This window comes from Inquilinus limosus (genome assembly GCF_002195995.1).
In the GTDB taxonomy this organism is placed as follows: Bacteria; Pseudomonadota; Alphaproteobacteria; order DSM-16000; family Inquilinaceae; genus Inquilinus; species Inquilinus limosus_C.
The window spans coordinates 1-41908 of the sequence record NZ_NHON01000053.1; the positions used below are offsets into that span (position 1 = coordinate 1).

The following is a 41908-nucleotide window of genomic DNA, read 5'->3' on the forward strand; positions in this document are numbered from 1 at the left end:
CTGGCGCTGGTGCTCGCGGCGCTCTCGCTGCTCGGCCTCGGGCTGTTCGGCCCCGGCATCGCCACCGGCCTCGTTTCCGGCGCCGAGTTGCGGCGCGGCGGCGGGCACCGCGCTTGCCGCCGGCGACAGCCAGGCCGCCAGCGGCAAGCGCGGTGCCCGCCGCCGCGCCGGCGCCGAGTTGCGGCGCGCCGGAAACGAGGCCGGTGGCGATGCCGGGGCCGAACAGCCCGAGGCCGAGCAGCGAGAGCGCCGCGAGCACCAGCGCCAGCGCATCCTCCAGCGTCGGCTGCGCCTCACCGAAGCCGCGGGTGAATTCACCGAAGAGGCCGGTGCCGATGCCGACGATAACAGCGAGCACCAGCACCTTCACCCCTGAGGCAACGACGTTGCCGAGCACCTTCTCGGCCAGAAACGCGGTCTTGCTGAACAGGCCGAAGGGGATGAGGACGAAGCCGGCCAACGTCGTGATCTTGAACTCGATCAGGGTGACGAAGAGCTGCACAGCCAGCAGGAAGAAGGCGACCAGCACCACCAGCCAGGCGATCAGCAGCACGAAGATCTGGATAAAGTTGTCGAAGAAGGAAACGAAGCCCATGAGCTCGCCTGCGGCCTGGAGGATCGGCCGGCCGGCGTCGAGCCCGACCCGGGCGAGCCGGCCGGGCTGCAGGAACTCGGCCTGGCCGATCGACGAGCCGGCCGCCTTGAGTCCGAGGCCGGCGAAGCTCTCGAAGACGATGCGGGCGAGGCTGTTGAAGTTGCCGATCAGGAAGGCGAAGAGGCCGATATAGAGCGTCTTGCGGATCAGCCGGGCGAGCACGTCCTCGTCGGCGGCCATCGCCCAAAACAGGCCGGCGAGCGTGATGTCGATCGCGATCAGGGTCGAGGAGAGAAAGGTGACTTCGCCGCGCAGCAGGCCGAAGCCGGAATCGATGTAGCGGGTGAAGACCTCGAGGAAGCGGTCGATGACCCCGATGCCGCCCATCAGCGTTCCCCCTCGCCGGTGCCGAGGAAGCGTTCGCGGGCCCTGGTCCATGCCGCCTGGCAGCCGGGATCGTCGGCGGCGGCAAGGCCGAGTGCGCGGCATCGGGCGAACTCGGCCGGCAATGCATCCTGCCGCTCGGAGGCAACGTGGGAGAATGGCACCGGCATCTCGGGCTCGCGATGGACGGCGACCGCTGTGGCCAGCAGCACGACGCCGAGCATGGCGAGGGCCGCCGCCCTGAAGATGGTCCGCGGCTCCATGGCGTCACTCGTGGAACATGCTGACCGTGGAGGGCTGGTAGCCTGCGCCCTCGGCGAGGAAGCGTCGGCGCTGCTCCTCGGCCTGCTGCTCGGCTGCGGCCTGCCGGGCAGCCTCCAGCGCCTGGGCTCGGCCTTGAGCTGCCATCAGCGCGGTCAGGTCGGCAAGCTGCTTTGTCTGCACGGCGAGGAGCTGGTTGCCCGCCTGGGTCGCCTGCAGCACGCCGACCGCGCCCTGGCTGGCGTCGACCAGCGTGCCGGTCTCGGCCTGAGTGGCCGGGAGCTCGTTCACCACCCCGGCGCCGACGGTGAGCGCATGCTGGAAGGCGGAGACCGAATTCTGCCAGCGCTCGCGGGCGCCGGTGATCAACTGCTGGTCACTGAGGCCGGATCCGAGGTCCCGGTACTGCCGGAAGGCGTCCTCGATCGACTGGACGTCATAGGCAATGTGATCCGCCTGGCGCAGCAAGCCCTGCATCTCGGAAAACGAGCCCTGGATCTCGCCGAGCACCGAGGTCGGCAGCGAGGTGAGCTGCCGGGCCTGATTCATCAGCATCTGCGCCTCGTTCTGCAGGCTGGTGACCTGGTTCCGGATCTGCTCCAGCGCCCGCGCGGCCGACAGCAGGTTCTCGCTGTAGTTCCTGGGATCGAACACGATCCAGGCCGCATCGGCCCGGACGACCGGCACCGACAGGAGAGCGCCGGCGATCAGCGCGGCGGAAAGGCGACGACAGGTCATCGGGCAGCCTCCGGGGCAAAGCTGGGGAGGAGATCGGCCGCCCAGGGCACGCCGCGGCGGCGGAGCCAGGCGTCGGCGAAGCCGTCGCGGCCGCGCTCGGCCAGGATCTCGGCGATGGCGGCCTGGTCGGCCTTGGACGAGGCGGCGCAAAACGCGAGCGCGGCCTCGCCGAGGCCGAGCTCGAACAGCCGGTTGCCGCGCCGCGACTGGCAGTAGTAGTCGCGCTTGGGCATGGCATGGGCCACGATCCCGATCTGCCGGTCATTGAGGCCGAAGCGACGGTAGATCGCAGCGATCTGCGGCTCGAGCGCCCGTTCGTTCGGCAGGAAGAGGCGAGTCGGGCAGCTCTCGACGATGGCGGGTGCGATCGCGCTGCCCTCGATGTCCGCCAGCGACTGGGTCGCGAACACCACCGAGGCGTTCTTCTTGCGCAGGGTCTTGAGCCATTCGCGCAGCTGCGCCCCGAAGCTGGCATCGTCGAGCACGAGCCAGCCTTCGTCGATCAGGATCAAGGTCGGCTTCCCGTCCAAACGGCGATCGATGCGGTGGAAGAGATAGGCCAGCACGGCCCGCGCAGCGCCGGTGCCGATCAGCCCCTCGGTCTCGAAGGCCTGGACGTCGGCGTCGCCGAGGCGCTCGCTCTCGGCGTCGAGCAGCCGGCCGTAGGGCCCGCCGAGGCAGTAGGGCTGGAGCGCCCGCTTTAGCGCTGCGGACTGCAGCAGCACGGCGAGGCCGGTCAGCGTCCGCTCGGCCACCGGTGCCGAGGCGAGCGAGGTCAGCGCCGACCAGACATGCTCTTTGTCCTCGGGTCCGACGGCGACGCCCTCGCCGGCCAGGATCCCGGCCACCCACTCCGCGGCCCAGCTCCGCTCCGCCGGCTCGTCGATGCCGGCCAGCGGCTGCAGCGCCACAGCGTCGGCTGCCTCGTCGGAGAGGCCGCCGCCGAGATCGTGCCAGTCGCCGGCCATGGCGAGGCAGGCGGCGCGGATCGAGCCGCCGAAGTCGAAGGCGAAGACCCGGGCGCAGGGATAGCGCCGGAACTGCAAGGCCATCAGCGCGAGCAACACGCTCTTGCCGGCGCCGGTCGGACCGATGACGAGCGTGTGGCCGACGTCGCCGACATGGAGCGCGAAGCGGAACGGGGTCGAGCCCTCGGTCCGGCCGTAGAACAGTGGCGGCCCGTCGAGATGGGCGTCCCGGTCGGGCCCGGCCCAGACCGCCGAGAGCGGAATCATATGGGCGAGATTGAGCGTCGAGACCGGTGGCTGGCGGACATTGGCATAGACATGCCCCGGCAGGCCGCCGAGCCAGGCCTCGACCGCGTTGACCGTCTCGGCGATGCAGGTGAAGTCGCGGCCCTGGATCACCTTCTCGACCTGCCGCAGCTTCTCCGCTGCGATGCCCGCGTCCTCGTCCCAGACGGTGACGGTCGCGGTGACATAGGCTTGGCCGATGGCGTCGGTGCCGAGTTCCTGGAGCGCGGCATCGGCGTCCAACGCCTTGTTGTGGGCGTCGGTGTCGACCAGGGCCGAGGCCTCGTTGGTCATCACCTCCTTCAGGATCGCCGCCACCGATTTGCGCTTGGCGAACCATTGCCGGCGGATCCGGGTCAGCAGCCGGACAGCGTCGGTCTTGTCGAGGCAGATCGCCCGGGTCGACCAGCGGTAGGGAAAGGCAAGGCCGTTGAGGTCGTCGAGAATCCCCGGGGAGGTCGCGCCCGGAAAGCCGATGACGGTCAGCACTCGCAGGTGCGCCGCGCCGAGCCGCGGCTGGAGCCCGCCGACGAGCGGCTCATCGGCCAGGAGCGCGTCGAGATGCATCGGCACCTCGGGCACGGCGACCCGCTGTAGCCGGGTCGAGATGCAGGCGTGGAGATAGGAGAGCGTCCCAGTGTCGTCGAGCCAGGCGGCCTCGGGCATGAAGCCCTCAATCAGTTGCAGGACGCGGTCGGTACGGTCGACAAATCCGCGCAGCAGCTCCCACGGATCGACGCCGCCACGATCCCGGCCCTCGTAGAGCCAGGACTCGACTCGCGACACCTCCTCGGCCGGCGGCAGCCAGACGAAGGTTAGGACATACGCGCTCTCGTAGTGGCTCCCGGCCTCCTCGAACTGGGCCTTGCGCTCGGCATCGACCAAGGCCGAGACCGGGTCGGGGAAGCGGCTCTCGGGATAGCTCTCCGCCGGTTGCCGGCGGGCCTCGGCGAAGATGGCCCAGCCCGAGCCGAGGCGGCGCAGCGCGTTGTTGAGGCGCGCGGCGGCGCCGACCAGCTCGGCCGGGGTGGCGGAGTCGAGATCGGGGGCCCGGAACCGGGCGCTGCGCTGGAAGCTGCCGTCCTTGTTCAGCACCACGCCCGGTGCGGCCAGCGCCGCCCAGGGCAGGACGTCGGCGAGAAGGGCGATGCGCTTGCGGTACTCGGTGAGATTGAGCATGGCAGCCTCACACCGAGAGATGGGGCGGGTAGCGCAGGTGCCGGCGCACGACCTCGACGAACCAAGGGTCCCGTTTGGCCGCCCAGACCGCTACCGCGTGGCCGACGAGCCAGAAGAGGATGCCGGCGATCCAAAGACGCAGGCCGAGGCCGATCGCGGCCGCCAGCGTGCCGTTGGCGATGGCGACGGCGCGCGGGGCGCCGCCGAGGAGGATCGGCTCGGTCAGCGCCCGGTGCACAGGCACTTGGAAGCCGGGGACGGAGTCGGTCTCGATCATCAGACGAGCGCCCCGCCGCCAAAGGAGAAGAAGCTGAGGAAGAAGCTCGAGGCGGCGAAGGCGATCGACAGGCCGAAGACGATCTGGATCAGCCGGCGGAAGCCGCCCGAGGTGTCGCCGAAGGCCAGCGTCAGGCCGGTGACGATGATGATGATCACCGAGATGATCTTGGCGACCGGCCCCTCGACCGATTCCAGGATCTGCTGCAAAGGCTGCTCCCAAGGCATGCCTGAGCCCGCGGCGTGCGCCGGCAGGGCTGCGAGCATGAACCCGGCAAAGCCGAAGGCGCCAACGCCTGGGTGGAGGCGAGCGAACGAGATGGTCACGGTCGGACTCCTGGCGGGATGAGGTCGTCGGGATCGGGGGCGACGGAGGTGAGACGGTAGTCGCGGGCTCCGGACAGGCCGCCAAGCTCGGCGAGGTCGACGAGGCGGCGCTGGGCGCCACGGCCGGCGAGGACAGCGATCAGGTCGATGGTCTCGGCGATCAGCGCCCGCGGCACCGTCACCACCGCCTCTTGGATCAGCTGCTCGAGGCGGCGGAGCGCTCCGAGCGCCGAACCGGCGTGGATGGTGCCGATGCCGCCCGGATGGCCGGTGCCCCAGGCCTTGATCAGGTCGAGCGCCTCGCCGCCGCGGACCTCGCCGATCGGAATGCGGTCTGGACGCAGGCGAAGCGCGGAGCGGACAAGGTCGGAGAGCGAGGCGACGCCGTCTTTGGTGCGCAGCGCCACCAGGTTCGGGGCGGTGCACTGCAGCTCGCGGGTGTCCTCGATCAGCACCACACGGTCGCCGGTCTTCGCCACCTCGGCGAGGAGCGCGTTGACCAGTGTCGTCTTGCCGGTCGAGGTGCCGCCCGCGACCAGGATGTTGCTGCGCTCGGCCACCGCCCGGCGCAGCGCCTCGGCTTGGCCGGCGCGCATGATCCCCGCGGCGACGTAGTCGTCGAGGGTGAAGACGGCGACAGCCGGCTTGCGGATGGCGAAGGCCGGCGCCGCCACGACCGGTGGGAGCAGCCCCTCGAAGCGCTCGCCGGTCTCCGGCAGCTCGGCCGAGACCCGCGGCGCCCGAGAGTGCACCTCGGCGCCGACATGGTGCGCCACGAGCCTGACGATGCGCTCACCGTCGGCCGGCGGCAGTCGCTCACCGGTGTCGGCCAGGCCGTCGGTCAGCCGGTCGACCCAGAGCCGGCCGTCCGGGTTGAACAGCACCTCGATGACCGCGGGATCGTCGAGCCAGGCCGCGATCGCCGGTCCGAGCGCGGTGCGCAGCATGCGCGCGCCGCGGGAGACCGCTTCCGTCCTGTCCGGATAGGCTGCCACCGCGATCCCCTCTCCTGGCGGCCGCATCCCGCGGCCAGCGAACGGGGATGATTAGAAGAGGCAGGATCAGGGCTGGTGCAACAAGCCACAGGGGGTCGTAGTGCGGGAGCGTAGAAAGGCAGGCGGTCGACGGCCCGCGCCAGGAGATCAGACAGCGCCCACCCAAAATCAGACGACCCGACTGCAGATCCGCTGTTCCATTGGGGGGATTTGACGCGCTTCAGCTGCGCGGGACTGCAGGGCGAACGGCAGGCCAAGTTCGGCGCTATTTTCCGAACTCAGTGATCAGACCCCAGCTCGAAATTTCCCAATAACCATCTTGCATTTCGGCGATCGTGCAATGGAACGCTTTCAGTCTGCCGCTCTCTGCACATCGCGCCAGATCAGAGAATTGCGGACGACTCACGAGAAGATTTATGAGTATGGCGGGCCCCTTGTCCGAAGCCGACCCAGCGGAGTTTCTTTTCGCCGTCGAGGTCGGCGCAAATATTGTCAAAACTCCGGGATATTTTCTCTTGGCCGATCGTGGCGACAGAACTACCCCTGCAACGAAGTATGTTAGCTCTACGGTGGTCGCAGAGCCTTCACTCTTCGGGGTTCTTCCGTAGTGAATTGTCCCGGCACTGGCTATTTCGCCATCCCAGTCGCCCGCTGCCAACATCATGCCAATCCCTCCTGGTTGACCACCGCTGTCGCGACAGGGAGTGATCGCCTCGGGTTGCTCCAAGCCCGCCAGCCAGGGAAGCCCAGATCTCGCCTTTCACGTGCCGTCGAATGATCGTCACCGTACACGGATGCGCATCGTCGCAAATCGGGCGCGATGGCCGGTTGTGGTGGGGTCTCGAATATGACTCGGGAGCTCTCAATCAGCATAGCGCGCTGCCGCACTATCTCTGATCAAATGCCTCCGAAGGTGGGTCGCGACCGTCCGCCGTCGGCTCGCTGCTACCAGCCGCCCCGGAATTGGAGCCAGTCTGAGACATATCGCTCGGAATCTCCTGTAGCAGGCCCCTCCCCTTTGCAAGCCGCCGGCCGAGCGTGTCGAGGAAGTCTCGATACCGTTCCCGGCCCTTGGCCTGTGCTGCCGCTTGGGCATTGCCCGGCAGAGGCGGCGTGACCGTGAGCCAGAAGCGGACGAACAGCGCTAACGCCTCGACCGAGATCCCGACATCGCGTTCCAACCGCTCGAACTGCCGCGACAGCCGGTCGAGGCGGCGAGTGACGGCGGCTTCGCGCTGGTCCGCCCCGTCCGGCGACAGGAAAGACGCGACTGCAGCCTCGACGATCGACGACCGCGACAGCCTCTTGCGTTGGGCAAGGTCCTCGATCCTGCGCAGGAGGTCAGGCGAGAAGTAGACGTTCAGCCTGGTCTTCATCGGCCGCTCACAGTTTGATGCCGTCGTCGGGATCCAAGGCCGCCTGCCGGGCAACAGTGCGCACGATCTGCTGCACCATCCTCGCCTTGACGGCCTCGTCGTCCGGTTCATCCTCGAGATCTGCGAACTCCCTGGTCGATGTCGGCGTCTCCGGCGCGATCTCTTCGTGCTCGGGCAGCATCGGCTCACGTCGGATGCCACCATTCGCCCGCTCCTCTGTGCCGGTCCCGGCGCGTTCGGTCGCCGCCGAACCATCTTGCGTCTGCACCGCACTCCAGTCGTCAGGGGCGGACGTGGTCTCTGTCCCCTCCTTGGCCATGGACAGCTTTGCAGGTGGCGGAAGGACCCGCTGCGCAAAACGGGGATCCTCAAAATACCGGGCCTTCCGGGCCCGGACGGGCTGCATGCCGGAGACGAGGACAAGTTCCTCGGAGGGCGGGAGTTGCATCACCTCCCCCGGCGTGAGCAGCGGCCGTGCCGTCTCCTGCCGCGACACCATGAGGTGCCCGAGCCAGGGTGAGAGGCGGTGGCCGGCATAGTTCTTCATCGCCCTGAGTTCGGTCGCCGTGCCCAGGGCGTCGGATACACGCCGGGCCGTCCGCTCGTCATTGGTCGCGAAGGCGACGCGCACATGGCAGTTATCGAGGATCGAATTGTTCGGCCCGTAGGCCTTCTCGATCTGGTTGAGCGACTGGGCGATCAGGAAGCTCTTCAGCCCGTAGCCGGCCATGAACGCCAGAGCCGACTCAAAGAAGTCCAATCGCCCGAGCGCCGGGAACTCGTCCAGCATCAAGAGGAGGCGGTGGCGCCGACCAGCGGTCTCCAACTGTTCGGTCAGCCTCCGGCCGATCTGATTCAGCACCAGGCGGATCAGCGGCTTGGTCCGGCTGATGTCCGATGGCGGCACCACGAGGTAAAGCGTCGCCGGCCGGTCGCATTCCACCAGGTCGCCGATCCGCCAGTTGCAGCGCGCCGTCACCTGCGCCACCACCGGATCGCGGTAGAGGCCGAGGAAACTCATCGCCGTCGACAGCACGCCGGAACGTTCGTTGTCGCTCTTGTTGAGGAGCTCGCGCGCCGATGAGGCCACGACCGGATGCGGCCGGTCGCCGAGATGCCGCGTGGTCATCATCGCGCGCAGCGTGCTCTCGATCGGCCGCCTCGGATCGGACAGGAAGCCGGCGACGCCGGCGAGGGTCTTGTCCGGTTCGGCGTAAAGGACGTGGAGGATGGTGCCGACCAAGAGGCTGTGACTGGTCTTCTCCCAGTGGTTACGACGCTCGAGCGCGCCTTCGGGATCGACGAGGATGTCGGCGATGTTCTGCACGTCGCGGACCTCAGCGTCGCCGCGGCGGACCTCGAGCAGCGGGTTGTAGGCGGTCGAGCCCGGGTTGGTCGGATCAAACAGCAGCACGCGGCCGAAGCGGGCGCGCCAGCCGGCGGTGACCTGCCAATTCTCCCCCTTGATGTCGTGCACGATGGCGGCGCCGGGCCAGGTGAGGAGCGTCGGCACGACGAGTCCGACACCCTTGCCGCTGCGGGTCGGAGCGAAACAGAGGACGTGCTCCGGCCCGTCGTGACGGAGATACTGCCCCTCGAACTGGCCGAGGACGACGCCGTCGGGTCCGAGCAGACCGCCCGCCGCGATCTCCTCCGCCGTCGCCCAGCGGGCCGAACCATAGGTCGAAGCCTCCTTTGCCTCGCGCGCCCGCCAGACCGACATGCCGATCGCGATTCCGATCGCGGCGAAGCCGCCGGCGGCCGCGATCAGGCCAGCCTCAATGAACAAGCCGGGCGCATAAGCGTCGTACCAGTACCACCACCAGAACAGCGCGGGCGGCGGATAGAGGGGCATGCCGCCGAGCTCTGCCCAGGGGCCGCCGAGTTCCGGCTGATAGCCGAGCCGCCAGGCCACCCACTGGGTCGCGCCCCAGACGGAGGCAAGCACCACCGTGAACACGGTGACGATCTGACCCCAGAGGATCCTGGTTCCCGACATGCCCCACCTTGCGCAAGCGATCGCAAAGGCGATGTCGGAACGTTGGCCCTCAGGACAACCGCCGAAAACCCGCCGTCGCGCACCCGGCGACCTCTTCGTGGAAAGGCAGGCGGCGTGCGGCCGCCTCGACGTCGCCCCCAGTTCCTCAGATCCCCAGCCCCCGCTTGCGCCCGAAGCTCCAGTCGACGGCACCGCCGGGACGAAGGACGCCGGAGACCTCCTGTCCGAGGCGTCGCTCCAGCATCGGCGACCAGGGCACGAGGCTGAAGCCAAGCTCGTCATCGATCATGGCGAAACGGCCGGAGGCGAGGTCGAGCCGGCGGCGATAGGTGCCGACAACCGGATCGCCGGCAGCCGCCTCGGTCCGCGGCAGGCCGGTCTCCGTGGCCAGCGCCGCCGCGGCCCCATCGAGCTCGCGCCCGCGGAGCGTGTCGAGGAGGTTGCGGGCGAAGACGACCCGCTGCCCCTGCCGGCGCGCCAGCCCGTCATCGACGAGCCGCTCGATCCGTGCCGCAAGGGCTGCTCGGACTTCGGCGCCGAACCCTCCCTCCGCCGGCGGTGCCGGCTCGCGCGCGACCAGCTGACGGTCGAGCCAGGTCGCGCCCCTGGCGCCGATCTGCGCCTGGATGTCCAGGTCCGAGCGCAGGACCAGCCCCGCCCTGCCCTCGCCCGCCTGCGCCCGGATCTCGACGATGCCGCCCAGGGGCGGCGCGTGCTCAAACGCGCCCAGATCCGGGAAGCGGAGATGGTGGATGCGGCCGTCGATCCCGTCGATGACGGCATATGCCTCGCCGGCGAGCTCATCGTGCAGGCCCCTGTCGACGAGACGGCCGACGATCGGCACCGCGGCTCCTCTGCCGTGGATGATGTAGTCGCCAAGCGCCCGCTCCGTTCCCTGGAGGCTGTGGTGCATGGTCCGGATGATGTCGCCACGATCGCCGAGCTCGCGCAGCGTCCGTTCGGCCTCGGCGGCGACCACCCACTGGGCTGGGCCGGCCGGCGCCGCGAGCCTCATCCGTTCGAGCCGCTGCAGCCGGCCGATCATCAGCCGGCGAAGATCGGATTCGCCTCCGTCGGGTCCGGCAGGTCGCAGGTCGATGAAACCCTCCTCATCCGCCATGCGGCGGATCTCGGTGTCGAGCCGTGTCCAGCGCTCGGCTTCGACCTCGCGCTCCAGCCCGACCCGCACCGCATGCTCCGGCTTCGGACCCAGCTCGAGCGTGACCAGCGCCTCTGCCCGGGCCCTGAGGCCGCGGCTGATGTAGTCGCGGGCGATGACGAGGTCGCTGCCGTCCTCGGCAATACCGCGGACGAGGAGATGGACATGCGGGTTGTCGGTGTTCCAGTGGTTGACGGCGATCCAGTCGAGCCGGGTGCCGAGGTCGCGCTCCATCTGAGTCGCCAGGTCCCGGGTGAAGGCCCGGAGGTCGGTCATCTCCGCCGCGTCCTCCGGCGAGACGATGAACCGGAAGTGGTGCCGGTCCTCGCGGCACCTGGCAGCGAAGGCGGCGTCGTCCGCGACGTCGGTCCGGGCGTCGAACATGCGGGCCTTCTCGCCGTCGCGGGTGACGCCCTCGCGCTTCAGATAGGCGAGATGCGCGGTGATCGGCGCCGAGCGGAAGCTCCGGCCCTTGTGTCGGACGACGCGGGCCTTGACGACGACACGGCGCCCGGGCGCGAAGAGGCGATCGCGGCCGAAGGCGAGCCGCCCGCGCCCGAAGCTCGACCGGCCGGGACGCGGCGGACGGGGCGAGCGTGGACCGACGTGCCCGGCTTTCTGTGCCGCCTTCAGCACCTGAGCGATGAAGGTCGGCTGCCGGCCGCTGCCGTGGCTGCGAATTCGGCCCAGCCGGATGCGGAGATCGCCGTCAGAAGCCTTGGCCACAACTCACCTCCTGCGCTGCTCCAGGGCAGTGCCGTCGAGAGCATTGATCCGACTGGGAGATTCCAGCTCGACGGCACCGCCGTCGGTGGGTGTGGCCGCAGAAATCTGAGCTTCACCAAAGACTTACCCACCAACCAGCCACACCCTTTTTATCTCGCCGTAGCTCAAAAGTTGTCCCCGCCCCTTCAGAATCGCAACTCGTAGTAGTGGGATATCGCAGTCCGTCGGCCTGCTTCGCACCGTTGGGCCAGCCCCGCCCCGGCAGCGCTGCTGAGCCTTGAATGCAGAAGGCGGGGGCGGCACCCTGGCACCGCCCCCGCCGTGAAGTGGCCTAGTCGATGAGAGCGAGCCGCTTCTGGGCCGTCAGAATCTCGACGACGGTGGAGTTGTCGCGAGCCTCCGTCCGCAGGGCGTCAGCGCGATCCCACGGTCCAAGGTTTTCGACGACGTCGTCGTGATTGTCCTCTTCATCGTAGTCCGGCCCGGGCAGGTAGAGCGGCGCCCGTTTGCACGCCGCGATGGCGTTCTCGAGCCGGCGGATGAGAGCGAGGGCCTCCCGCCGATCGTGCCAGTAGGCGTCGGTGCCCGGGATGAGACGAGATGGTGCGATGGTCATCGGAAGCTCCTTGGTTGACGTCCTCCGCGTCGAGGACGTGCCCCCGGGGCGGCCGGCGAAGCGGCGGTCAAGGACGCCGGAGGCGCCGCGGAGCGGGGCGTGGGGGAGCCGAAATGCGTCAGCATTTCGGGGGGACCGCGCCTCCTTGACGGACGTTTCGTTCCGGCTGACAGGATGGGTCGACCGAGACGAGAGAGGGTTTGGATCCGGCCACTCCAGCTGCGTCGGTCATGCCATGGGATGGCGGGCGCGACGCTCGACGAACGCCGCGCCCTATCAGCTTGGAGCTGTCTGCGATCAGCTCGGCGGATGCCGATCGACTGCAGTGCGGCGGCGCCGCGGCCGTGTGTCGAACAGCTCGTCGAATGCGCAGTCGAGCTCCGCCTGGTGGGCGATCGCCTGCGCGAGCTCGGTCTCGGCCGCCGTCCGCTCACGACGGGTGAGGCGGCAGTGCCTCAGCTCGGCCTGGAGCTCGCGGATGTGGTCGTGGGACGTGGTCATGATCCTCTCCGTCAGTGTCTGAAGACGGAGGGGGGGCGCATGCCGGGGCGGGCCGGGTCGTGGATCGCCGCAGGCGACCGGCTGGCCGGCGAGCGGGGGAGCCGATTTTGTCGAGCGAGACGAAAGACCGGCGCGCGCAGCGCGCTCCACACGCTCGGCAAAATTGGGGGCACCGCTCGTCCACGACGCGGCCTGTCCCGGCATGGGACGATGGGAGATCCGAAGAGACGGTTCTTCTCTCTGGTGAGGCTCCGAAGGTGCCGTTGGTCCATCACGGTTTGCGCTTCCGCGCGGCACTCACCGGAACGAAGAGGCCACCGGATGAGGGCGGACGAAACGCAGTCACCCGGCCGCTGCCATGCAGATCGACGAACAGACCGATGTCCGATGCAGTGACGGACGAAGGAGGCGGCGCGACACGCGAATGACCGAGGGCAGCGAGATAGGCACGTGTCTCAGCGGGCAAAGACCTGCCTCCGGAAAGGTGCTCATCGAGACGCCGCGGTCCGGCGTTGTAAGCAGCGAACAGTCCGGGGTAGCCGTAGCGGTCGTGCATCTCGCGGAGATAGGCGGCGCCGGCGAGGATGTTGTCGCGCGGGTCGTAGGGATCGGCGCCGAGGCCATAGCGATCGCGAAGTCCGGCCCAGGTCTCCGGCATGATCTGCATCAGCCCCATGGCGCCTTTCGGCGACACGGCACGCGGATTGCCGCCGCTCTCGACCCGCATCACGGCGCGGATCCATGGCTCCGGCACGCCGAAGCGCTGCGACGCCTCGGCGATGTTGGCCGACCAGGGCTCGAACGCCTCCGCCACGGTGCCGGAGGCCGGCTCCGCGAGGGCAGGCATCGCCGACGCGCACAGACAGAACACGACGGCCGCCGCCCGGACAGAGCAATTGCTGAGAACCGGCGTCATTGCGGCGCCTCGGGCGTCCGGAACGGCTCCGCCTGGCCGATGATTGAGCTCGTCGGCACCGGCCCGAAATACCGTCCGTCGAGCGAGTCCGGAACGTCCCGATTCATCAGGAAGATCTGGCCGCTGCCGAGCTTCCGGCAGCCCTGCCAAACCGGCAGCATCCGGCCGGCACGATCGCGCTCGCGGACCTGTCCGGCGAAGGTCCCGTCGACGGTGATCTGCAGGCCGGCGCGGCAAACGATCCTCCCCGGCAGGGCGGCGATGCGCTTCAGCAGCGGCACGCCCTCAGGCAAATAGCCGCGCTCGGCGAAGAGCGGAACGAGCGCGGTGGGCGCCCGCGCGAGCACGATGTCGCCGACGGCGAGATGGTCGACTGCGCGCACGCGGTAGAGCCCGACCGGCAGGCTCGCCGAGGCGTTCCAGACGAGACGCGGAATCGGTGAGACCAGCGCTGGGACTGCGATCAGACCGATGCCAGCGAGCATCAGGATCAACATTGCGATGCGCGCCTTCATGCCTCAATCCTCCGGTGCCTGAGCCAGGCGGCGTGCCGGTCGGGGCTATAGAGCCGCGGCTCGAAGTTGGCGGCCAGGCGGTTGTGGACGTGCCGCCAGTGATCCGGCGCGGCGTCGGCCGGATCGATCCCGAGCGCCAGGACTGCGTCGATCGCCTGCAGCACGCGCTCGACCTTCGGCCAGCCGGACTGGCGGAGCACAATCTCGGCGCCGGGCCGTATATGGGGCACCGTCGCGCAGCGCTCCCCCGGCGCCACGGCGCGCAGGATGTCGATGCGCGAAACACCAATCCGAGATCGGTCGCGGCCCAGCGCAGGACGGCGAAGACGCTGCCGGGTGCGAGGGACACGACGCGCCGATGCTGATCGACGGTCGTCTCCGCGACCGACTGGCCGAAGCGCAGCCAGTGCTCGACCCGCCGGTGCAGCCGCAGCAACTCGAGCTGGGTGAGATCGCTCATGATGCGTCTCCGTTCTCGTTGGATGCGGGGAAGTGGCGGGCGAACAGGTCGCGCAGCAGATCGGCGACGGTGACGCCTTGGCGGTAGGCCGCGATCTTGATGCGCCCGCGCAGATCCGGCGTGACGTCGATGGTGAGGCGGGCGGTGAAGGGCTTGCGGGCTTCCGGCGCCCGGATCCATGCCTCAGGGCTGCTTGGCCGCCTGGTGAAGGGTCGGCTCATGGCATCAGCCTCTCAATCTCGGCGGCGAGCATGCGAATCTCGCGGACGGCGATGCGGCTACGCGGGAACTCACCGACCAGGCGGCCGCTGCGGGCGGCGTCGGCGAAGGCGACGCGCTGGCCGATGCGCACGGCGAGCGCCGGCGGGTCGGCCCTGGCGAGCGACATCGCCGTGTCGTGCGCGATCACGGTGCCGGCTCCGCAGCGGTTCAGCAGGAACCGCGCCAGCACGTCGGGCCGGAACTGCCGCGCCTCCTCGAGCAGCCGGAGCGTCTCGGCCGAGGCCCAGCCGTCGAAGGGCGAAGGCTGGACCGGGATCAGCACGAGGTCGGAGGCGAGCAGCGCCGAGCGCATCAGCGCGGCGACGCGCGGCGGCCCGTCGATGACGACGTGGTCGACGTCACGGGCGATCTCGGGCGCCTCGCGGTGCAGCGTGTCGCGGGCCAGGCCGATGACGCCGAAGCGCCGCGGCCGGCCAGCCCGCGCCCGCTGCTCCGACCAGTCGAGCGCCGAGCCCTGCGGGTCGGCGTCGATCACGGTGACGCGCCGGCCCTGGCGGGCCCATTCGCCGGCGAGGTGCAGGGCGAGCGTGGTCTTGCCAACGCCGCCCTTCTGATTGAGGAGAGCCACGATCATGCCGGCTCTCGCCGGCCGGAGATGCCGGAGCCGCGCGGCGCGGCACCATCAACAATGTTAGAGTCTCTTACGTTAGACTCTAAGTTACGGACACCGATCTCGCTTGCAGACCAAAGGCTTAGCTGCGGTCCGTGCGCCTGATGTACCGATAGGCCTGCGCCCGAAGTACCGATATCGGCTGCGCCCGATGTACCGAGCCCGGTCACAGGCTTATCCACCGGTTCTGGGGATAACTCGCCGACCGGTGTGATCCAGAGGAGGTCGCGGCCCTCGAAGGCGAGGCGATAGCCAGGCAGCGGCCGGCGGGCGGCGATGCGGCGGAGGTCGAGGGCAAAGTCGGACAGCCGAGCCAGGCTGCCGGACTTGGCGTGGAGGTGGCGGATCTCGAAGGTCCAGCCGCCAGGCTGGCGGCCGGCATGCTTCCGGGCGACCCGGTAGAGCCATCGCTCGATGCCGCCCGTCAGCCGGAAATACGCCGGGTCGATGGTCAGGACCAGCGACCGGTCCAGCACGCCACGGTAGAACCAGTCCGGCAGCACGAACTCCATGCCGCGGCAGCGGCCGGAGCCGTCGACCAGCTCCTGCCATTCGCCGATCCAGGAGAACTGGTGCCGGCGCCAGTTCGGTCCCTGGCGGATCGTGGTCAGCACCACGGTCGACTGCAGCCGCTGCAGCGCCGCCTTCAGCAGCCGATACTGACGGAAGCCGGTGTCCCGGCCGGTCGCCCGCAGGATCTGGTACGGCGTGAAGCGGAGGAAGCGGGAGGTGCGCAGACCATGGTCGGCGGCCTCGACGATCTGGGTTGCGGCCCAGATCAGGATGTCGGCGTCCCAGATGGTCGCCATGCCGTGCTCCGGCACAGCATAAATCTGCACTTCCGTCTCGCCGGCCTTGTAGAGGATCGGCCGAGTGCGCCGCCCCTTGGCCAGCGAGAAGAAGGGCCGCTCCATCAGGTCGCGCTGATCGCGCGGGCTGACGCCGTCCTCGGGCAATGCGACGAAGGGAGAGAGCGTCGTCCGCTCGGGGAGAGTGGTCATCGTCCCCTCCCCGGCTCAGCGACCGTGTACTGCGGCGCCATGGCGGCATGGCGCTTGGCCGGCAGCACGGTGTCGGTGCCGGAATCGGAGGTCGAACGCCGGGAGCCGCGATCGGCCCAGGCCTTCAGATCCTCGATGGTGTAGACGACGCGGCCGCCGATCTTGCGGTATTGCGGCCCGGTGCCGTAGGTGCGGTGCTTTTCGAGGGTGCGGCCGGACAGGCCGAGGAAACGCGCGGCCTCGGGCGTCCGGAGAAAGCGCGGCGGCATTCCGGCCAGAGGGTCGGGCATGGTCGTGCTCCGTGGTCTTCGGGAAGGCCGCCGGACAGGGCGGCCGGTCGAAGGCCACGGTGGCGAAGCGCCGCCGCATGGGAGGATGGCGAAGACCGGGGTGGCAATAAGCGCCACCCCGACACCGATTCAGCGTCGGGGACCGAGCAGGCGGCGGTAGCCGCCGCGCATCAGCGTCAGGCCGCCGCGGACGAGGCGGATGGTCCGGTCGCGCAGCGAGGAGGTTTTCCAGTTCTCGTCGCGGATGCGGTCGGCGCCGAACAGAGCCTCGGCGATCTCGCGATAGCTCGCGCCCTCCGACCGTCCATCGACGGCGCGGAGCGACGCCATGAGCCGCGCCCGTCGTTGCGTCGGCAGGATCGGCGGAGCCTGTGGCTGCCCCTCCCGGAGCAGCCGCCAGAACCGGAGGGTCGCTTCGGCCCGGAACGGCGCCGTCACGTCGAGCGAGAGCGCCGCGTCAACGGCCGTGCCGCGGGCCGGAGAACCCGGCAGCCAGAGGCGATGCGTGCTGCGGCCGTCGCGCAGCAGCAGATGCAAACCATCCGCGCCCTGGAGTTCGGCGACAGTGCCAAGCCATGTCTCGGGGTCGAAGACGATGGCGTCGGTCGGGGGATCAGGGAGGGAGGGAGTCAGAATCACCGTGCGGGCGTGCAGCTCTGGCAGCCAGAACACAGGCTGCTCGGAGGCGCGCCGCCGCGGATCCGCCAGAAAAGGTCAGCCCCCAGCGCCGGGCGAGGTTCGCAACCTCGGCCTCGGGGCCGAGAGCCTCCTTTCCCTGCGTGCGCTCGTAGTCGCCTCGATACTGCGGATGCCGCCGCAACGCTTCCCAGGCGAAGTCCGGGGCATCCAGATCGGAGCCATAGGCGGCCCGCGACCGCCAGTCGCCATTCGACATGACGTCTCCCTCGGTCCGGCATCATCAACGATGCACGGCTGCATCTTGGGAGCTCATTCCTGATTGAGAAGTCCTCGCAACGGCATCACGTGATGCCGATTGCGTGCAGAGCCGCCCTTACGCTTCGCCTCGAAGCTGCAAGTGCGACGATGTGACTCCACGGGAATCAGGTTCAGCGGGCTGCCGGCGGCTCAGCCCTTCCGCAGCAGCTCACGGTAGCCCTCGGCGCTGAGCCAGCGGGCCCGGGCGAGATGGCTTTCATGGCATTTGCGCACGCGCTCCGGATCTTGGTCGGGGTCGAGGCCGAGCACGATCTTCGCGACTTCGCGCCAGTCAGCCCCCTCTTCCGCCGCGTCGAGCAGACGGAGATAATCCACCAGATGCTCCCGGTCGTAGTCAGTCAGCTCGTCGCCGGTCGGCGCGCTATCGGCAATCGGAGGAGCCACTCGTCCCTACCCCCTCATCGGGTCCGCAGTGTCAGCCAGGAGGTAATTTGCCCTACAATTGGCGTGCTTGTCACGGCCATTGCAGACCAGGGTCGTCAGAGGCCGGCCCAGCGACTCCGGCCGATGTAGACTATAGTCCGTGGTTCGATAGTCAACACACAGCTTGTCTGCATGCATGGACATGCGCAAGCTGGTGGCCCGCAATCTCAAGAAATTCCGGATCGACGCCGGCCTGTCTCAGGAAGAGTTGGCAGAGCAGTCCGGTGTCGATCGCACGTACGTCAGTGGGATCGAGCGTGGACTCCGTAATCCAACAATCGTCATGCTCTGGCAGATCGCGTCCGTATTGAAGATCGAGCCTTGGCAACTGATCCATCCGGACTCGGCCGCAGACGAGTGAAAGCAGAAGACCCGCCGATCCGCGCTCGCGGATCGGCGGAAAATTGCAGATCCTGAAATTCATCAATCGGCAAAAAAGCCGTGCAGCTGGAAATCCGGCTGCACGGCTTTGCGATGATCAGGCAGCGCGCTCCAGCAGCGCGCGGGCCTTGCCCTCGAGCTCGAGCCGGCCATCCTGGTGCGGCTTGGTCCGGGCGAGAGCCGTGATCCCCTGCACGAAATCGAACAGGCTCTCGGGTGGATGCCCCTCCTCGTTCAGCACGGTCGCGATGATCCTGGCCGTCTCCGGCTTGGAGAAGCCGCGCTTGCGCAGGAAGGCCTGCCGGTCCTCCTCGGTGCGGGCAACGATCCTCTCCCGCGCCGCCTTGATGCCGGCGACGAACGGGGCCGGGCTGGAATTTGCGAAGCCGTCCAGGGCCGGCGCCGCCTCGTGGGCGAACCGCTGCGCCGCGAACTTCGAATGCCGGATGGTGATCTCCTCGAAGCCCTCCACGCCCCACAGGTTCCGGTTCTGGCAGACGGCACGGAGGTAGAAGGAGGCGATGCCGAGGGTCTTCGATCCAACTTCGGAGTTCCAGGCGTAGAAGCCCCGGAAATACAGATCGGGCTCGCCGTTCGGCAGCCGTCCCGCCTCGATCGGGTGGGTGTCGTCGACGAGAAACAGGAACACGTCCCGGTCGCTGGCGTAGAGGGTCGTTGTCTCGCGGGTCACGTCGATGAAGGGGTTGTGGGTCATGGTCGCCCAGTCGAGCACGCCCGGCACCTTCCAGCGGGTGTCGCCGGTGCCGTCGCCGGCGATGCGCTGCACGGCGGCGACGAGTTCGTGATCCCAGATCCGCCCGTAGTCGGGCCCGGTGACGGCGCGGAGCTCGATACGGCCGGTCTCGGCCTCAAGCGTCTTCACCAACTCGCCGCGATGGCTGAGCAGGCCATGCTGCAGGTTGATCCCGGCCAGCGGCGCCGGCAGCTGACGCAGATACGTCGATGGGGCGCCAATCAGGGTGCAGAACTGGCCGAAGCTCCAATGCGTCGGCGAAACCGGCTCGTCCCGGCCGGGCACGATCAGGGCGAGGCGCTCGGCATCGTCCCGGCTCGCCTCGATGCGCACCGCCCGGCTCTCCACCGTCCGCGCGGTCGCCCGCTGGGCACGCGCGAGCACCGCCGCATGCAGGTCGGACAGGCTGAGATAGCGCTCATCGTCCGGTCGGCTGAACCATTCCGACGACACCCGGCCGATCCGATCGCCGCGCGACACGTCCACGCGAAAACTCGACGTCACCGGCCGCTCGTCCGGGCTCTGGATCGTCGCATTCATCTCTCGTCTCCTTCAGTTGCAGCGCTTCGGGGGCGCATGCCACCGAAGGCGCCTGCCGAAGGGGCGAGGAAGGGAGCGGCGCAAACGGGGTCGGCCGCGAGGAGGGGGATCACCCGGGCTGGCAGGCCGGAGGCCGAAGCCCGGGGAGACCTCGCGGCCGACAAGGAGCGGAGCGACGCAGCCGGCCCCTTGCGCCGCGGGAAACCCTAGGTTTCCGAACCCGGCTCGGCGGCCGAAGGCAGCCGAGCTCACAAGAGGATCCCGACGCCGTGGAGCATGGCGACGGCGAAGCCGTCCACGGCGGCGAGCGCCACGCGAGGCGGGGCGGAAACAGCCCTGTCTGGGCGGGTCAGCATGGCGACGGCGCAGCCGGGACCCGACCAGTCTGGGCCCGCACCGACCGCTCCGCATGGCCGCGATCGGGAGTGTTATCTGGATGGATGGAGACACCGAGCGCCACTGCAAAGCAGTGTAGAAACACTCTGAAACAAAAATGGACCGACAATTTTTTCAGGCTAGCGGATCGCTCCGCCAGTCACCTCAATTTTTTCTGCCGCCTTCTGGCGTTTCGATAGAAGGCACTCTACAATCAGCAAGGTTATTCAATGGAGACACAGTATGAGCGTTGATGATCAGCGGGTCGCACCATCCGATGATGAAATTCGAGCTTTGACGGCCAAGATCGTATCTGCCCATGTCGGCAACAACTCCGTCGCGATCAGCGATCTGCCATCGCTCATTGTTCAGGTCCACGGCGCCCTGAGCGGATTGGACAAGCCGGTCTCGCCGGTGGTCGAACGGCCGCAGCCCGCGGTGCCGATCAAGAAGTCGGTGACGCCGGAATGGATCGTCTGCCTTGAGGACGGCAAGAAGCTGAAGATGCTGAAGCGCCACCTGTCCTCGGCCTACGGCATGACGCCTGAGCAGTATCGCGAGCGCTGGGGTTTGCCGGCGGACTATCCGATGGTCGCACCCGGCTACGCGCAGCAGCGGAGCGCCCTGGCCAAGGCGATCGGCCTGGGCACCCGGCGCAACGCCTTGCCGCCGCAGCCGGCGGCAGTGCCCGCCCCTGCCAAGCGCAGCCGCTCAAAGAAGTCCGCCTGAACGGACACGTCGGCGATCATCGGCGTTGTCGATGATCGCCGACGACATCGAAGACAAAGCGCTTCAGCCCCCGACGCGCTTCATGGCAAAACGCTCGCGCATACGCCCTCTGAGGTAGGCGCCCCCTGCCCCGTTGCCGTTCCGCGCGGGTGGGTCTCCACCAGGAGACGCCCCGCTCCGGAGAGCGGGGCGTCAGGCCCTGGTCGGTCAGTCGCCGTTGCGGCGGGACCAGATCAGAGAGAGGTCGTCATTGCCCTCGGTCTCGACCAGCGAGGCGTAGATCGGGGCCGGGAAGCTGGGATCGTCGAGCTTGACCGAGAGATAGTTGCGGCCCGCGTTCGAGGTCTTCTTCCATGCGGCGCCGAACTCCGTGGCCCCGGCGAAGATGCGGTAATCGGGGGCCTTGTCGTTCTCGCGCTCGGCCGGGCGGATCGTCGCCTTGACGTTCAAGGTCAGGGTCTTGACCGAGCCGGTGAAGCCGTCGCCGGACTTGGTGAAGGAACCGATGGTCGCCATGGTGGTCTCCTCTTACGTTGCCCGGGCCGCGCCCATCGCGGCCTCGATGGCGATCAGGAGGCCGAGGGGCGATCGCGCCGCAGCCGCCAGGCCCGCAGCGGAGCGAAGGACGGCGGGAGACGGCTTTTTTGCTTCGCGATGCAAAGCCGGGCCCGCCCGGCGGCGGGAAAAAGTCGTCTCCCGCCGTTGCGGATCAGCGATCGAGGCACAGCCGGTCCCTCGGCCAGATCAGGCCATCCGAGGCGGCGTGGACGCGCCCGCAGATAGGGCCATGAGGAGACGTGGCGGCTCTCGGGCCGACGCCAAGATGAGACGGCGCCGCAGGCATGCAGGGACAAGCTCCAGCGATTCAATGACGGCAAAACGGTCAAACGACGGTCAATGAGATGTCGACGCCGGCCCCGAAGTCGGACCTCAGCCGGGGACCGTCCCCGGCCGTCGAAGTGACATGCGAGCGAGCCGTATGCCCCGTTGGATTCTCCCGTCGACCTGCCGGTAGGCCAGGCAGGGCCGCGCCAGAAGCGGACATGGCCAAGCGTTCCCGAGACCGGACATTGCCAGAAGTCACGGAATGCGGGCTTTGTCGGCTAAGCCAGATTGGGGAACGCCCCCGGAACCGGCCGTCTCAACTGGCACCTCGAAGCGGACATGACCACCACACTATCAGACGGGTCTTGCACCGCATTCAACCTTCGGGGTCTGGGTTGTCTCTGCGGACATACAGCGTCATTCCATCCAGACGAGGCGCGCTCGGGCGCGCCTGAGCGTCGAGACCATATAAGCGCTCCGGAGTCCGAGCGCCGGCAGCATATCCGGAGATGCGACGGCCAAGCCCCGGAAAGCCTTCGCGAGCGCCACGAAACCGGCAGGTTCAAGCCGTCCGGCCAACCGTCCTGCTTCGCGCGCAAAGACATCGGCCGGCTGCATGCCGCCCGATTCCGCCCGACGCAGCAGTCGTGCCCAGGCCTGATTCAGAACGGCGTCGGTTGCGTGGGTCGGCGTCACCGGCCCCGCAGGACCGTTGGCCGGACGCGAACCGAGTCGGCGCAGCCGGTCCAGCAGCGACCGTGATGCGGTGCCGGCATCACTGGGGCGGGCATCGAAATCGAGCAGTTGCTGCGCTTCGCCCCACAGAGCATAGGGCCGCAGCTCGATCCGGCCGCCGTCAAGGGCGGCAACGGCGAGGACGGCCCAGAACCGGGCGGATGCCACCAGCCGTTCGAGCACCGGGATCCGATCCCGCTCCGGCCCCTCGTAGCGCAGCGTCAGGCCAACCCATCGCCGCCGCGCATCCGCCAGCGGCCAGACCAGGCTCTGGCTGATCTCGTCGAACCGCGCCGTGGCGTGGCGGGAGAAGATCAGCACGACCGGCACCTCCGGCAGCGGGCCGGCGGCGAGCCGCGGCGTGAAGGCCGACTGCAGGCTGGCCTCCAGGGCGGCCCAGTCGTCGAACGCGCAGGACCAGCCGGCGACCGCCTCGCGCGTCGGAGTCCAAGGCTCGACCCGCGCCGTGACCGAAGCTGCCGCGGACAGGCGGCCGGCCGGCGATGCCTGCGCGCCGGCGAGATGCACCCGGCCGGCGCAGAGCTCGGCCATGGTCGTGCCCCAGATCGCGGTCTGGCGGAACGCCGAGACCGGGGTGAACAGCGGATCGGTCCGGTCGGGCCGTGCCAGAGAGGCCGTATAGGCCCGGCCGCCTTCGGCATCGAACAGATGCGCGGTGGCGCCGTGGGCGCCACTCGTCGTCTCCCACAGCCGGGCGCCGAGGCCGACGAGGGCGAGGTCGCTTATCGAGGCGTAGTCCTGCCGCACCTGGCCGGCGAGCCCGATCCGAAGCTGCTCCGAAGGCGCTGCATCGAGGGCAACGCACAGCGCATGGCACTCCGCGGCCAGCGCCAGCAGCGCCTCGCTGTCGGCATCGGCTTCGCGACGGCGTAGGGTGCCGATCCCAGCTGCCAGGCTGCGCAGCAGACCCGACACCCGCGGCATCGCCTCCACCCGGCCGGCCAGCGCCAGGGTGCGGGCCTCTTCCTCCAGCGCCATCGGCGCGATCGCCAGCCCCGTCCCATAGACCCGGCACAGGAAATCCCGGACCTCCCGCAGGACGCGCGAGTCAGGGGCCTGCGCAGGGAGATCGGCGTCGGCATTCGTCTCAATCGCCGGTGGCGGCAGGCCGAGTGCACGGCGTGCGGCCAGGGCCGCGGCGACGACGCAGGCCTTCCGATCCTTCAGGGCAGCCTTGGTGATGGCGGCGTCGAGTCCGCCCACGGCGAGAAAGACAACAGGCTCGGCCGTGCCGAGGCGCACCGTCAGCGACGACGTCTCGGATTTGATCTCGACCGCGACCTCCGGCGCGGCCACCAGCGCGTTGCGCCAGCCAGACCGTCCGGCATAGCGCGCCAGCTCCTCGATCCCGATGGCATCGAACACCGCCGCCCAGTCGGTCGAGGCAGCTTCAGCCGTGGCGCCCCGCAGATGGATCGCCGCGGCCAGCCGGTGCCGGCAGATGCCCGGCGCCGGACAGGTGCAGGTGCTTGTGGCAAGGCCCTTGGTGTCCAGGCGGACGGTTTCGCCGTCCAGGATCAGGTCGGCGCTCCGCTCGTCCTCGCGCTCGACTCGCACCCGGCCGGCATCCGCCGTGGCGCGGCGCAGCAGGCCGCGCGATGCCAGTGCCTCCAGCGCGGCATCGTCCAGGCCTTGCGCCATGGCCCGCAACGGCGTGAGGCTCACGTCATGACCTCGCAGAGCCATTCGGCGAAGCGGTCCGGCGTCAGCGCGGCGACCGCCATCCCGGCATCGGCGAGCCGGACGGCCATCGCCCGGTCGTAGACGGGCGTTGCCTCGCCATCGAGCGCGGCCAGGCCGATCAGCGTCACCCGCGCTTCGGCGAGGCGCCGCACGGCCCGGATCAGCGCCGCCGGTGAACCGCCCTCCTCGAAGTCGCTGATCAGGGCCAGCACGGTGCGCGAGGGCTGGGTCACCAAGCCGTCGCAATAGGCGACCGCCTGGCCGATATCGGTGCCGCCGCCGAGCTGGACCGACAGCAGCAGGTCGACCGGGTCGTCAATCCGGTCGGACAGGTCGACCACGGAGGTGTCGAACGCCACCAGCTTCACCTGCACGGCCGGCAGGCTGGCGAGGATGGCGGCCAGCACCGCGGCGTGGATCAGGGACCCCAGCATCGAGCCGCTCTGGTCGACGCAGAGGATGATCGTCCACGGCATGCGCCGCTGGTGGCGGGCGGTGAAGATCAGCCGCGCGGCGATCAGCGCCCGCCGGTCCGGCTGGTAGTGGCGCAGATTGGCGCGGATCGTGGCCCGGACGTCCAGATTCGCCATGCGCCGGTGCGGGCTGCGGCGAAAGCGGCTGCGGCTGCCCGACAGCGCCTGCGCCACCTCGCTCGCCAGCTTGCGCCGCAGCTCCTCCACGACCTTGCGGACGATCTCGCGGATCGGTCCGGCCACCTTCGGGTCGGCGCGGCCGCGAAACGACAGCAGCACCTTCATCAGGCCGAGATTGGGCTCGAGCCGCTGCAGCACATCGGCGTCGGCCAGCAGCTCGGCCATGCCGAAGCGCTCGACCGCGTGGCCCTGCACCGTTTCGAACACGCTGGCCGGGAACAGCGTCCGCACCTCGTCGAGCCACCGCGGCACCACGATCGCCGACGGGTCGAGGGACCCGCCCCCACCGGGCCGGAAACCGCGCTGCGCGTGGCGGCGGCCATAGAGCACCTCCATGGCATCGTCCATGCGCCGCTCCAGCGCCGACGGGCCGGCGCCGCCGAGCCGGTCCTGGGCGTGGCGGCCCAGCGCCAGGCGCCAGCGTGCCGCAGCGGTTGGCCGGGCGTCGCTCACTCCCGGGGCTCCAGCCAGTCGGCCAGCCCGTCCTCGCGCCAGGCCTCGGCCATCCGGATGGCGACGGCCATATTCTCCGCCAGTTCCTCGGGCGGGATCGTCCCGTCGAGCAACTGCTCCGCCGCCAACCCGTGCCGCGTGGCGGCCCAGGATGCGACCCGGTCGATCTCGCCGGGGGTCAGTTCGCCGAAGGCGAGGCGCAGCTCCGGCAAGGCGGCGACGAAATCGTCCTGCCCAACCTGCGCAAAGAAGTCGTCGGTCGCCGCCAGCAGCTCGGCGCTGTGGACGATCAGCCGGGGTGCGACGGCCAGACAGCCGGTCAGCACCGAGGCGGCCTTGCCATCCTCGACATGGACGCCACGAAGCTGGGCGGCGATGCGCGACACGACCTCCTCCTCCGGCATCAGCCCGATGACGCCGGCGAAGGCCAGCAACGCGCCGGTGAGCGCCGGGGGTGGCGATGCCGCCAGAACCTCGAGCAGCACGCCGCCGAAGGCGTCGCGGTCGATCGCCTCGTCACCGCCGGCCACCAGCCCGGCGAGGTCCGCCACTGCCCTGACCAGCACGGGCAAGCCATCGGCCGGCGTGTCCTTCAGCAGCGGAAACAGCAGGATCAGCCGCTCGAAGGCCCGGCGCCGGATGCCGGCGAAATACGGCGCTGGATCAGGCGCGCCAGGACCGGGGCGGGCCAGGCCGGCCATGATCGACAGCGCCTGGACGATCGAGGCGGCGTCCGCATCCTCCTGGATCGCCAGCTCGCACCAATCCGCGGCGCGGGCGAACGTTCGTGCGAAGCCGGTCCGAACGCCGGCGACCAGCAGCGCCGCTGCGGCCCCCGCGCTGCGGGACCGCCCGTCCGCCGCCAGCCGGCCGTTACGGCGCTCCAGCTCAGCCAGACAGAGCGCCTCGAGCGTCCGCCCGTCGATGGCGTGCCCGATCAGCGCAGCCTCCACCATCGGCGACCAGGCATAGCTCCAGCTCTCGAACAGCACATCGCCGCGCCAGCCGCTCAACGGGTCGGGGCCGCTGATCCGGCTGGCGAAGCCGGCACCGACGAGGTCGAGCGCGAACAGGAAGCGGCTGGCCGCGGCGTGGCGCGGCTTGCGCAGGATGTCGAGATCGCGCGTCCGGCGCGCGCCGTCCTCCAGATTGAAGCCGAGCGACCGCGCCTGCGACCGGATCGCCTCGACGATCGGCGGCTGCGCCGTGCCGGGCGGCAGCTCCCCCATCGCATCGCCGGTGAGGAAGTCGTGGAATGCGTCGAGCAGCGGGGCACGGCCGAGCTCGATCGCCTCCTTCACGCCGGTAGAGCGGATGGCGTCGATCAGCTCGCTGCGGCCCGGTGCCGGCAGATCCCGCAGCGTGGCCAGGTGCCGGGCAGCCATCACCGCGGCGCCTAGCACCGGCGTCGCCAGCGCCAGCTGCGGCTGGGTGCGACGCAGATGGTCGGCGAAGTCGGTCATGAGGCCGAGGGTGAGGTCGGGGCCATGACCCGAGACCACGGCATGCCAGAGCCGATCGTAGTAGGCGGGGTGCGGCAGGCCGGCGCCGTAGCCGCTGAAATGATCGAGCTGCCGGAAGCCGTAGCGGACCAGGAAGGCGTTGGCCGGCGGGGCCTCCAGGTCCGGTCCGGGGCGAGGCGGACGGTCGAGGCTCTCGATCAGTGCGGGGGTGTGAAAGCCGCCTGTGACCACGGCAATCGCGCCGGGGCCGGCAGCCCGGGCGACTGCCAGCCGGGCGGCCATCTGCGCCTCTCGCGCGAGAGTGCCATCAGCCTCCATCTCGGCCGGGTCCGAGACCGTGCGGATGTGACGGCAATACAGCCCGACGGCATCGAAGAAGCCCCTCCAGTCGCCGCCGCCGCCGGCCTGCGCCTCGAACAGCGCATCCCACAGCGCCAGCGCGTCGGCCACGCCGCGGCGGGCGCACAGCTCGGCGACATAGGCGTTGTGGTCGAGCCGCCAATCCGCGATCAACGGCGCCGGCGCCAGCTCCCCCGCCGTCGCGTGGCGGCGCATCTGCAGGTGCCGCGCGGGCAGGTCGATCAGGGATGCCTGTGCGCCGGACCGGCGCGCCCAGGCGAGCGCGACGAGCTCCGGCGAATGGCTGCAGAACGGATAGGTCGCCGTGTGCCCCGCCCCGTCGCCGGCCTTGGCCGACGGCAGCGAGACGATCGCGATCGGCGGCCGCGCCGCCGGGTCGGTGAGCAGGGGCAGCAGGGGCTCGAAATCGACCGGGGCCTCGACCAGCACCTGGGCCGGCCGGATCTCGTCGAGCGCGCGGGCCAGCGCCAGCGCGCAGGCCGGGCTATGGTGCCGGATCGGGAAGAAGACCACCGGCGTCGTTGTCACGGGGCGCGATGGGCCTTCAGGGCCGTCAGCATCTCGTTCCATGCCCGGCTCCGGCGGGATCGCTCCTTGACCACGTGATCGACATAGGCACCGAGCTTCCGCACGTCCTCCGCATTGTCCTTCAGCACCACGCCCGTCAGCTGCCGCGCCACATGGGCCCCTGTCACCCGGCCCTCACCGAAATAGACCGCGTCGAGCGATGCGGCGTGCGCCACGTTCACCGCCTCGGCAGTGGACATCACTGCGTCCGGCCGCGGCACTGGCACCCCGTCCCGGGTCTTGCCGGAGCGGAGGTCCTGGAAGGTCGCCACCAGCAGGTCGAGCACCTCGTCCGACAGCTCGGCCTCCACCTCGGCGCGCGCCAGCCGTTGCCCCAGCTGGCCCAGGATAAGCTCTCGCTCCAGCCGGGGGTCGGAGACGGGCAGCACGGTCTCGAAGCTGAAGCGGCGCTTCAGCGCGCTCGACATCTCGTGCACGCCGCGGTCGCGGAGATTCGCCGTGGCGATGACGTTGAAGCCCGGCGCGGCATAGAGCGCGTGGTCCTCGCCCAGCTCCGGAATGGCCACGACCTTCTCGGAGAGAATCGAGATCAGCGTGTCCTGGATCTCCGGCGGGCAGCGCGTGATCTCCTCGATCCGCACGATGCGGCCGCTGCGCATCGCGTCGAGCACCGGCGATGCTGTCAGCGCCCGCTCGCTCGGTCCCTCTGCGAGCAGCAGCGCATAGTTCCAGCCGTAACGGACATGGTCCTCGGTGGTGCCCGCGGCCCCCTGCACCACGAGATTCGAGCGGCCGGAAATGGCGGCGGCCAAAAGTTCAGACAGCATCGACTTGGCGGTGCCTGGCTCGCCCACCAGCATCAGCCCCTGGTCGCCCATCAGGTCGACGATGGCGCGCTCGACCAGGGCGTCGTCGCCATAGAATTTGCGCGCGACGCCGATGCCGGGGTCGCCGATCAGGAAGCTGCGCACGGCCTTCGGCGACAATACCCAGCCGGGCGGCCGCGGGCCTTTATCCGCCGATGCCAGCCGTGCCAGCTCGTCGGCGAAGACCGTCTCCGCCGGTGGGCGAAGGATCTGCGTCACCATGCGGCCTTCTTCTCCCAATCGGGGGCGTAGCCGGTTCCCGCCGCGGCCATGGCGTGGAGGTCGTTCCAGGCCTCGCTGAGCAGCACCGCCGGCACTTCCTTCAGCGGCACCGGCTTGTCAAAGCGCAGCCCGCCGCCCTTGCGCATGCGGAGGAATCTCAGGCCCAGCAGGGCCGTCAGCCGGTTCTCCTCGGGCAGGGAATTGCCGGTGAACTCGACCACCGCGGTGACGTTCAGGCTGTTGAAGCCTTTCTCATAGGTGGTGAAGACACCACCGTCCTGCGCCGATCCGCGCGTGTAGCCGAGCTTGGTGGCGGGGCCACGCAGCTTGAACGCCTCGATCAGCCAGCCCCGGCGATCGCTGATCTCAGTCGCCTCGGCCTGCCCCGCGGCCAGCGCTAGCAGCGGCCGGCCGAGCTGGTCGAACAGCGGCTTCACCTCGTAATCCGCGATATGGCGGCGCCACGCGGTCGCCTCCGCATCGGTGAAGTCGGTCCGATGGGCCAGCCGAACGCGTGCGAGCCCGTCGAGGCCGACGGCGGCGTCCTCGGCATCGGTCAGGGTCAGGTCCTCCATCGGCCGGAATGCCGCGACCCTCCAGCCCTCCAGGTCCAGGCCAATCCAGAGCAGCCGCTGGACCATTCGGCCGACCAGGGGATGGTGCAGCAGATGCTCTGACCAGTCCGCCATCGGCCAGTCCCGCCCAACGCAGAGAGCCTCGTAGAGCCGCCTGGGCTGAAAATCGAAGACCTGCTTGACCTCCTTCCTGGCATTGGACAGGGCGGATTTCGCCTCGGACAGCGCCTCCTTCGTCTCGGCCGAGGTTGTGGAGGGCAGGCCCTGCACCGGCTTGCCGTCCGCGTTGTGCAGCTGGACCTTACCGTCGTCCGCCAGCCGCGCCGTATAGGTGCGGTCGCCGATGGGAAGCGGCAGCACACCATCGTCGCCGAAGCCACCGGTCGGAACTGTGCGATCGGCCAGTTCCTCCGCGGTCCAGCCGCGGCGCTCGGCGATGGACTCGACCAGCTGGCCGGCGAGGTCCTGGACGGTGCGGGTGCGCCAGCGCTTGGCGATCGAGAGCACGAACTGCGTGGCGACGGGCGACGGGTTGGCGGCTAGGCACTCGATCAGCGCCTTGCATTGCGCTGTCCGCGGGTAGTGGTCGCGGAAATAGCTGCGCACCAGGGCGACCGAGTCCGCACCGCTCGCTCGTGTGGCCAGGGCGAGGATGCCTTTGCTGTCGTTGCCGCTGTTGCGATACTCGGCGAGCTTGCCGTTGCGCAGGATGGCGAAGGCCCGGTCCCAGGTCATATCCGGCATCCAGCGCTGGTAGCCCTTCAGCGTCGCATCGACATGGGCCCGGGCATGGGCGTTCGCCTCCTCCTCACTCGGCCGGACCGTGTCGTGAGAGATCCAGGCATGCAGCGCGAATGCGCCGAGCCGTTCGGCGCTGGTGGGGTCGAGTTGGTCCAGCAGCAGCTCGAACCACGCGTTGCCGCCCGGCTGCTTCAACTTGACCGCGGCCGTCAGCCACCAGCGCGGCACCATCGGGTCGAGCTCGGCGCCGTTCGATTGCCGCAGCCTGGGCAGGGCCTCGAGTGGGAACCAATCCAGCTCCTTGCCCGACGCCTTCTTCAGCGCGGCCTTGGCCTCCTCGAGCAACGTGCCGGGCGAGACGAAGCCGCCGATGTCGCCACCGAGCCGGGCGATGGCGCCGAGGAGGGCCGCCTTGGCCGGAGCCAGCTTTTCCTTCTTCGTGGCGGCCAACAGCGCCGGCAGCGCAGCCCGGGCCCCGCGTTCGGCCAGCCAATGGGCGGCGCCGATCCGTGTCTCCTGCTTCGGATGATCGAGCAGCGGGATCAGCAGGCCGTCCAGTCCGGGGGCCGCGTCCAGGAGATCGCGAGCCTGCCGGCGCACCAGCTTGCGATCGCCGACCGCTCGGTCGACCAGAGCAGAGAAATAGCGCGCCGGGGTCTTCGGGAAGATCGCGAGCAACTCCAGCGCCCGGTCTTCCTGCAGCGGGACCGGGCCCGACGGCGGCGCCAGGCCGAGCGCCTCGTCGATCATGACGAAGTGGCACGCGAAATAGGGCCATAGATCTGTGGCGGGCCATTCGTCAAAGTCCGGGGCTGGGCCCCAGGAGTGCTGGAGGAGTCTGCGGATCACCCCGTCAGCTGGATCACCGAGTGCGGTGCAGGCGGCCGCATATGTCCGCAGTCCGCTCATCCCTTGCAGGCGCTGTCGCGCCACGTCGACGGTGGGGCTTCTATGGAAGATAGAGAACAGCCGGTAGGGGCCGCTTCGGCCGTAGTCGCTGCCATGCATGCGCAGGATGTGCCACAGGGTGAGGTCGGGATGGGCCAGGATGCGGGCCTGCACCGCCTCCCGTTCCTTGCCGACACCCCAGGCCTGGGTGACATTCAGGATCGCAGGATCCTGCGACTCACGGGGAAGCGTCTCGCCGCCGGGCGCGACCAGCCGGCAGAACCGGTCCGTTGCCGTCGCCGGCATCGGCACTCGCCGTTGAAAGTATTTGCCACCCGACTTTTCGCGATTGTGCCGCTCATCGTCGGCCCGCCATTCGGCAAAAGCCCGATCCACCAGCGGCCGTAGGGCTGGCGACACCGGACGATCGAGGGGCAGCTCGGCGAGCGGCGGCGCCTCGACCCAGCTGCGGTCCAGAGCGAGGTAACCGTCGGATCCGTCCGGACGATGGTCCTCCCCGCCCGCCGCCAGAGACTCCTGGCCGATCAGGCGCTCTAGCTCCGCCGCCACTCTGGGGGCGTCCTCCGCCTCTAGCAGCCTGCGCAGCAGATCGACTCCGCCCGGGCCACCCGCGATAGCAACGGCGCGGGCGATCTCGATCTTCTGGCTCGCCTTCATGCCGGGGAATAAGGCCGCGACCCGCGCGAACAGCAGATCCGGATCGGCCGCCTTGAGCAGCACCGCGGCCGCCTCCCTTGCCGCCTTGGAGCTGTCGCAGGCCTGGGCGAAGGCCAGATCGAACCAGGCGCCGTCGACCAGGCCCTCGCGGGCGAGAACACGCAGGCCGAAGGCGCGCGCCTTGGGCGACAGCTTCGCGATCTCCGTAGTTCGTGCGACCGGATCCTCCCGCAGGAAGCCGTCGAAGTCCGGCATCGTCTCCGGGGTATGCCGCGGAATCAGATCCCCATATCGGCTGTCACCATTCTCGAAGGCCATGTCGAGGATCGGATCGAGACTCGCCCGCGGCTCCGTCTCAAGCAGTGCCCGAAGCTTTGCGATCGTGAACGGCGCCGTGGCGTTCGGCGGAAGTTGCTTAGGCGCACCTCCGGTCGGAGTGTTCCTGCCCGACAGGACCGCGGCCCGCGCATCGGCATATTCCACCATGATCGTGGCGAGCCAGCGCGGCGTGCGGTCGGAGCCTGGGATTGGCGGGTAGCTGCGGTTGCCCCTGGCGATCGCCAACACCTCGCCATACCGCCTGAGGATGCCGGGCTGCCAGTCGCGGGGGGCCAGGACATACTCGGAACGTCCGTCGGTCCAGTTTCCGTTGCTGGACCAATAGTTGCGCCCCAGCGCCTCCGCGACCTTCTGCTGATGCTGTCCAAGCGTCAGCAGGACGCTGTCGTTCTCGCCGGTCAGGACATAGCGCAGCGCCTGGGCGCCCAGATCGGGGATCACCGCATCGAGCCGATCGAGGTCCCGCCGCAGCGCGGCGGCGTCCCCTTGGGTTCCGGAGGATGATTTGGTTAGCCGGAGCCAGTTTGTTAGCCAGTTCATATCCCCCTCCCAATTCGATATTGATGCCAGGAGTCGAGGCTATTGGGAATGTATGTCCGGACCACCAGCTACGAGGTAAATTCGCCCGCTTGGCCGGCCAGCGCTCTCGGAATTCTCAAAGGTCTGCATCGGGGATAGAGGAACGAAGGCTCAGGCCGCGGGGCGCCATATCCGGCCACTGTCGTGGCTTCTCCAAACCGGACGCGGTCCATCCAGGCTAGGACAGGCCATTTCATGCCGGCCTAACGCCCCAGAAGGTTCCCGAAACCGGTCATCGACTTCGGCTCCCCGAAGCGGACGCTTCCGCATGGGGGCTCTTTGCGTACGACCGCCGGCCTCCCCGACTCCTCTGAAGCGGACGCTCTCGATGATCCGACTCTGGATGCGCAAAACGGCCGCTTACAACAATGTGGCATTCAATGAGGAAAGCTGGTGGTGATGAATTACCGGATCTCGTCGACTATCCAATTTCTGAACGCACGAACCTTCGGGTGATCTTGATTGCCCATGCGATAAACAAGATCATATCCCCATTCCACTTCAAGCTTAGCCTGCGGGAACGGCGCCACGAGACGGCCCGCTGCCAGGTCTTCAGCGACCAGCACGCTCCGACCCAGAGCCACTCCTTCTCCCCGGATCGCAGCCTCAATCGACATGCTGCCGAGGCCGTAGCCGGGACCCCGCATCCGTGGATACGGCAGTTCCATCATCGAGAACCAGCGCTCCCAGGTCGTGTTCATGCCGATCTCGTGGATCAACTGGCACCTCGCCAACTCGCTGGGCGAGCGAAGTCCGCCCATGCGGTCGCGATAGTCCGGCGCACAGACCGGGGAGACGGTTTCGTTCATGATGCGCTCGCCCGTCGCGGCAGGGTACCGGCCGGTGCCATAGCGCAGGGCGACATCGACATGGCCGGTTGCGAAGTCCACCTCGGCATCGGTCACCTCGAGGTGGACGTCCAGATCCGGATATCGTGCCATCAACCTGTGCAGCCGCGCCGTCAGCCATTTGCTGGCGAAGGACACGCCCGAGCTGACGACGAGGCGGGTGTCGTCGTTCCTGCGGCGAAGGTTTTCCGCCTCGCGCGCGAGCTCGGAGAGCAGCCGGGTGACGGCGCTGAAGAACGAGGCGCCCGCGTCTGTCAGTTCGATCCTGCGAGTCATCCGGCGGAAGAGCCGAACCCCCAGGTGATCCTCGAGCGATTTGATCTGACGGCTCACCGCGCCGTGGGTCAGATGCAGCTCTTCCGCTGCCAACGTCATGCTCAGCCTTCTGCCGGTGGCCTCGAAGGCACGGAGGGTCTGGAGGGGAGGAAGCTGGTCGGCCATACGGCGTTATATGTGATTCCTGCTCATGCGTCATGTGAGGATAAATCGTTTGTTGGTGGTGCCCGCCGGCTCCTAGACATGACGCAGGTGCACGTACCTAACCATCAAAGCACACGAAGCGCCCGTCATGCAAAAGGCCACCGACGCCGCAGCTCTCCCGCCCATCGCTGTTCGTGCCCAGTCTCTTTCGGCGAAGAGCCTTGGCGCAATGCTGTTGCTCGCCGTCATATGGGGGCTCTCCATCCCGATCACGAAACTGGGCCTTGAGACGATCCCGCCTTTGACGCTCACCGCCATGCGCTTCCTTGTGGCTGTTCCATTGTTCCTGATGCTGGCGGCAGGCCGGCTTCGCGTTCCGTGGCGGGCCGTTCCCAGCATTGTTGCGCTGGGCGTGATGGGCATCACCCTGGGAAATGTCGCACAATCATTCGGCGTGCAGGGCACATCGGCTTCAGCCGGCACGATCATCTCCGCGACGATACCGATCTTCATCGTGATCTTCGCGGCGGTACGCCTCAAGCAGCCGGTCGCCGGCCGACAATGGTTCGGCCTGTTCGCAGCCTTTGCCGGCATCGCACTGGTGGCGGCAGGAAGTGGATCGGGCGCTGACGAGATGTCCAAGACGACTGCCGCCGGCGTGATCTGGATGCTCGTCTCGGCGATCGCCATCGCCTTCTACTACATCTGGAGCGCCGAACTCACACAGAGGTACGGCACCCTGCCCGTGGCGGCATGGAACGCGTTGGCGGGTCTGGTCGCAATCCTGCCCCTGTCCGGCTGGGAGATGGCGCACACGCCCGTGCAGATCACCGTGCAGGCTGTGTGGGCAATCGTCTATCTCGGCGTGATGGTGACTGTCGCGGGACTGCTCTTCTGGCTGTATCTGCTGCGGGCTGTCCCGGCCCGGGTCGCGGCGAGCGTTCAATATCTCCAGCCGGTTTTCGGCATTGCCGCCGCGTCGATTCTCTTCGGCGACCCCCTCGGCCCGATGTTCGCAGCCGGCGTCGTCCTGATCCTGGGCGGCCTCGCTTTGGCAGTCGTCAATAAGCGGCCTGCCGCCGAGATGGCAGTGCCCCACGAATAGTCGGCAACTCACTGCCTTTCCGATCCTGGAGCAGTCCGATGACCGCTCTGGATCGAATTCGACCCTGTCCGCTCCCCGGGCGCCCGGCGGGTGGGCGCCATATTTGGACATTGGCGCGGCGCTCTGATTCCGGACATCAGGCAAATCCGCGGGATCTCGCCGCTTTTGGCAGATTGAAATGAAACCGGCCGCCCGAGACCGGCCATCGCAGGTGGGGCCGAACTGGTCACGGCTGCACCCGACACCGAGCAGATGATCGTCGGCCCGAGGGGCATCTCCAAAGCGGACCTCTTCTGCGATCCATCCGAGGACAGCCAGTCCGCTGGCGGCATTGGGCGGGTTGCGGGACCCTTCAAATGACTGCCGGAAAGATCGCTCTACTACTGAGCGGGATGCCGTGATGGCGCTTCTCCGAAAGCCAGCACCCGGTAGACGCCGCAGCCCTCGCCGCCCTGGCCGTCGCTGGCGACGATGTAGAGCTCCTTCGTGCCGGGCTTGAACGCCATGCTGGTCGACCGGAGGTTGTGCCCGGCCTCCCGGCCCGGGATCAGGATCTGGCCGATCGGCAGGCCCGCCGCGTTGAAGACGAGGACGCGGCCCTGGCCGTAGATCGCGACATACAGGTTGCCGTCGGCGTCGACGCGCATGGAATCGGGCGCCGGCCCGATGAAATGGTAGGGCACCGACGTCCCGAAGGGCGCGATGGTCGTCGCGTCGCTTAGTTCCACCCTGTGCAGGACCCCGCCGCTGAGCTCGTCGGTCCACAGGGTCTTGCCGTCGGGTGAGAGCGCCACGCCGTTGGCGACCGCGAGGTTCGGCAAGACGGGCGTCGTGGTCCTGCCGTCCGGCGAGACGTAGTAGACGCCGCCCTGGGGATCGCTCGAGGTGCCGCGGAAATCGGTGAAGTAGAAGCCGCCCGCGGCATCGAAGTCGATGTCGTCGACCAGATGGCCCGCGCTGGCGGGGATGATCGTCTCCGGCTGCGATCCGTCGGGCCGGGTCGCGATGATGCCGCCCGTGTCCTTGAAGTTGCCGAGGCCGGCGATGAACAGGCGGCCGTCACGGTGGACGGCGAGGCCGGCGGGTGCGAACCCGGCCGGGGTCGCGAAGCTGGTCAGCTGCAGGTCCGGCGTCAGGCGATAGACGCGATCGCCGAACACGTCGACGAAACGCAGGTCGCCCTGGCGGTCGAACACCGCGCCCTCGAGCTGCAGCCCCTTGTCCGAAACCTTGAAGAAGGGCTCGGCCGTGATGGTCTGCAGCCCCTGCTCGGAGGGCGGTATCGGCACCGGCCCCTGGGCGGTGGCGACGAGTGCCGGCAGGGCCGGCGCCGCGGCGGCCGGGGAGACGGCGAACACGGCCATCAGCAGCGCTGTGGCGAGGCGCGACATCATGATCCTCTCCTGCGAGGGTGTCGGGATCAGGCGAACAGCTTGAGCAGCGCCGGGACGGACAGGACCGCCGCGTAGTAGCCCATGAACTGGACGCCGCTGTTGAAGCCGAAGGCCCGGTAGAGCAGGCCGCCGACCAGGCCGACGACGATCACCACCAGCACGCCGAGCAGCGCCCCCTCCCACAGCCCGATCACCAGCACCAGGCCGACGAAGGTGGCGATGATCGCCTCATGGCTGATGTGCCGCGAGACGAGGACGGCGGCGGAGCGCGCATAATTCATCGACAGCGGATAGGCGACGAGCGCCGCCAGCACCACGGCCAGCAGGCCGTAGACCAGGAACTGCCAGGGGCTCATCAGCGTGTGCAGGTTCACGATGTGCTCGCCGGCCGCGTCCACCGAGAAGCGCGGCGGCGCGTTGAACAGCGGCGCGGCGGGGCCGGCCGCGACCGGGCTGAGCGGCAGGCCCAGCGCCACCAGCGGGATCATCGCCTCGGCGATATAGGTCGATTCCGTCACGCCATTGCGGACGCCGAGGACGGTCGTCAGGCGGTGATAGGGGTGGCGGATGCGTGCCGCCACCGCCTCGCCCAGCACCACCGTCATCGCCACCGGCGAGAACACGAAGGTGGCGCTGGAGACCACCGCGGCGCCGGCCACGGCGCGCAGCTGCGTACCATCGAGGACCCTGAGCGGGTTGGGAAAATAGCCTTTCCACCCCTTCACCTCGGGCGCGATCGAGACGCGGCGCGGCCCTCCCCGGGCCATGCGCGCCCGCTCGGCCGGCGACAGGACGGAGAACAGGTCGGCCACCAGCGGCCCCACGGCGATGCCGAGGAAGTAGCTGATGCTGAGCTTGGTGCCGAAGCCGGCGGTGAAGGCCTGCAGCGCCAGGATCAGCGCCACGAACGGGATCAGCAGGAAGACCGACGCCCAGCGGCCGGCCGAGAACCGGGCGATGAGGAGCGCGGCGATCAGGAACAGCCAGGGGGCGGCGCTGGTGATCTTCTGCCCGAAGGGCGCGATCAGCAGCGCGAAGGCCACCGACAGGGGCACGGCGATGAGCGCCGCGACCAGCGCGGAGGCGACCATCTTGCGCAGCGCGATATGGGGCACGCCCAGATTGCGCAGATCCGTGGCCTGCTGCATCAGCGGCACGGCCATCGTGTCGCCGGGGATCCCGAGAAGCGCGGTCGGGATCGCATGGGTCATGTGCTTGGAGACGGCGGCGGCGAGCCAGAAGGTGAAGATACCGACCGGCGGGACGCCGAGCAGCACCACCAGCAGCGTGGCCGGCGCCATGGTGGTGGTCTCGTCGGTGCCGGACACCAGGCCGACGGCGGAGAAGATCACCGCCCCCAGCAGCCCCATGCCGATCGCGACCAGCAGGTCATGGCTGAGCATCTCCATCCTCAGGCCTCCTGCATCGGGCGGCGGCCCGGCTCCGCATGGACCGCCGGCGCCGATGCACGGCCGCCCGCAGCCGGCAGCAGCCCGTCCAGCCCCAGGGCCCTGAGCTCCTCGCTCGCCGCCGCGGGAATCGGTGCGTTCCGATCGTCGGCATCTCCGATCAGCGCGGCGATCGCCCGCTCCCGGGCCTCTGCATCGTTCCCGCCTTCGAGCAAGACCCGCTTCGGCGGGAACAGCCTGGCGCAGACCACGCAGCTGGCGAGGCACCCGGCCAGCCCGACCAGCATCGCATAGGCCTTGTTCACCGAGGCGTCGCCGTCCAGCGCCCGGAAGGCTTCGACCGCGCCAAAATAGGCCGCGAGGCTGAGGGCCGCGCCGATCAGCACGGCCAGCCGGAGATGCCGCAGGTCGACGACGTCGCCCCACACCTCCGCGAGATTGTCAGAAGACATGAATGATCCTCCCGTTCAGACCGGCGCCCCGCGGATCGGGGCTGCCTGTGGGGCCGGCTTCGTCACCGGCCGGATTGGCCCTCGCCTCGATCGCCCCGCAGAGCCGCATAGACCTTCGATCTGGGAGGACGTCCCAGGCCATGGGCGATGAAGGCAACCGCATCGAGCAGGCGATCGAGATCGACGCCGGTATCGACCCCGAGACCGTCCAGCATGTAGAGCAGGTCCTCGGTCGCCAGGTTGCCGCTCGCCCCCGCGGCATAGGGGCAGCCGCCGAGGCCGCCGGCCGCGCTGTCGATCACCGAGATCCCGGCTTCGAGGCAGGCCAGCACATTCGCCAGCGCCTGGCCGCGAGTGTCGTGGAAATGGATCGCCAAGCGGTCGATCGGCACCGCCTTGGCCACCGCCTCGACCATGCGCCGGGCCCTGGCCGGGGTGCCGACGCCGATGGTGTCGCCGAGCGAGACCTCGGAACAGCCGATCCCGACCAACCGCTCGGCGACGGACGCCACGGCCGGCAGGGCGACCTCGCCCTCATACGGACAGCCGAGCACGCAGGAGACATAGCCGCGCACGACGATGCCATGGGCCTTCGCCATCTCCATGACCGGCAGCGCCCGCTCGAACGACTCCCCGATCGAGCAGTTGATGTTGCGGCGGCTGAAGCTCTCGGAGGCCGCGACGAACAGCGCGACCTCCCGCGCCCCCGCCGCGACCGCGGCCTCCATGCCCTTCAGATTGGGCACGAGCACCGGATAGCGGATGCCGTCCCGCGCAGGAAGGCCACGGAGGACCGCGTCGGAGCCCGCCATCTGCGGCACCCATTTCGGCGAGACGAAGCTGCCGGCCTCCACCGTCGTCAGCCCGCTGGCCACCAGCGCCTCGACCAGGGCGACCCGCTGCGCCGGCGTGACCGTCCGGGGCTCGTTCTGCAGGCCGTCCCGCGGCCCGACCTCGACGATCCGCACCGGCGTGGCCATCAGCGGCCCCGGATCTCGGCCAGCACCGCCGCCGCCGCATCGGCATTGATCGACTTGCGCTCGATCAGCAGGCGGGCGACCCGCTCGACCTCCACGCCGGCCGCGCCAGCGGCAATCGCGATGTTCTGCGCATGCAGGGCCATATGGCCCTTCTGGATGCCATCGGTGGCCAGCGCCTTCATCGCCCCGAAGTTCTGGGCCAGCCCCACCGCGGCGATGATACGGGCCAGCCGTTCGGCCGAATCGACGCCAAGGATGGCGAGGAGGGCCCGGGCGGTCGGATGGATCCGGGTGGCGCCGCCGACCAGGCCGACCGCCATCGGCATCTCCAGCATCCCGGCCAGGTCGCCCTCCCGCGTCACCTCCCAGCGCGACAGGCTGCGATAGCGGCCGTCCCTGGCGGCGAAGGCATGCGCCCCCGCCTCGACCGCCCGGGTGTCGTTGCCGGTCGCCAGCACCACGGCGGAGACGCCGTTCATGATCCCCTTGTTGTGGGTCGCGGCGCGGTAGGGATCGGCATCGGCGAATTCGAAGGCCTCGACCATGGCGTCGCGGACGGCCTCGCCGCCGATATCGGCGCAGCGCCATGTCGCCCGGGCCCGGGCCACGCGGCGATCGGCGAGGTTGGACAGGATCCGCAGCAGGCTGCGTCCGCCCGTCCACTCCGCCAGCTTCGGCGCCAGGCGCTCCGCCATCGTGTTGACGGCGTTCGCGCCCATGGCGTCCTTGGTGTCGATGACGATATGGGTGATCACCATCGTGCCCGACGGCGCATCGATCAGGCGCACCTCGAGATCGCGGAAGCCGCCGCCGAGGCGCAGCAGGGTGGGATCGCACTCGTTGCACAGCGCCTCGATCTCGCGCCGGCGCTCAAGGATGACGAGCCGCGCCCGCGCCGGGTCCGCCAGGTCCAGCAGCTGGATCTGCGCGATCATCTGCGTGCCGGACATGGAGGTGGTGAAGCCGCCATTGTCGTAGCACTGGCGCGCCGAGTTGCCGACCGCCGCGACGACCGACGATTCCTCGGTCGCCATGGGCACCAGGACGTCGCGACCATCGACCTTCATGTTGGTGGCGATACCGACGGGGATGGCGATGGTCGAGATCATGTTCTCGATCATGTGGTCGGCCAGGGGCGCGTCGATGTTCGACGGCGCCGCCAGCTGGTCCCGATGCGCCTGATCCAGGGCCGCGAACGCGGCGACCCGGTCCAGGCGGTCCTTCCATCCGAGCTTGTGGAAGCCGGGAATCCTCGAATGTCCAAGGCTGCTGTCCTGCGGCACGCACGGTCTCCGATCGCTGCTCATCGGCACGCGGAAAGCCGCGGTCCGGCCTGGCAAGGCCGTCTCCTCCCTCGGCGTCTGTCGCGGGCCTGGAGAGGACGCTACCCTCGCCTCCGGGATCGTGGCAGATACGGTTTGGGACAATCTTCCGGGAACCGTACCCTTCATCAGACGGATACAACGCCATGCCGACGGCGCCCCACAAGATCGACTTCGTGATGGAGGGCGTGCTGACGCAGCTCCGTTCGGGGCTGCTGCGCCCCGGAGAAAGGCTGCCGTCGATCCGGGAGGAAGCGGCCCGTCTCGGTGTCGGCAAGAACACGGTCGTCGAGGCCTATCTCCGGCTCGTGGCGCAGGGAATGCTGCAGGCCAAGCCCGGCTCCGGCTACTACGTCGTGCGCACGCCCCCCGCGCGATCGGAGGAGCGCGGCCTGCCCCTGGCGGCGGCGACGGACCGGGCGGCCCTGCTGATCGAACAGCTGGACCGGCGGCTGCCGATCCGCCCCGGCGACGGCCGCCCGCCGCCGGACTGGCTGGAGGCGTCGGAGCTGCGGCGCCACCTGTCCTTCCCGCGCTTCCGAGAAGCCGACGCCTACAACACCTCCTGGGGCCATCTCCCGCTGCGCGAGCGGCTCTGCGGCGCGCTGGCGGAGCGCGGCATCGCCTGCACCCCCGGCCAGATGCTGATGACGCACGGCGCCAACCATGCGCTCGACCTGATCGTCCGCCGCTACACCAGCCCCGGCGACGCCGTGCTGGTGGATGACCCCGGCTACTACCCGCTGCTGGCCAAGCTGGTCCTCGCCAGCGTCCGGCCGGTCGGCGTGCGCCGGCTGCATGACGGCCCCGACCTCCACGACCTGGAGGCCAAGGCTCGCGACAGCGGGGCCCGCCTGTTCTTCACGCAGTCCCTGGCCCACAACCCGACCGGCGGGTCGATCACGCCGGGGGCGGCCTATGGCGTGCTCAGGATCGCGGCAGCGCACGGCCTCATGGTGGTCGAGGACGACCCGTTCGCCGACATCCTGCCCTATGCGCTGCCGCGCCTGGCGTCGCTCGACCAGCTCGAGAGCGTCATCTACATCGGCACTTTCTCGAAGACGCTCGCCGCCAGCTTCCGGGTCGGCTACGTGGCCGCCGCCCCGCGGATCGCCGCCGAACTCAACGAGCTGAAGGTGGTGACCACGGTCGCCACCTCGGCGCATGACGAGCGGCTGATCTTCCAGCTCATCGACCAGGGGCACTACCTCAAGCATCTGCGCCGGCTGCGGTCCCGCGCCAGCAAGGCCACCGCCGAGACCGTCAGGGGCCTGGAGGCGGCCGGCTTCTCCGTGCGCCGCCCCCTCGGCGGCGGCTTCTATCTGTGGATCGACCTGCCCGGACCGATGGAAGGTGACCACCTGGTCCGAAACGCCGCGGCCGCGGGCATCTTCATCGCGCCCTCGGCGACCTTCTCCGCGGGCGGTGCCGGCCCGCCCGCGATGCGGGTGAATGTCGCCTACGGGGCCGATCCGACGTTCCTGGCCTGGATGCGGGAACAGCGCGGCTCCGGCTGAAGCTCCGATGTCGCGGCGCGATGCCACAGCTGTTTCGAGGCGCCGAGTCCTCTCCGCCACTGCGGCGAGGCTCACCCTGTGACCCGCTAGAGCGGAATGAGGTTGGTTAGAATCGGAAGGGGATTCCCAGGGGCGAGGGAATGTGATTCATCATGCTGGCTGGGAGGAGGCCAGCCTGGATGGGTAAACCGTGCTCGATGGATCTCCGTGAGCGAGTGGTGCGGGCGGTGGAGC

At 69.1% G+C, this 41908-nt stretch carries 39 protein-coding genes and 1 pseudogene; 4 read left to right on the forward strand and 36 right to left on the reverse strand.

The window, feature by feature from the left end; all coding sequences use genetic code 11:
- From trbL to BWR60_RS23725, 23 genes and pseudogenes are all read right to left on the reverse strand, one after another.
- On the reverse strand, positions 1-982 hold a 982-nt coding region (trbL, locus tag BWR60_RS23625; protein ID WP_144445725.1), incomplete at its 3' end, for a P-type conjugative transfer protein TrbL.
- A complete protein-coding gene (gene trbK-alt, locus BWR60_RS23630; protein ID WP_088153546.1) occupies positions 982-1242 on the reverse strand; it encodes a putative entry exclusion protein TrbK-alt in 261 nt (86 codons plus the stop codon). The genes trbK-alt and trbL, both read right to left, overlap by 1 nt.
- Positions 1243-1246: 4 nt before the next feature.
- Complete coding sequence (gene trbJ / locus BWR60_RS23635) at positions 1247-1978, reverse strand: P-type conjugative transfer protein TrbJ (protein WP_088153548.1); 732 nt, start codon at positions 1976-1978, stop codon at positions 1247-1249.
- A complete protein-coding gene (trbE, locus tag BWR60_RS23640; RefSeq protein ID WP_088153550.1) occupies positions 1975-4410 on the reverse strand; it encodes a conjugal transfer protein TrbE in 2436 nt (811 codons plus the stop codon). Before trbE ends, trbJ begins: the two co-directional genes overlap by 4 nt.
- Before the next feature lie 7 nt (positions 4411-4417).
- On the reverse strand, positions 4418-4687 hold the full coding sequence (locus tag BWR60_RS23645; protein WP_179221920.1) for a VirB3 family type IV secretion system protein: 270 nt from the start codon (positions 4685-4687) through the stop codon (positions 4418-4420).
- A complete protein-coding gene (locus BWR60_RS23650; protein WP_088153552.1) occupies positions 4687-5013 on the reverse strand; it encodes a TrbC/VirB2 family protein in 327 nt (108 codons plus the stop codon). The genes BWR60_RS23645 and BWR60_RS23650 overlap by 1 nt, the downstream gene beginning before the upstream one ends.
- Positions 5010-6014 (reverse strand): P-type conjugative transfer ATPase TrbB, encoded by a 1005-nt coding sequence (trbB, locus tag BWR60_RS23655; RefSeq protein ID WP_429913039.1) that lies wholly within the window; start codon positions 6012-6014, stop codon positions 5010-5012. Before trbB ends, BWR60_RS23650 begins: the two co-directional genes overlap by 4 nt.
- 259 nt (positions 6015-6273) lie before the next feature.
- Positions 6274-6672, reverse strand: a complete 399-nt coding sequence (locus BWR60_RS36495) for a hypothetical protein (protein ID WP_144445726.1) — start codon at positions 6670-6672, stop codon at positions 6274-6276.
- A gap of 223 nt (positions 6673-6895) precedes the next feature.
- Positions 6896-7384: a CopG family transcriptional regulator gene (locus BWR60_RS23660; protein WP_088153555.1), complete on the reverse strand. Its 489-nt coding sequence runs from the start codon at positions 7382-7384 to the stop codon at positions 6896-6898.
- Between the two features lie 7 nt (positions 7385-7391).
- Complete coding sequence (locus BWR60_RS23665) at positions 7392-9383, reverse strand: conjugal transfer protein TraG (RefSeq protein WP_088153557.1); 1992 nt, start codon at positions 9381-9383, stop codon at positions 7392-7394.
- Between the two features lie 145 nt (positions 9384-9528).
- The gene (locus BWR60_RS23670) at positions 9529-11268 is read right to left on the reverse strand and encodes a relaxase/mobilization nuclease domain-containing protein (protein ID WP_088153559.1); all 1740 of its coding nucleotides are present in this window, start codon (positions 11266-11268) and stop codon (positions 9529-9531) included.
- A gap of 331 nt (positions 11269-11599) precedes the next feature.
- Positions 11600-11884: a hypothetical protein gene (locus tag BWR60_RS23675; protein WP_088153561.1), complete on the reverse strand. Its 285-nt coding sequence runs from the start codon at positions 11882-11884 to the stop codon at positions 11600-11602.
- A 297-nt stretch (positions 11885-12181) separates the two neighbouring features.
- Positions 12182-12385, reverse strand: coding sequence for a hypothetical protein (locus BWR60_RS23680; protein ID WP_088153563.1), 204 nt, complete (start codon positions 12383-12385; stop codon positions 12182-12184).
- 271 nt (positions 12386-12656) lie between these two features.
- Complete coding sequence (locus BWR60_RS23685; RefSeq protein ID WP_088153565.1) at positions 12657-13301, reverse strand: lytic transglycosylase domain-containing protein; 645 nt, start codon at positions 13299-13301, stop codon at positions 12657-12659.
- A complete protein-coding gene (locus BWR60_RS23690) occupies positions 13298-13816 on the reverse strand; it encodes a S26 family signal peptidase (protein WP_088153567.1) in 519 nt (172 codons plus the stop codon). The genes BWR60_RS23685 and BWR60_RS23690 overlap by 4 nt, the downstream gene beginning before the upstream one ends.
- A pseudogene (locus BWR60_RS23695) lies at positions 13813-14276 on the reverse strand (DUF2840 domain-containing protein). The gene BWR60_RS23690 and the pseudogene BWR60_RS23695 overlap by 4 nt, the downstream one beginning before the upstream one ends.
- A complete protein-coding gene (locus BWR60_RS23700) occupies positions 14273-14497 on the reverse strand; it encodes a hypothetical protein (RefSeq protein ID WP_088153569.1) in 225 nt (74 codons plus the stop codon). The pseudogene BWR60_RS23695 and the gene BWR60_RS23700 overlap by 4 nt, the downstream one beginning before the upstream one ends.
- On the reverse strand, positions 14494-15132 hold the full coding sequence (gene parA / locus BWR60_RS23705) for a ParA family partition ATPase (RefSeq protein ID WP_088153571.1): 639 nt from the start codon (positions 15130-15132) through the stop codon (positions 14494-14496). Before parA ends, BWR60_RS23700 begins: the two co-directional genes overlap by 4 nt.
- The gene (locus BWR60_RS23710; protein ID WP_088153573.1) at positions 15129-16169 is read right to left on the reverse strand and encodes a replication initiator protein A; all 1041 of its coding nucleotides are present in this window, start codon (positions 16167-16169) and stop codon (positions 15129-15131) included. Before BWR60_RS23710 ends, parA begins: the two co-directional genes overlap by 4 nt.
- Entirely contained in the window at positions 16166-16459 is a 294-nt protein-coding gene (locus BWR60_RS23715) for a helix-turn-helix transcriptional regulator (protein WP_088153575.1), read from the reverse strand. Before BWR60_RS23715 ends, BWR60_RS23710 begins: the two co-directional genes overlap by 4 nt.
- Before the next feature lie 129 nt (positions 16460-16588).
- Entirely contained in the window at positions 16589-17131 is a 543-nt protein-coding gene (locus BWR60_RS38285; RefSeq protein WP_179221922.1) for a DUF2285 domain-containing protein, read from the reverse strand.
- Positions 17073-17354, reverse strand: a complete 282-nt coding sequence (locus BWR60_RS37930; RefSeq protein ID WP_221345214.1) for a transcriptional regulator domain-containing protein — start codon at positions 17352-17354, stop codon at positions 17073-17075. The genes BWR60_RS38285 and BWR60_RS37930 overlap by 59 nt, the downstream gene beginning before the upstream one ends.
- A 191-nt stretch (positions 17355-17545) precedes the next feature.
- Complete coding sequence (locus tag BWR60_RS23725; RefSeq protein WP_088153579.1) at positions 17546-17800, reverse strand: DNA -binding domain-containing protein; 255 nt, start codon at positions 17798-17800, stop codon at positions 17546-17548.
- A gap of 181 nt (positions 17801-17981) precedes the next feature.
- Here BWR60_RS23725 and BWR60_RS23730 point away from each other — a divergent pair, with 181 nt between their 5' ends.
- A complete protein-coding gene (locus tag BWR60_RS23730) occupies positions 17982-18200 on the forward strand; it encodes a helix-turn-helix domain-containing protein (RefSeq protein ID WP_230983160.1) in 219 nt (72 codons plus the stop codon).
- A 117-nt stretch (positions 18201-18317) separates the two neighbouring features.
- On the opposite strand, the gene BWR60_RS23735 is transcribed toward BWR60_RS23730, so the two are convergent.
- Complete coding sequence (locus tag BWR60_RS23735; protein ID WP_088153583.1) at positions 18318-19514, reverse strand: DUF932 domain-containing protein; 1197 nt, start codon at positions 19512-19514, stop codon at positions 18318-18320.
- A gap of 618 nt (positions 19515-20132) precedes the next feature.
- Between BWR60_RS23735 and BWR60_RS23740 the strand changes: the two genes are divergently transcribed.
- Positions 20133-20618 (forward strand): MucR family transcriptional regulator, encoded by a 486-nt coding sequence (locus BWR60_RS23740; RefSeq protein WP_088153585.1) that lies wholly within the window; start codon positions 20133-20135, stop codon positions 20616-20618.
- Between the two features lie 207 nt (positions 20619-20825).
- Here BWR60_RS23740 and BWR60_RS23745 read toward each other — a convergent pair whose 3' ends face one another.
- The 7 genes from BWR60_RS23745 to gcvA all read right to left on the reverse strand — a co-directional run bounded on the left by BWR60_RS23745 (position 20826) and on the right by gcvA (position 33516).
- The gene (locus tag BWR60_RS23745) at positions 20826-21134 is read right to left on the reverse strand and encodes a DUF736 domain-containing protein (protein WP_088153587.1); all 309 of its coding nucleotides are present in this window, start codon (positions 21132-21134) and stop codon (positions 20826-20828) included.
- Between the two features lie 726 nt (positions 21135-21860).
- Complete coding sequence (locus BWR60_RS23750) at positions 21861-23864, reverse strand: SWIM zinc finger family protein (RefSeq protein ID WP_179221923.1); 2004 nt, start codon at positions 23862-23864, stop codon at positions 21861-21863.
- The gene (locus BWR60_RS23755; protein ID WP_218823643.1) at positions 23861-24988 is read right to left on the reverse strand and encodes a VWA domain-containing protein; all 1128 of its coding nucleotides are present in this window, start codon (positions 24986-24988) and stop codon (positions 23861-23863) included. The genes BWR60_RS23750 and BWR60_RS23755 overlap by 4 nt, the downstream gene beginning before the upstream one ends.
- Positions 24985-27339, reverse strand: coding sequence for a DUF5682 family protein (locus BWR60_RS23760; RefSeq protein ID WP_088153591.1), 2355 nt, complete (start codon positions 27337-27339; stop codon positions 24985-24987). The genes BWR60_RS23755 and BWR60_RS23760 overlap by 4 nt, the downstream gene beginning before the upstream one ends.
- The gene (locus BWR60_RS23765; RefSeq protein ID WP_088153593.1) at positions 27336-28427 is read right to left on the reverse strand and encodes an ATP-binding protein; all 1092 of its coding nucleotides are present in this window, start codon (positions 28425-28427) and stop codon (positions 27336-27338) included. Before BWR60_RS23765 ends, BWR60_RS23760 begins: the two co-directional genes overlap by 4 nt.
- Positions 28421-32188 (reverse strand): DUF4132 domain-containing protein, encoded by a 3768-nt coding sequence (locus tag BWR60_RS23770; protein WP_088153595.1) that lies wholly within the window; start codon positions 32186-32188, stop codon positions 28421-28423. Before BWR60_RS23770 ends, BWR60_RS23765 begins: the two co-directional genes overlap by 7 nt.
- Positions 32189-32631: 443 nt before the next feature.
- Positions 32632-33516 carry a transcriptional regulator GcvA gene (gene gcvA / locus BWR60_RS23775; protein ID WP_088153597.1) on the reverse strand — a complete coding sequence of 295 codons (885 nt, stop codon included), beginning with the start codon at positions 33514-33516 and terminating at the stop codon, positions 32632-32634.
- 127 nt (positions 33517-33643) lie between these two features.
- Here gcvA and BWR60_RS23780 point away from each other — a divergent pair, with 127 nt between their 5' ends.
- Positions 33644-34600, forward strand: coding sequence for a DMT family transporter (locus BWR60_RS23780; protein WP_218823644.1), 957 nt, complete (start codon positions 33644-33646; stop codon positions 34598-34600).
- Between the two features lie 380 nt (positions 34601-34980).
- On the opposite strand, the gene BWR60_RS23785 is transcribed toward BWR60_RS23780, so the two are convergent.
- The 5 genes from BWR60_RS23785 to BWR60_RS23805 all read right to left on the reverse strand — a co-directional run bounded on the left by BWR60_RS23785 (position 34981) and on the right by BWR60_RS23805 (position 40118).
- On the reverse strand, positions 34981-35994 hold the full coding sequence (locus BWR60_RS23785) for an SMP-30/gluconolactonase/LRE family protein (protein ID WP_088153599.1): 1014 nt from the start codon (positions 35992-35994) through the stop codon (positions 34981-34983).
- Positions 35995-36020: 26 nt separating this feature from the next.
- Entirely contained in the window at positions 36021-37403 is a 1383-nt protein-coding gene (locus BWR60_RS23790; RefSeq protein ID WP_088153601.1) for a tripartite tricarboxylate transporter permease, read from the reverse strand.
- A 2-nt stretch (positions 37404-37405) separates the two neighbouring features.
- Positions 37406-37855 (reverse strand): hypothetical protein, encoded by a 450-nt coding sequence (locus BWR60_RS23795; protein WP_088153603.1) that lies wholly within the window; start codon positions 37853-37855, stop codon positions 37406-37408.
- A 62-nt stretch (positions 37856-37917) separates the two neighbouring features.
- The gene (locus BWR60_RS23800; RefSeq protein WP_088153605.1) at positions 37918-38835 is read right to left on the reverse strand and encodes a hydroxymethylglutaryl-CoA lyase; all 918 of its coding nucleotides are present in this window, start codon (positions 38833-38835) and stop codon (positions 37918-37920) included.
- The gene (locus BWR60_RS23805; RefSeq protein WP_230983161.1) at positions 38835-40118 is read right to left on the reverse strand and encodes a hydroxymethylglutaryl-CoA reductase, degradative; all 1284 of its coding nucleotides are present in this window, start codon (positions 40116-40118) and stop codon (positions 38835-38837) included. The genes BWR60_RS23800 and BWR60_RS23805 overlap by 1 nt, the downstream gene beginning before the upstream one ends.
- A 185-nt stretch (positions 40119-40303) precedes the next feature.
- Here BWR60_RS23805 and BWR60_RS23810 point away from each other — a divergent pair, with 185 nt between their 5' ends.
- Positions 40304-41674 carry a PLP-dependent aminotransferase family protein gene (locus tag BWR60_RS23810; protein ID WP_088153607.1) on the forward strand — a complete coding sequence of 457 codons (1371 nt, stop codon included), beginning with the start codon at positions 40304-40306 and terminating at the stop codon, positions 41672-41674.
- Positions 41675-41908 lie beyond the last annotated feature (234 nt).

Coding starts and splice junctions, on each gene's coding strand:
- trbK-alt (WP_088153546.1), bottom strand. CDS start 1,242: ATGGAGCCGCGGACCATCTTCAGGGCGGCGGCCCTCGCCATGCTCGGC.
- trbJ (WP_088153548.1), bottom strand. CDS start 1,978: ATGACCTGTCGTCGCCTTTCCGCCGCGCTGATCGCCGGCGCTCTCCTG.
- trbE (WP_088153550.1), bottom strand. CDS start 4,410: ATGCTCAATCTCACCGAGTACCGCAAGCGCATCGCCCTTCTCGCCGAC.
- BWR60_RS23645 (WP_179221920.1), bottom strand. CDS start 4,687: ATGATCGAGACCGACTCCGTCCCCGGCTTCCAAGTGCCTGTGCACCGG.
- BWR60_RS36495 (WP_144445726.1), bottom strand. CDS start 6,672: ATGATGTTGGCAGCGGGCGACTGGGATGGCGAAATAGCCAGTGCCGGG.
- BWR60_RS23660 (WP_088153555.1), bottom strand. CDS start 7,384: ATGAAGACCAGGCTGAACGTCTACTTCTCGCCTGACCTCCTGCGCAGG.
- BWR60_RS23665 (WP_088153557.1), bottom strand. CDS start 9,383: ATGTCGGGAACCAGGATCCTCTGGGGTCAGATCGTCACCGTGTTCACG.
- BWR60_RS23675 (WP_088153561.1), bottom strand. CDS start 11,884: ATGACCATCGCACCATCTCGTCTCATCCCGGGCACCGACGCCTACTGG.
- BWR60_RS23680 (WP_088153563.1), bottom strand. CDS start 12,385: ATGACCACGTCCCACGACCACATCCGCGAGCTCCAGGCCGAGCTGAGG.
- BWR60_RS23685 (WP_088153565.1), bottom strand. CDS start 13,301: ATGACGCCGGTTCTCAGCAATTGCTCTGTCCGGGCGGCGGCCGTCGTG.
- BWR60_RS23690 (WP_088153567.1), bottom strand. CDS start 13,816: ATGAAGGCGCGCATCGCAATGTTGATCCTGATGCTCGCTGGCATCGGT.
- BWR60_RS23700 (WP_088153569.1), bottom strand. CDS start 14,497: ATGAGCCGACCCTTCACCAGGCGGCCAAGCAGCCCTGAGGCATGGATC.
- parA (WP_088153571.1), bottom strand. CDS start 15,132: ATGATCGTGGCTCTCCTCAATCAGAAGGGCGGCGTTGGCAAGACCACG.
- BWR60_RS23710 (WP_088153573.1), bottom strand. CDS start 16,169: ATGACCACTCTCCCCGAGCGGACGACGCTCTCTCCCTTCGTCGCATTG.
- BWR60_RS23715 (WP_088153575.1), bottom strand. CDS start 16,459: ATGCCCGACCCTCTGGCCGGAATGCCGCCGCGCTTTCTCCGGACGCCC.
- BWR60_RS37930 (WP_221345214.1), bottom strand. CDS start 17,354: ATGTCGAATGGCGACTGGCGGTCGCGGGCCGCCTATGGCTCCGATCTG.
- BWR60_RS23730 (WP_230983160.1), top strand. CDS start 17,982: ATGCGCAAGCTGGTGGCCCGCAATCTCAAGAAATTCCGGATCGACGCC.
- BWR60_RS23735 (WP_088153583.1), bottom strand. CDS start 19,514: ATGAATGCGACGATCCAGAGCCCGGACGAGCGGCCGGTGACGTCGAGT.
- BWR60_RS23740 (WP_088153585.1), top strand. CDS start 20,133: ATGAGCGTTGATGATCAGCGGGTCGCACCATCCGATGATGAAATTCGA.
- BWR60_RS23745 (WP_088153587.1), bottom strand. CDS start 21,134: ATGGCGACCATCGGTTCCTTCACCAAGTCCGGCGACGGCTTCACCGGC.
- BWR60_RS23765 (WP_088153593.1), bottom strand. CDS start 28,427: ATGGTGACGCAGATCCTTCGCCCACCGGCGGAGACGGTCTTCGCCGAC.
- BWR60_RS23770 (WP_088153595.1), bottom strand. CDS start 32,188: ATGAACTGGCTAACAAACTGGCTCCGGCTAACCAAATCATCCTCCGGA.
- gcvA (WP_088153597.1), bottom strand. CDS start 33,516: ATGGCCGACCAGCTTCCTCCCCTCCAGACCCTCCGTGCCTTCGAGGCC.
- BWR60_RS23780 (WP_218823644.1), top strand. CDS start 33,644: ATGCAAAAGGCCACCGACGCCGCAGCTCTCCCGCCCATCGCTGTTCGT.
- BWR60_RS23785 (WP_088153599.1), bottom strand. CDS start 35,994: ATGATGTCGCGCCTCGCCACAGCGCTGCTGATGGCCGTGTTCGCCGTC.
- BWR60_RS23790 (WP_088153601.1), bottom strand. CDS start 37,403: ATGGAGATGCTCAGCCATGACCTGCTGGTCGCGATCGGCATGGGGCTG.
- BWR60_RS23795 (WP_088153603.1), bottom strand. CDS start 37,855: ATGTCTTCTGACAATCTCGCGGAGGTGTGGGGCGACGTCGTCGACCTG.
- BWR60_RS23800 (WP_088153605.1), bottom strand. CDS start 38,835: ATGGCCACGCCGGTGCGGATCGTCGAGGTCGGGCCGCGGGACGGCCTG.
- BWR60_RS23810 (WP_088153607.1), top strand. CDS start 40,304: ATGCCGACGGCGCCCCACAAGATCGACTTCGTGATGGAGGGCGTGCTG.